The sequence below is a fragment of the Rhodoglobus galactosidasius genome (assembly GCF_054957775.1).
This window is the reverse complement of record NZ_JBQIAV010000001.1, coordinates 397,030-452,568: the sequence shown is the minus strand read 5'-3', so window position 1 is coordinate 452,568 and position 55,539 is coordinate 397,030. Positions and strand designations below refer to the sequence as shown.

Here is a 55,539-nt window from a genome sequence, read left to right as displayed (position 1 = left end):
TCGACTGTGCCGTGGGTCCAACTCCACTCGGTGCGGTCGCGGTCCCAGTAGAGCTCGACGCCGTTGCCCTCAGGGTCGGTGAAGTAGAAGGCTTTGCTGACGAGGTGGTCTGAGCTGCCCGTGAATGTTTTCGGATAGCGGGTGGCAACCGAGTAGACGGATGCGGCCAGCGCTTCTTCGGTGTCGAAGAGGATGGCCGTATGAAAGAGTCCGGCATCGCGGGGGCTCGCGTGCTTGAGGACGGGCGAGTGCTTGAGGATGACGACAGGCGTTGTGCCGCGACCGAGGACGACCATGTCTGATGACTCGCTCAGCACACTGAGCGTTACGGCATCCCGGTAGTACGCGGTGAGCGCGTCGAGGTTGGCGACGCTGAGCGTTACCGCGCCCATGGCGGTGTCGGCGGCGAGCATCTCGGTCATGTTCGATACAACCTACGCGCCGTCGCCGGTATTCCGCGCCAGAGGCGGTGCAACCTCTCGATCACAGGTCGAGAACGAGGCGCTCGCCGACGCAGCGCGACACGCAAATCATCATGGTCTCGTTGCTTTCGCGCTCCTCGTCGCTGAGAACTTCGTCTCGGTGAAGGGGAACACCACCAAGCACGACCGTTTCGCAGGTCCCGCAGATGCCTTCCTGGCAGGAGTTGAGCGCGGGCACTCCGCTGCGGGTCATTGCCGCCAGAATTGTTTCGTCGGCAGCAACCTCAATCTCTGTGCCGTCACCGGTTTCGACGACGAACGCAGTGTCGGTGCTCTCGACTCCCGTTCCATTGCCGGTGAACCGTTCAATGTGAAGTGAGTCGGTCGGGCAGTATTCGGCCAGAGCCTCGAGCATGCGTTCGGGGCCGCACGCGAAAACTGTGGGGTTGATCAGCCCTGTCGCGGTGATTGCACTGGCCAAGTCGATCCGGTCGTACTCGTCACGGAGATGCACGGTCACCCTGTCACCGTGAACCTCTAGTTCGCTGACGAAACTCATCGAGTCGCGGGAGCGCCCGAGGTAGAGCAGGCGCCAGTTTGCCCCGGCAGCATCTGCTGCGCGCACCATGGGGAGTATCGGCGTGATGCCAATTCCCCCGGCGATGAAGAGTACGTCGGCGGGATCGGAGCACAGCGAGTACTGCCGGATCACCCCGCCGGGCAGCGTCAGATCGATGTGGGCACCCGGGATCCAGGCGGGCAATTCGCCGCCGTCGGCGCGACCGAGAGTGAAAGTGTCAACTCTGTCGGCGACCGTTTGGCGACTCAGCACGCGAAGTTCGATGGCGACCACTTGTTGGATGTTGCGACCGACACCGGCGGCGTCAGCGAGGATGAGGCGGCGGCTCAGTTCAGCGGCATCCGCCGGGTCATCGAACGCTTGACGACCCGCCAGCGAACCGAAACCAGTGTTGATGCTGTAGATCGGCGGGGTGTCCTTGCCCGCTTCCATGCCGGCGATGATGCCCTCGATCCAGTCGCGGCTCGGAGCCATGCGTTCGGCGATCTCGGGGGAGAGGGCGACCCGTCGGTGGTTGCGCGCCACATCGATGAGGTCCGCGAGGGTTGCGTTGGCCCCGCCGATCAGCAGAATTGGTGTCGTGGTCATGGGGTCACTTTCTTGGATGAGGATGTTGTCCAACTTTCGAGTGCATCGGTGAGGTCGGCAGCGGCCGATTGCAGCATGGTCACTGCCCTACCTGCACAACACCCTCAAGGGACTGTCGTCGCTGCCGCTGAGGGTGGTTGCCGCGTAAGCCGCTGAGGTGTCGCGCTTACGTCGTCGCGACGCGCCCACGGGAGGGCAAAGCAACCGAAGGAGTGTGGGTCGCTGAGCGCGCTGGCCAGATTCGTGACTGTGAGCGTTTGGCAGTCAGATCCCGGTGACTAATCTGATGCCGTCTGCAATCTTGGACAGCACATACCCCGGCACATGACCGGCCGGATAGGGGTCCAGGAACTCGCGGCTGACGGGACCCAGTTGGGATACAACTGCGACCGATTCCTTGTCAAGAGCGGATGCTTCCCTGGGTACGAGGACGTTGCCGGGGAATGCCTCGAGTGCGATGTTCGAGGTGAGCGGCACGACAAGGACTGTGGCGATGTCGGTCGCGAGTAGCCAGTTCTCCTGCATAACGACTGCGGGTCGAACCTTCGCTGGTTCCGATCCTCGAGGAACTCCGAAGTCCACCCACACGACGTCCCCGTGGGCGATCACCACTCCACACCGTCCCGTTTCGTCTGCTCAGATTCGCGAAGGAATATGCCGTCCTCTGATGGTTGCCCGACGCGAGCGATCACTGCGTTTGCTATCGCAGTCAACTCAGACTCGCCCTCGAGCTCATTGGCAAAGCGTTGAGCGGCGAGCCGAAAGAACTCTGATCGGTTCATCCCGTGTCGAGCCGCGATTCGTTCAAACCGCTCGAAATCACCGTCAGGCACTGAAATTGCAGTCTTCATAATCACGAGTATAATTGGTCATACCGCTCCGTGGCGAGGCGCCGATGTCCCATATCCCCTGGGATGCGAGATGGAATGGTTGCGAGACACGGGGTGCGACAGGGAAAAGCTCATTGGGTATGCGCGGGTTGCGATCCATGTTGCAGAACAGCAAGGCTCGATGGTGCTCAGTACCAGTGCGGTACGGTTTGAAACAGTGAATGTGGCGGCTTCCGTTGCTCGACAGGGGCTGCTAGTTCATCCGCATGTCCCAGAAATGATCCGGCGTCGCCTACGATCGTGGGGGCTCACCTATCTAGACTGCGTTGACGTGCCCGAACAGCTTGAGGAGGACCCCATGGTTGCCCGTTGCACCCTCGGCGTAGATATCGGCACATCCAGCAGCAAAGGCGTCCTCGTCGATGCTGCCGGCCGAGTTCTCGCCAGCGTCACTACACCGCACGATGTCAGCCGCCCGCGCAGTGGTCATGTTGAGATGGACGCCACAGTGTGGTGGACCGAGTTTGCTGAGCTCTCACGGCGGCTGCTTGATGACGCTTCCGCTCACGAACCCGAGATTGCCGCAGTCGGAGTGAGCGGCATGGGTCCCTGCGTTCTTCTCGTCGATGAGGAGGGCGTGCCTGTTCGCCCGGCGATCCTGTACGGTGTCGACACGCGAGCGACGGCGCAGATCGAGCGGATGACGTGCGAGCTCGGAGTTGACGAGATCACGCGAGTCGGTGGGTCCACCCTGACTACGCAGGCGGGCGGCCCGAAGATCGTCTGGGTCGCCGAAGAAGAGCCGGAGGCCTACGAACGCGCCCGTCGGCTGTTCATGCCGGCATCTTGGCTCGCGTACAAGCTGACGGGTACCTACGTGCTCGATCATCAGTCCGCTAGTCAATTGTCGCCTCTATACAACGTCGAGGCAGAGCAGTGGCATGAGCCGTGGTGGAACCGCTATGCACCAGGCATCGAAGCACCGCGGCTCACGTGGGCGGGCGATGTTGCGGGAACCGTTACGTCCGAGGCATCCGCTCTCACAGGAATTACCGAGGGCACGCCCGTCATTACAGGCACAATCGACGCGTGGACCGAAGCAGTGAGCGTCGGTGCGCACGGGAACGGCGACCTGATGCTCATGTACGGCACCACAATGTTTCTCATCGCGACCGGTGCAGAGACTCTGCGCACGCCGTCGATGTGGACGACGGTGGGCGCGTTTCCTGGAACGCGCAACCTTGCAGGGGGACTCGCCACATCCGGCGCCCTGACAGGGTGGATCGCTGGTTTGACGCGCGCGGAATACTCCGAACTGCTCGTGGAAGCGGAAGCTTCCGGTCCGGGCGCGAACGGCCTCCTCATGCTTCCGTACTTTGCCGGAGAACGCACACCGATCCTCGATCCCGACGCGCGAGGGGTGATCGCCGGGCTCACTCTCGCCCACACGCGGGGCGACCTGTACCGGGCAGCTCTGGAAGCGACCGCTTTCGGAGTGCGACACAACGTCGAGACTATGCGAGCCGCGGGCGCCGACATCCGCAGAATCGTGGCAGTGGGTGGTGGAACGCAAGGTGCTCTCTGGCTGCAGATCGTCTCTGACATTACGGGGCTAGTTCAGGAGGTTCCTGAGACAACGGTCGGCGCGAGCTACGGAGCCGCCTTCTTGGCCGCACTCTCCGTTGCCCCCTCGGAAGAGCGTCCCCGGATCGAGGAATGGAATCCTGTCGCCTCTATGATTCATCCGAACGACGAAAGCTCGGAGTTCTACGATGAACTATTCGCGCTTTACCTCGATCTTTACGCTGGTACGACGTCCGTCGTCCATGACCTCGCTGCACGTCAGCGGCACGAGCACGGCTAACTCCCGTCAACGGAAGGACCATCCATGACCATGTACACACTCCCGCAGGTGCGCGAGCTTCAGTCCGCCCCGCCCGCAACCGCGTATCTCATCGCTAGCGGCGATCTGCGAGAATCTGCGAACTCTGCGGGTTGGCCTACGCAGGCGGCGATGGAGGCTGACGTGACGGCTGCGCTTGCTGGCCTCGGATGGAGTGTCGTCCGAGCCAACGACGTTGATCCAGAAACGGGCCACGGTTTCATTTCGAGCCAGCGAATGGGTCTTGAGGTATTCAAAAACATCCCGCCAAACGCCCCCCTCATCGTTGCCGAAGCCGTCTGGCAGTACAGCCACCACGTACTTGCTGGCCTTCGTACGCACCAAGGCCCCATTCTCACGGTCGCTAATTTCGCCGGCGACTGGCCAGGCCTAGTGGGCCTGCTCGGCCTGAACGCGGGCTTGACGAAGATGGACAGGGAATACTCGTCAATCTGGAGCGTGGACTTCACTGATGACTGGTTCCGAGCGGGTCTGAAGGAGTGGGTCGACACGGGAACCATCACCCACGATGCCTCGCACGTTCGTCCCTTGCCCACCCTTCCGGAAAGTCCCGAGCGCGAGCTCGGCTATGCGCTGGCTGATCAATTGCTCGCGGACAAAGCCATTATTGGGGTGTTCGACGAGGGTTGCATGGGTATGTACAACGCGATTTTCGACGATGAGCTGCTGAACCCTCTCGGCATCTACAAGGAGCGACTGTCGCAGTCAGCCCTGTATGCCGAAATGTTGACGGTCACCGACGAGGAAGCCGCTGCGGTCGGCTCGTGGCTGATCGAACAAGGGATGACCTTCCGAGTTGGAACGGACGAAGCCACCGAACTGACCGAGACTCAGCTGAGCTGGCAGTACAAGATGTACATTGCGGCGCTACGGATGGGTGACGATTTCGGGCTCGACGCGGTGGGTATCCAGTACCAGCAAGGATTGAAAGATCTGGTGCCAGCGTCGGATCTCGCCGAGGGGCTGCTTAACTCGAGCGATCGTCCGCCAGTGACTTCTCGCGACGGTTCGCGAGTACTCCATGAAGGTCGCGCGTTTCCGCACTTCAACGAAGCTGATGAGGGCGTGGCGGTTGATGCCCTGATCACTGACCGCGTTTGGACCGCGATGGGGTTGGTGCCCGACAACACCCTGCACGACGTTCGGTGGGGCGAGGAATTCGACGGACAGTTTGTGTGGGTGTACGAGATATCTGGATCGGTGCCCGGGTCGCATTTGGGCGGATGGGACAAGGCTGAGGGCTGGCGTCAAGGGCCCGTATTTTTCCCCGCCGGCGGGTCGACAATCAATGGCGTGTCAAAGCCAGGAGAGGTCGTAATCAGTCGGGTCTACATTGCTGAGGGCGGCCTGCACCTCGACATCTTCCGCGGAAGCGTCGCGGATTTGCCTGCCGAAGAGAGCCAGCGACGAAAGGACGCCACGAATCCTGAATGGCCGATCGCGCATATTGTTTTGCACGGCGTTTCACGCGATCAGTTCATGGCACGCCACAAGGCGAATCACGCTCAGGTTGTCTACGCGCCTGATGCGGAGACGGCAGACAAGGCGTTGCTAGCTAAAGCGGCCCTCTTCGACCGGCTCGGTGTCACAGTGCATCTGATCGGGGACGTCGCGATCTGATTCGGGTTCGGGGAGGGGCAGATCACGCACGAACGCAACTCATTCTCGTGAACTGCCCCTTTCGCTCACCTGTAATTACATGTTACATTGGCTTGTAATAACAGGTTCGCGTGGCCGCGGCGATAAGGGCTAAGCGACAGAGCCGTCGAGGAGACCGAATGTCCGACTTCCGCGAGCAGCCCGTGCTGCCCTTTGCGATCGCCTTTGATCAGGAGAAATTGACTCTGAGCCCGGAAGGTCCGACGCTAACTCGTCGTATGTCTGATCTAGAAGGTCTCTTTCTCGACGCTGAAGACTGGCGTGCGGCAGCGGAGGGAGAGGATCCCGTTGTTTACACCGTGAACTCATCGCCAGTGCCGGAGCTTGACCGCGAGTTGCCGCAATCGATAACGACAATCCAGCCGGGCACCACTGGTGGTGAACTATGGATGACTAAAGGTCACCAGCACCCCAATCACCAAGGTGAGATTTATCTCGGGCTGAAAGGCAGCGGCGGACTATTGATGTTCGACGGCGAGCGCACCGAGTGGATTGAGATGAGCCCCGGAACAATCGGATACATCCCACCCGGATGGGCCCACCGCTCGATCAACGTCGGATCCGACCCGTATTCGTTCCTCGCGGTCTACCCGGGAGGTGCTGGTCACGACTACGGGTGGGTGCTGGAGAACGGAATGGGCAAGAGAGCGTTCGCCAGCAGCGGCGGCGCCGACCTGCGACCTTACGCCGGCTAATACCATGCTGATCGCGCACGACCTCGGAACTACCGGGAACAAGGCATCTCTGCACACCGACCAGGGGCGGCTTCTCGCGTCGGTCACGGTGTCGTACGGCGCGCACTTTGCAGCAGGAGGAGTCGCCGAGCAGGATCCCGACGATTGGTGGAACGCCGTCGTCGACGCCACCCGGCAACTCACCGAGAGCTCCGGAGTTGACGCGGCATCGGTTGAGGGGTTGGTGGTGAGCGGCCAAATGATGGGCGCAGTTCTTCTCGATTCGGCTTTCGAGCCGGTGCGACCCGCGATCATTTGGGCAGACACTCGCAGCGCACAGCAGGCAGCACAACTAGCCGCTGCTCTCGGCCGGGATTACGCCTATACCCTTCTTGGCCACCGGCTCGACCCCACCTACTCGGTAGAGAAGGTCATGTGGGTGCGCGACAAAGAACCTCAGACTTTCGCTCGCGCCCGCCATTTTGCTCTGGCAAAAGACTATGTGGTGCATCGGCTTACCGGTCGTCTGGCGACGGACCGCTCAGATGCCTCCGGCACAAATGCGTACGATCAGCGCGCTGGCAGGTGGTCGCGTGAAGTTCTCGCCGCCGCGGGGCTCGACGGTTCGCTGTTCCCTGAAATCCTTGAGTCGACCGATGTCGTGGGCACTCTCACCGCTGCCGCCGCTGATCGCCTCGGGTTGCCCCGTTCGGTACAGGTAGTCATGGGCGGCGGTGACGGCCCAATAGCTGCTGTCGGATCGGCAATCGTTGCTCCGTCCGACGGTGCTTACGTGAGCTTAGGGACGTCATCGTGGATTTCGTTTGCGAGCGAGACCCCCGTGCACGACCCGGCGATGCGCACCTTCACGTTCGACCATGTCGTTCCCGAAATGTATGTGGCGACTGCCACAATGCAAGCGGGTGGTGCCTCCATCGCGTGGATCAACGAAGTGCTGGCTCCCGATCCTGCACGCCCCGACGTGAAAGCACTCATTGCCGACAGCGACGGCGTTCAAGACGACACTGACGGTCTCTACTTTCTTCCCTACCTACTCGGCGAGCGCTCGCCATGGTGGAATGCAGATGCGCGTGCAGCCTTTGTCGGGCTCAGTCGCCATCACGGACGTTCACATCTGACCCGTGCGGTGCTGGAGGGGGTGGCGTTCAACCTCTTCAGCTGCATTCAAGCGTTCCGCGATGCGGGTGCGTCCCTTGACCGAATCGATGCGGTCGGAGGTGCAGCGGCAAGCGACAGCGTGCTGCAGCTATTAGCCGATGTCTGGGGTGTTCCGGTTCGGCGCCGCACGGTGGTGAGTGAGGCCAACAGTCTCGGTGCTGCAGTGACCGGAGCGGTCGGGCTGGGACTTACCGATTTCAGCGCCGCTCGTGCGCTGAGCGAGGTGGTCGCGGAATTTGTTCCGACAGCCGACCGTCACCGTGAGTATCTTCGGCGTCATTCCGAGTTTGTTGAGGCCTACCAGGCGCTTGAGCCTTGGTTCACGAAAAGGAGCCAGTAATGGCCGTAGTTCTCGCGACCAGTCGCTCATTCTCCAGCGGAACCATTGATCTGCTTGCTCGCCTAGAGGCCGCCGGGCACACCGTCGTCCGGGGGGCGGCAGACCACGATCTCACAGTGTTAGCACCACTATTGGCAGGCGCCGATGCATGGATCGCTGGAACCGCTCCGGTCACAGCGGCACACTTGAGTGCGGCCCCCGATCTTCGTATTGTCGCCCGCTATGGGGTCGGCTTTGAGGCAGTCGATGTGGATGCTGCCAACAGCGCTGGCGTGGTCGTTACGAATACCCCCGGTGCCAATTCTGACGCCGTAGCCGACCATGCCGTTGGGTTGATTCTTGCCGCGCTGCGTCACACTGTTGATGGCGACAAGCGCGTCCGTGCGGGGGACTGGACAGTGCGTCGCGGACGGGAACTGGGTGCAGCAACCGTCGGAATCGTCGGATTCGGGCGCATTGGGCAAGGAGTCGCACGGCGCCTTTCCGGGTTCGGGTCGATGATCATCGCCGCCGACCCTTTTCTCTCTGAAGAACAGGTGAAGGCACTCGGGGCGACTCCGGGAGATGCCCTCTCAATCGCCGCTGACTGCGATGTAGTCTCGCTGCACGCACCAGGGGGGCGCGCGATCGTTGACGCTGAGTGGCTGGCACATGCCCATCCCGGTCTGGTGCTCGTAAATACGGCCCGGCCCGACCTGATCGATGAGTCTGCACTTGCCCAAGCGTTGCGTGACGGCCGTGTCAGCGCCTATGCCGCTGACACGTTGAACGGTGATACTGCGGGGTCAGGCGATTCGCCGCTGTTGGCGGATGACATCAGTAACCGAGTGGTAATCACGCCGCACCTTGGTGCTCAGACCGTCGAAGCCGTCGACGGTATGGGCGCTCTCGCGGTCGAGAATGTCATGGCCGTCTTGGCGGGTAGGCTCCCTCCCCACCCAGTTCCTTCGTCCACCGTTGGCGCCAACGATTCCGCCTCACCAAAGATTTGATCCACGACAAGGAAGAAGTTCGATCATGACAGACCGCCTCCAACGACTCCGCGAGGCAGCGGTTCTCGCCGTGCTTCGTGCGCCGTCCCCAGAGATTGCGCTTGATGCATCCGAAGCGCTGATTCGAAGCGGCATCACGGGGATCGAAGTGACGTACTCGACACCGGATGCCGCCGCGGTGATCGCGGAACTCGTGCGCCGACACGGCGACGCCGCCTACATTGGTGCCGGAACAGTGACCACGGCGGAACAGGCTGAATCGGCAGCATCCGCCGGAGCGCGCTTTCTCGTCAGCCCTGGAACGTCGGTTCCGCTAACGGCGGCTATGCGTGAGACGGGGCTAGTGGTCATGACTGGCGCTCTCACGCCCTCGGAGATCATGCAGGCAATGAGCATCGGGGTAGATGTCGTCAAGATTTTCCCGGCATCGCTTGGAGGACCGTCCTACCTCGGTGCCTTGCGCGGACCCTTTCCTGATGTTTCTCTTATGCCGACCGGCGGAGTGAACCCTGACAATCTTGCCGAGTGGTTCGCCGCTGGTGCTATCGCTGTGGGAGCGGGCGGTGATCTTGTGCCTTCATCTGCTCTAGCCTCTGGCGAAATGAGTGAGATTGAGTCACGCGCGAAGCGCTTCGTTGCGGCGGTCGCAGCCGTCCGGGAAGGAGCAGCCAAGTGACCCAATATATGGGGTTCGTCGGTGTCAGCACGTCGTCGTCGTCGATCATGAAAGTTTTTCCACGCTGGGCCGAGTTGCTCGATCTGCCGACGCGAGATCTTGTCGGTCACGACCTACCTATGGATGCTTCGCCAGCTGGCTATCGCGCTCTCGTCGAGAAGATTCGCGACGATCCCGATCATCTTGGGGCGCTGGTGACGACGCATAAGATGGCGCTGTTTGACGCTGCTCAGAACTTGTTCTCAGAACTCGATCGCTTTGCGACGCTGTGCGGTGAAGTTTCTAGCATCTCCAAGCGCGACGGCAAACTCATGGGACATGCGAAGGATCCGATCACGGTGGGGCTCGCATTGAACGAGTTTCTGTCGCCAACACACTTCGACGATTCGTCGGGCGAGGCGCTGATTCTCGGTGCAGGCGGTGCTGGCACCGCATTGAGTTGGCATCTGGTTGAGCGGGCTGACGTGCCGAAAACAATCACAGTGGTCGATACCAGCGATGCTCGGCTAGCGCACCTCGCGAGTGTTCATGAGCGTCGCGGAACGCCGGAAGGCGCGATCCGATACGTGAATCCAGCAGGCTCATCTACTGGCGAGTTGCTGGCCGCAGCACCGGCAGGAAGCCTCATTGTGAACGCGACTGGGCTCGGCAAGGACCGACCAGGGTCGCCAATTCCGCAGGACGCCGTGTTCCCAGCAGAGGGAATAGCCTGGGAATTTAACTACCGAGGCAGCCTCGACTTTTTGCACCACGCGCGGTCGCAGCAGGACGCACGCGGTCTTACCGTCGTCGACGGCTGGCGCTATTTTATTCACGGATGGACGCAAGTGATCGGCGAGGTCTTCGGCGTGACTATGACTCCGGAACTCGTGGATGAGCTCGCCGATGCCGCGGAATTCGCGAGAGCACAGTAATGATCCGCACGGTGCTCGGCGATGTTCCCGCTTCCGAACTCGGAGCCACGAACTACCACGAGCATCTTTTCCAAGTGAGTCCGCTACTTGTCGGGGATGAACTCACCGACGAAGCTGCGTCGCAAGCAGAGGCCGTTTCTCTCAAGGCCAGTGGTTTCGCCGCTATGGTCGATGCTACGCCGGTGGGGCTGGGCCGCGATCCTGGAGGTCTTGCTCGCATCAGCGCGGCAGCAGACATCGGAATCATTGCGACGACAGGCGCGCATCGCGACGCACATTACGCCACTGATCACCCACTGCGGAGGCTAACTGTTGACGCGCGTGCCGCGCTGTTTTGCGACGATATTGAGCGTGGGATGCCGCAGGCCGATGACTTTTCATCGTCCGGGGTGCTCCCTGCTGCAGTTCTCTCGCCCGCCGGACAACCCGTGCGTGCCGGAATTATCAAGGCTGGCGTTGACTATTGGGCGATTTCCCGGTTCGAACGGGAAACTCTGGAGGCCGTAGCGATCGCACATCAGCGAACTGGTCGACCCGTGATGGTTCACCTCGAGTTTTGCACGGCGGCGCACGAGGTGCTCGACATCCTCGAAGCGCACGGCGTCAGTGGCGACCGCATCGTTCTTGCGCATGCAGACAGAGTTCTTGATGCGGGGCTGCACCTGTCATTGGTAGAGCGCGGTGCATGGCTTGGTTATGACGGGGCGGCCCGAGCGAAGCTGTTTTCAGACGAGCAACTGCTGGGCCTGACGGAACAGATTGTTCGCGGCGGCGGCGAGCATCGCATTCTGCTGGGCGGCGATGTCGCTCGCGCAACTCGATACATCGCTTACGGCGGGATGCCCGGACTCGCCTATCTGGGCGATCGCTACCTTCCGCGGCTGCGGGAACGTGTTGGTGACAAAGCCGTTCAGCAGCTTACGGTTAGCAACCCGGCGGTATTCCTCGACGCCGACTGACCGGCCTCGATCCCGGGCGTCGATCTGGTGTCGGCAACGACGTTGACGCACAGAAGCCCTCCACCGCAAGGTGGAGGGCTTCTGTCGTTGTGTGTTGCGCTCTACTCGTAGAGGACCGCGGCAATCTTCGGGTCATCAATGTTGGTCGAGTCGTACCAGAACGAACCGGTGTCAGTGAACGGTTCGAGGGTTTCGCCCATGTAGGCGTCGTAAGCAGCCTGAACGACCGACTGTCCGATGCCGATCGGGTCCTGCGTTATTGCTCCAGCCATTACGCCGCTCTTGATCGCGTTGATCTGTGCTGCGCCTGAGTCGAAGCCGATGATAGTGAGCTCGCCGGGCTCCAAGCCGAGTTCAGATACGGCGTTGACGATACCGATAGCCGAGCCTTCGTTGGTGCCGTAGAGGCCCTTGAGGTTCGGGTTTGCAGCGATGATTGCCTTCGCAATGTCAGCCGACTTCAAGTGGTCGCCGTCACCGTACTGGATGTCGACGATCTTGATGTCGGGGTAGTCAGCTTCGATCTTCTCGACGAAGCCGTCGCGACGCTCGACACCGGTTGAGTTGATCTGGCTGTGGCCAACGATTGCGACCTCACCCTTGCCGCCGATGAGATCGGCCATGTGCTCCGCAGCGATTCCGCCAGCTACTTTGTTGTCGGTCGCGGAGAGGTTCTGCGAGTAATCGCTGTTGCATGGTGCGTCGAACTCAACAATGGGGATGTCTGCAGCCTCAGCTTTTTCGTACAGCGAGATGCAGGCCTCCGGGTCGAGGGCGGCGTAGCCGATTGCAATCGGGTCCTTGTCGATGGCGGTCTGCAGCATCTGCAGCTGTGCATCGATTTCTGTTTCGGATGCGGGGCCATCGAAGGTGATGGTCACACCCAGCTCGGCGGCCCGCTCTTCGGCGCCCTGCTTGACTGCTTGCCAGAACTGGTGCTGGAAACCCTTGGAAACGAGCGCGATGTACAACTCATCTCCTGATCCGTCTGCGCCGGAATCTCCGCCTGTGGTGTCACCAGACGAGCACGCCGCGACGCTGAGGGCGGCGAGGGTGATTGCGGCGACTGCTAATTTTCTGCCGTATTTCATTGCTTCTCCATTTTTGTGTAATCCCGACGGTGCTGTCGGCGATGGGACAGGTTGGTTTTTGGGGTGGGTTATGCGCTCGTGCGGTTGCGCAGGGTATCGAAGTAGACAGCGATGAGGATGACAACGCCGACGACAACGTTCTGCCATTCGGTTTGGATCGACATAATCCGTAGGCCGTTGATGACGACACTCATGATGAGTGCGCCGATAACGGTTCCGAGGATGGACCCGCGGCCACCGAGCAGTGAAGTGCCGCCGATGATGACTGCCGCGATGGCCTGCAGCTCGTACCCGACGCCCAGCTGTGGCTGGGCGGAGTCGAGTCGTGAAGCGATCAGTACGCCGGCGATACCGGTGAAGAGCCCGGCGAAGGTGTAAACCAGAATCTTCCACCTGCGGGTGTTGACGCCAGACAGCCGAGTAGCTTCCTCGTTCGAGCCGATCGCGAAGGTGTAGCGCCCAAGAATCGTCTTTCCGAGAACGAGGTAGGCGATGAGCGCGACCACGATCGTGATGAGCACTGCGTTGGGAAAGCTGGGGATCAGGTTTCCGAGCGCGATCTGTGAGAACTCAGGGGCGACCCCCGAGAAGTAGATGGGGCGCACACCAGAGATAATCAGAGACAATCCCTGTGCGATCAACATCATTGCGAGCGTCGCGATGAAAGGCGGAAGTTTCAGGTACGCAATATTAAGACCGTTGACGAAGCCCATGAGGCCACCGGTCAATATGCCGCCAATCACGCCGAGCCATACCGGAACACCCATGTTGACGATGAACACACCGGTCATCACAGCGGCAAGCGTCATTCCGGTACCGATCGACAGGTCGATGCCCCCGGTGATGATCACGAACGTCGTGCCGAGCGCCAGGATGCCGATTACGGCCGTCGCTAAGAGAACACCGGAGATGTTCGGCCAAGTAAGGAACGCAGGGCTGGCGATAGAGAAGAAGACAACCAGAACGATCAGCGTGCCGAATGCGAGCGATTGTTGCGCTTGTTGTTTGAGGAAGGACCGGATACCACCTCTCTGCTTTTCCCCGGAGACCGCTAGTTGGATCATCGTCGTTGTGGATGGTCCGGAATCTTTTGGTGTGCTCATTCGTCGCCTCCACCGTGGGTCGCAAGGTTCATGATTTTCTCCTGACTAGCTTCTTCGTTTTGCAGCTCTCCGGTGATCCGGCCGCCCGCCATCACAATGATGCGATTGGCGACGCGCAGAATCTCGGGGAGCTCCGACGAAATAACAATGATTGATTTACCTTTGCGCGCAAGCTCCTGAAGTAAGCGATAGATTTCTTCTTTTGCGCCGACGTCGATACCTCGCGTTGGTTCGTCAAAGATCAACACATCGCAATCGCGGACGAGCCACTTCGCTATGACAACTTTCTGTTGGTTGCCGCCAGAGAGCAGCTTCACCATTTGATCCACCGACGGCGTCTTGATGCGCAGGTTTTGCACGTGATCTTTAGCGATGGTCTTCGCTTTGCCGTCTTTCATGACGCCGGTTTTGCTCGCGAACTGCGGCAGCGAGGCGAGAATCGTGTTGAAAGTGACGTCTTGCTCAAGCATCAAACCGAGGAGCCTTCGGTCCTCCGATAGGTAACCGATTCCGAGTCGAACGGCATCCGCTGGCTGCTTGATGCGCGCGACCTTGCCGTTGATCTCAACGGTGCCCGCGGTGCTCGGGTCTGCTTTGATGAGCGCTCGTGCTGTTTCAGTGCGACCGGCGCCCATCAGACCAGCGAATCCGAGGATCTCGCCGCGCTTGAGATCGAATGAGACATCTCTCAGTAGGTGCTTGGTTGAGAGCCCTCGAACGCTCAATACGGTGGGGTCTGCCGCATGCTCTTTAGCGTTCGGCCGTTTGCCCTCTTCGAGCTGGCGGCCGACCATCATTTCAATAATCGTCGGGATATCGATCTCATCCCGGGTCAGCGTTCCAATGTATGCCCCATCCCGCAGCACGGTGACTCGATCGGCAAGCCGTTTGAGTTCGTCCATTCGATGCGAGATGTAAATGATGCCGGTGCCCGCAGCTTTGAGCTGTTCGATCAGCGTGAACAGCACCTCCACCTCAGTGTCGGTGAGGGCGGAGGTCGGCTCATCCATTATGAGAACTTTGGCATCGAATGACAGCGCTTTGGCGATCTCAACCATCTGTCGTTTGGCTACCGTCAGTTCGCCTACGCGTTGCTTTGCATCGAGCTTGATGTTCAGCCGGGTGAGCAACTCAGTGGCGGCCTTGTTCAGCTTCGCTTCGGAGAGAAAGGGTCCGGCCATTGGCTCACGGCCTATGTAAATATTTTGCGCGACCGTGAGGTCGGACATCAGGTTCATCTCTTGGTGGATGATGGTGACGCCGAGCTGCTGCGCGTGCAGCGGGCTCGAAATGTCGACCTCGTTGCCTTTGAAGTAGATCCGGCCCGCGTCTTTGGTGTAGATACCGGAGAGGATCTTCATCAGCGACGACTTACCTGCGCCGTTCTCGCCGACCAGAACCAGCACTTCGCCGGGGTGGACTTCGAGGTGGACGTCGTCGAGCGCCTTCACTCCGGGGAAGCTTTTGCTGATCCCCTCAACCTTGAGGATTGGTTTCGTCACTGCTGCACCTGCTTCGTCGGAGGTTGGTTCGGTCGCTCTAGTTCACGAGCGAAGAATCTGGTGGATCGCAGGGTCTGCGAAGAAATACTTGCAAGTTGTATCCCAATGTATCTAAAGATCGCACGGAACGCGACACTTGTAATAACATCTTGGTCACGGGTCTGGGAAACACCCAGCGAGGGGGAGGCAACATCATGCTTATCGGCACTCATGCTTTGGTATTCACGGGCACATTCGACGAGAACGGGTTGCGCACAGCGATCGAGGGAACCAAGGCTGCCGGCTTTGATCTCATTGAGATCCCGCTGATGGATCCTGACGGATTCGACGCGGATTTGGCGGCACGGATGCTGCAGGACAACGGTCTCGCGGTGACCGCATCTCTCGGACTCACGGAGCATACCGACCTGTCTAGCGGCGACCCGTCGATTGTTGCCCGGGGTGAATCGGTGCTGGAGAAGTGCCTCGACCATGTCGCAACGATGGGGGGCGACGTTCTGTGCGGAGTGATCTACTCGGCAATGCGCAAGTATGGGATGCCGCCGACGGAAGCGGGAATCGCGGCGAGCGCGGCGGCCATCGACAGAGTCGCGAAGAAGGCGGCGGCGCGCGGGATTCGTTTGTCGCTTGAGGTCGTCAATCGATATGAGTCGAACGTGTTCAATACCGCCCGCGGCGCCCTGTCCTACCTCGACCGAGTTGAGAGTGACAACGTCTCGGTGCATTTGGACACCTACCACATGAACATCGAGGAGTCGGATCAGTTCAGCCCCGTACTCGACGCCGGGGATAGGCTCGGATACGTCCACATCGGCGAAAGCCACCGAGGTTACCTGGGGTCCGGCACGGTCGACTTTGACGCCCTCTTTCGAGGGCTCGCGCGCGTCGGGTACGACGGTCCGGTCGTCTTCGAATCGTTCTCGTCTGCTGTTGTCAACGCCGACTTGAGCAACACGCTCGCGATTTGGCGCAACCTCTGGCAAGACTCCGACGACCTCGCGGCGCACGCCAATCGCTTCATTCGCGATCGGATCCGCGGAGTGGAATCGATCACGATGCACTGATTGCGCCACATTTCGGGTGGCGACTTCCGCGGTGCAGGTCATGCTCTCTGCCCCACGACACCTTTGCGCAACAGGGCGTTACCGTACTTGCGGGTCTCACCGGTGCGAACGATGACGAATGCGTCCTTGGCCGCTTCATAATAATCAAACCGATCGATGAAGCGCATCGAGTCCACCGAGGTACCCGCCGCAGCCATGAGCTCACTCTGCACGTCGAGGATTGCCCCATCGGCCGAGGTCATCAGATCTAAAGATGGGGTGTCATCGAGGGGGATCACCGTGCGGATCGCGGCCAGCACTTCAGGCGTGGTTGTGCCGGGCAAGGTAATGAGGCGACGGGCGAGCGCTGATGCGGGAAAGTGTGCGTCTGCGATGACGACCGCGTCGCTGTGGCCCATCGCATCCAATTGGAGCAGCAGTTCGCCGCTGAGCAGGGGATGGATTCCTTCAAGCATCGTCGTTCCAATCTTTCGCAGGGATCAGGCAGGAATAAGGCCGCGGTCGGCCAGTGTCGTCCAGAACTCTTCTGGAATATCGCTGGCCATGTACTCAGCGTTCTGGCGCAGTTGCGTGGGCCGGCTGCCTCCGACGACGACTGATCTCACGGCCCGGTCACGCAGGGTGTATTGGAGGGCAGCCGCAGGCAGCGGTACATCGAAACTTCCGCAGACTTCGGTGATGGCAAGCACTCGCTCCCAGAGCTCGGGCGGCACGGAGCCGTATTCGTAGCGACCGTCCGCCGAAGGATTCTCTGTGGACAGCAGTCCAGAGTTGAATACAGACGCCGCAACAACACCGGTGCCAAGGTTGTGGCAGGCAGGCAAAAGGTCGGCGGCGGCTGGCTGCTCTGCCAGCGTGTAGCGGCCCGCGATCATGAGCAGATCCAGATCCAGATCGGCGCGTGTCGTGCACGCCAGCAGTGAGTCTATTGCCATGGAACCTACGCCGATCGCGCTGACTGTTCCCGCCTCGCGCAGGGCCACCAGAGCTGGCAGTGCCTCGTCGATGGCAACATCCAGATCGTATCGCTCGGGATCATGCAAGTAGAGAACGTCGACGCGGTCTAGCCCGAGGCGGTCGAGCGACTCCTCCAATGAACTCTGAATCCCGGCTGCCGAGAAGTCCCACACGCGCCGCAGGGATGCCGGAACCCAGAAATCGTTCTCGGTGTCGAGCGAGCCTTCGCCCTCCGGGTTGGGGCGCAGCAGGCGTCCCACCTTGGTGGAAATAACGAACTCATCGCGCGGTTTGGTGGCGAGGAACGCGCCAAGGCGACGCTCGGAGAGCCCGAGACCGTAGTGCGGTGCCGTGTCGAAGTATCGAACTCCGACGTCCCATGCTGTCTGGAGAATCTCCCAGGCCTGATCATCGGTGATCTCCCGGAAGAGGTTGCCGAGGTTCGCGGCGCCGTAGGCGAAGGATGACAGGGCCAGTGCTTTTCGTGGATTTACCTGCGCCGGTTCGGGTGCCTCAGGAACCATAAGTGAACTCGGTTCGGCTCGTCGCATACATTTCCATGCCGTTTCCGGGGGCTGATGGCGGCAAGTAGGCACCCGCGCGCACGTCGGTAGGCGCCACGAAGTGTTCATGGAGGTGGTCGACGTACTCGATCATGCGCCCGTCGCGGCTACCGCTGACGGCAATGAAGTCGAACATCGACAGGTGCTGCACCGCCTCGCACAGTCCGACACCTCCCGCATGCGGGCAGACGGGCACGCCGAACTTGGCCGCGAGCAGAAGGTTCGCAATGTTCTCGTTGACCCCTCCCACGCGCGTCGAATCGATCTGCATAATGTGCATTGCGTCGGCTTGCAGGAGCTGCTTGAAGACCACGCGATTGTGGGCATGCTCGCCGGTGGCGACCCGCACGGGAGCCACGCCACGGGCGATCTCAGCGTGGCCAAGGATGTCGTCGGGACTTGTTGGCTCTTCGATCCAGACGAGGTTAAATTGGGCCAGTGCCCGTACCCAGTCGATGGCCTCGGAGACCTCCCACCGCTGATTTGCGTCAATCGCCAGAGGGAAGTCCGGCCCGATGGTGTCACGAGCCACACCTAGACGTCGGATGTCGTCGTCTAGGTTCGCGCCGACCTTGAGCTTGATCTGCGCGAAACCGTCGTCGACGGCTTCGCGGCAGAGCCGTGCCAGTTTCTCGTCCGAGTATCCGAGCCATCCTGGTGTCGTCGTGTAGGCAGGGTAGCCGGTTTCACGAAGGGCACGCTCGCGTTCGTCGCGGCCAGGCTCCGCTTTGTGCAGGATCGCGAGGGCATCTTCCGGCGTAAGCGCATTGGTCAGGTAGCGGAAGTCCACAAGTGCGACAATTTCCTCGGGCGACATCTGGGAGAGCAGTTGCCACAGTGGCAGCCCCGCGCGTTTGCACTTGATATCCCATAGAGCGTTGATCACCGCTCCGATCGCCATATGCATCACGCCCTTCTCAGGGCCGAGCCACCTCAGCTGTGAATCCCAGACGAGATCCCGCCATGCGCCACCCATGTCGGCCAGCAGCGGTTCGAGCTCCATGCCCACGAGGTGCCCAGCGAGGGCGTCGATGGCGGCGACTTGGACATCGTTGCCGCGTCCGATGGTGAAGACGAAGCTGTGTCCATCGATGCCGTCGGCGGCGTCGGTAATGATCCGAACGTAGGCGGCCGAGTAGTCGGGATCGAGGTTCATCGCGTCCGACCCATCCAAAGAGGCAGAAGTGGGAAAGCGGATGTCAGTGGTGTCGAGGGCAACGATGCGGCTCATGGGACTCCTTGATGTCAGCTATCGCAGTGTAGACATCGGATGTTTATACTGTCAACGTGGACGGTCTCAGCGCCCCCGTCGGGGACGTCGATTTTAGAGGTGGGCCGCCGGAGAAGGAGAACCATGAAATTCGCACGTCTCGGCGATCCTGGCAGCGAGATTCCTGTGGTGATCGACAGCGAACAGTACTTCGACCTTCGCAGTATCACGGCAGATATCAACGGCGAGTTCCTCGCCTCAGCACCGCGCGACCGTGTCGCCGCAGCGCTCGTCGAGGGCAGCCTTCCTGCCCTCGACGACGCCGATAAACTGCGAATCGGGGCCCCGATCGCCCGGCCAAGCGCCGTCATCTGCATCGGAATGAACTATGCGGCGCACGCCGCCGAATCCGGATCCGAACCCCCGAGCATCCCAATCGTATTCTTGAAGACTCCCAATACCGTAGCGGGCCCCAACGACACGGTCGAGATCCCCCGGAACAGCGTGAAAACGGACTGGGAAGTCGAACTCGGCGTCGTGATCGGCAAACGCGCATCGTATTTGGAATCGCCTGCTGACTCTCCCGCTCACATTGCCGGATTCGTGACGGCCAACGACCTCTCGGAGCGGGCATTCCAGCTCGAAGTCTCGGGAGGCCAATGGTCGAAGGGCAAGTGCGCACCCGGCTTCACCCCCACGGGACCGTGGCTGGTCACGCCCGACACCGTCGATGTCGGTAGCCTTCGGCTGCGCAGTTGGGTCAACGGGGAGCCTCGGCAGGATTCGTCCACTCGCGACTTGATCTTCGACGTGAACTACATCCTGTGGCACCTCAGCCAGTACATGACCCTGGAACCAGGAGATCTGGTGCTGACCGGCACTCCCGAGGGCGTCGCGCTGTCCGGCCGATTCCCGTACCTGAAACCCGGAGATGTCTGTGAGATTGAGATCGACGGGCTCGGGCGTCAGCGTCAGGAATTTGTCGCACAGGGGGAGATTGCCCATGTCTGAGTCCACAGGTCAGCTCGCGGGACTAGTGGCAATCGTGACGGGCGGGGCCTCTGGGATCGGGGCCGCTATTGCAGACCAGCTCTACGCGGAAGGGGCGCAAGTCGCCGTCCTCGACCTGAATTCCGCCGGTGCGGATTCCGCGCACGCATCGTTCGTCGCCGATGTGTCCGACCGCGCCTCCGTTGCGACGGCTGTCGGTGCAGTCGCTGAACGATTCGGGCGAATCGACATCTTGATCAATAACGCTGGGGTTGGTGCGGCTGGCGATATCGCCGCGAATGACGATGACGAGTGGGCACGGGTGCTGAGCATCAACGTCACAGGAATCGCTCGAATGACCGCTGCAGCGCTGCCCTGGCTTCGTCGCTCACCGGCGGCCGCCGTCTGCAATACTTCATCGATCGCGGCGACGGCGGGTATCCAGCAGCGCGCACTGTACACGGCATCCAAAGGCGCCGTTCTGGCACTCACCCGCGCGATGGCTGCTGACCATCTTAGGGAGGGCATCCGTGTGAACGCGGTCAACCCGGGCACCGCGGATACTCCCTGGGTGGGGCGCCTTTTGGACGCCGCGGAAGACCCTGCAGCAGAGCGCGCCGCCCTTGAGAAGCGCCAACCCCACGGGCGTCTCGTGTCGGCGGATGAGATCGCCGGGGCAGTGCTGTACCTCGTCAGTCCCCTGTCGGGCTCGACGACCGGCACATCGATCGCGGTAGACGGTGGGATGCAGGAATTGAGGTTACGACCTCCTGGTGAATAGGCGGCGCTCAGCCCTGCAGTCCGTATACGCGCTGCGCGTTCGCGAACCGGATGCTCTCTGCGCCATCGCCGCCGATACTCGTGGCTATCCACTCCTGAACGAACTCGAGCCACCGCTGATAACTGGATTGCTGCGACGATGCCGGCCAGTCGCTGCCGAATACCACGCGGTTGACCCCGAACTCCTCGACCGCTGTGTCTAGGTAGGGCGTGAAGAGGCTCGGGGTCCAGTCCGGCGTCGACTGCGCAGGCAGTCCTGAGAGCTTGACCCACACGTTGGGTTCTGCGGCGACTTCGTGCAGATCGTCCCGCCAACGGTCGAAGCCGGCGCGGTCGGCATTTCCGTGATCGCCGATCACGGGCTTGCCGAGATGATCGAGGACGATCCGCAGGTCAGGCACGTTTCGCGCCAGCAGGGCGACGTCCGGGAGCTGGTCGGCGGTCACGCAGGCGTCGAAGGTCAGGCCCGCTGCCGCAACCCGGCGTGCGCCATCCAGAAACGCCTTCGACTGCGAGAATTCTGCCGGCTCGGACTGCAGCAGGCGCCGTATTCCTTTCACGAGGGGGCGGGACGCGTAGTGGTCGAGCGCTGTGCCGAGGCCCGAATCATTCTCCACTGGAGCGAATGCGATGATTCCGCAGATAGGGGCTTCAGCGGCCAGGGCGGTCACCCAGTCGACTTCGGCAGCCGCTTGTGATGCCGCGCAGTCGGCCTGCATGAATATGTACTCACGCAATTCGCCGTCCGCGGGTACCGAGGCGGCTGCCAACTCGGTAAGCCCGAATTTGCGCCGCAGTGGCGGGATATCGTCGAGCCAGCGGTAGTCGAACAGAGCTGGATCCCACAGGTGTAGATGTGTGTCGATGAGGTGCATAGCTTTATTCTCCCGTGAGGTCGGATGTTTCGCATGCGCGACGTAGGATGTGAACCGTGGCTGTGACCGATGAGGCGATTCAGAAGATCAAGGCGATGATCGTTAGCGGCGAACTCGCACCGGGCGACCGGCTCCCTCCCGAAAAAGAGCTCAGCGAGCGACTCGGCCTCTCCCGCAGTTCAATGCGCGAAGCGGTGAAAGCCCTAGAGGTCATTCGCGTGCTGGATGTCCGCCGCGGCGATGGCACGTATGTCACCAGTCTCGAGCCGCGACTGTTGCTGGAAGCGATCTCGTTTGTGGTTGATCTGCATGATGACGCATCGATCCTTGAAATCTTTGAAGTGCGCCGGATACTGGAGCCGGCTGCGACCGCGATGGTCGCACGCACGATCGGCCCAGACGATGTCGCAAAGCTTCGCGTGGTGGTCGCCGCAGTCGATCCGTCGACGGATGTCGAGACCTTGGTGGCGCACGATCTCGATTTCCATCGCGGCATCGTTGAGTTGTCTGGCAACCGCTACCTCGCCAGCCTCATCGATAGCCTGACTAGCCGCACCGTCCGCGCACGAGTGTGGCGCGGCCTCACCCAGGTCGGTTCAGTGGACCGCACCCTCGCCGAACACGACGCTATCCTCGATGCTCTTGAGAGTGGCGACTCCGAATTGGCTCAAGCCCTGGCTACCGTGCACATTGCGGGTGTTGAGAAGTGGTTGCTGCTAGCCAGCGAGCTGGGTTGAGAAGGTCGACCGAGTCCGTCTAAGACGAGATGCGCTCCACTGCTGCCTCGAACTCGGCCGCCGAACTTTCACTGATCTTGTCCCGCAGAGCAGCAAGGATCACGTCGGGGGCTGCGGTGAAGTAACGAATGCCGGCGAGACGGAGTGACACGATGTCCTCCGGGGAGCGGAGGCTCGCTGCGAGCACATCTGTAGCCGATCCCTCACAGACCTTCTGCATCTGGCCTATCAGGCTGACGGCGTCGCAACCGCTGTCGCCAAGGCGCCCGAAATAAGGGGCGAGGTAGCGCGCTCCATACGCCGCCCCGGCGATGGCTTGCGCCACCGAGTACACCGCGGTCACGAGCACAGGAATGCTTCGTTCGGTCAGGGTGCGGGTCACGATGAATCCGTCTTGCGTGGCAGGCACTTTAACGACGACTCGTTCTCCCAACGCCGCTATGCGTTCGGCGTTATCGAGCATCTCAGCGGCCGTGGAACCCCAGGTCTGGAAGAAGACTTCGGCTGCACCTTCATTCACCCACCTCGTATAGAGCTCGGGCAGGTCTGTGATGCGACGCCCTCCCCGTTCGAGGATGGTCGGGTTTGTCGTGACCCCGGACACTAATTTCGCAGATAGTAGTTCGCTTACGCGGGCGACATCGGCACTGTCGACATAGAACCGGGGTGAGCTCGTCATGGATTCTCCGTTGCGGTTTCGGGATACAGCCGCGATTTATCTATCGTTTACGCGGGCGATTTCGGCTAATGTAATTACAGGTGAGTATCGAAGTCAATGTACTCGAAGGAGAGTCGCCGCATGGAAAATGGGCCACCCGCTGAAAAATCATCGCGTTCTGGTGTCATCATCGTTGGGAGTGTCACGGCAGATGTCACAACCTTCTCGCCTCGCCTTCCGGCCCGCGGTGAAACCATCCTCGGTGAGGAATTCACCTTGGTGCTCGGCGGAAAGGGCGCTAATCAGGCGGTCGCCGTCGGATTAGCCGGGGCAGATGCCCATTTTGTGGCGTGCGTCGGAACCGATCTCTTTCACGACCTCATCATGGATGGATTACGCGATGCAGGAGTCGGCATCGACCATGTGCGTGCCATTGAGGGGGAACGTACCGGAATCGCTCATATCCGCGTCGATGACTCCGGCGAAAACGATATCGTGATGGTTCCGCTAGCCAACACACACCTCAGCGTCGCTCAAATTGACGAGGCTTTTGCGCAATTCTCCGCACGATCCTCCGTGCTACTGACGCAGCTCGAGATCCCCTCCGAACTGTCAAGCTACGCGATTCGCCGAGCTCGTAAAGAAGGTTTGACGGTGCTCCTGGATCCGGCCCCGGCGGCTCCACTAGACGACGCCATCTGGGCGGACATCGACATCGTGACGCCAAATGAGACAGAAGCGCGCATCGTGACCGGGATCGACGTAACCGACACAGCGAGCGCCGCAGAGGCAGGGATGTGGTTCGTAGGCCGGGGAGCCGGAGCAGCCGTCATCACTCTGGCGTCAGCCGGAGCCCTGCTGGTCACTGCCAACGAAGTCACCTTCTTCCCCGCCATCCCCGTGACGTCGATCGACACGACGGCTGCGGGAGATAGCTTCGCCGGATATCTCAGCGCCAGCATCGCCATGGGGATGCCGCTTCACGACGCGATCCGTCGAGCCGGTGCTGCCGGCGCCTTAACTGTCACTAAACGCGGAGCATCTCCGAGCCTTCCGCACCGCAGCGATGTTGACGCGTTGTTGGCTGCTGGCGGGATGCGCACCACGCCGGACGAGGGGACCCGCCAGTGAGAAGCACGAGCACGACCATCAACCCGCAGCTGTCGCGGGTGATTTCTGAGACAGGACACACTGATCTCATCGTTGTCACGGACGCAGGTTTGCCGATCCCCGTTGGGGCCGAACGCATCGACCTCGCATACCGGCCTGGGGCGCCGGAGTTCTTGGATGTTTTGGACACGGTTCTGGCAGAGCTCGCAGTCGAAGGCGTGACGGTTTCGTCAGAGATCGCCGAGAAGAGCCCCAAACTGCTCGCAGAGTTGACCCTGCGATTCCGTGACTCGAAATTCGAGATCACAATGGTTCCGCATGAGGATTTCAAGGTTTTAACGCGTGGGGCGCGAGCTTTCGTTCGCTCCGGCGAGTACACCCCGTTCGCAAATGTTGTTCTACATGCTGGCGTAGCGTACTGAAGTGACTCTCGATACCGAGCTAATTCTCAACAACGGATCCCGCATCGATCGTCGCTCAGCGGTGCCGATGTACGATCAGTTGCGCCAGCTGATCCTTGACACGATTGACAAGAGCCTGTTGGGCCCAGGGGATCCGCTTCCGGGAGAACACCGTCTTTGCGAGCAGTACGAAGTCTCGCGCACCGTTGTGCGTCAAGCTCTTGCGCAATTGGAGCACGAAGGCGTCGTCGAGCGGGTTAAGGGCAAGGGCACCTTTGTGTCGCGCCCGAAGGTCGCAGAAAGCCTCGTCCACACTTTGGCGGGTCTTTACGATGAGGTCGCCCAGCGTGGCGGGCACGTGCACAGTGACATCCTCAGGCACACCAGCGAGCCAGCAAACGAAGACGTGGCCCGAGTGCTGCAGATTAAGCCGGGCGAAACCGTGGTCGTGCTCGATCGCCTGAGGTGGGTGGACGGCGAACCGTGGTCGCTGACAACCACGTGGATGCCCGAAGATGTCGGCGCGCATACGCTCGGTGTGGATATGTCGGAGAACTCGTTGTATGGGGTGCTTGCCGAGTTCGGCATCGTTGTAACCAGCGGAACGCGCTCGGCCGAAGCGACCGTTGCCTCCCCGGAACAGGCCAAGCAGTTGGGGCTCAGCAGTGGCAACTCGCTACTACTCCTGCGTAGCGTCAGCATGGATGCCACTGGGCGACCGATCGAACATTTCGTCGCCTATCACCGCGGCGATCGAAGCCGTTTTGAATTCCAGCTGCAAGGCGACCAGTCAATCGCGACGCTGCAAATCATCGACTGATTGTCACTGTCGTCACCGGAGGCTAATCCGGGCTCGGCTTCGAAACCGTGAAGGGTGTACAGATAGAACAGATGGATCTCGGCGACCTCAGCTCTGTTGCCGCATTCACCGCCAGCATGCGCGAAGCAGGCACCCCGTCGACATCATGATCAACGCCGCTGGCGTTCGGGCACCGGCTCTCCCCTGTGCGATTCGACGGCATCATGACGGACCTGCAGCGCAACGTGCCCAAGGAGGAGCTGCTCGCGCGCAAATGGATCGATGAAGACGGCAACCCGAACCCGCTGTTCAATACCGCAGCCGAGGGCGCATCAACCGGACTGTGGGCCGCAACCGCAACCGCAACCGCGCCGGAGCTCGTCGCCCGCGGTGACGTGTGCTGCGAGGGCTGCTCCATCAGGGGCATTGTTGCGCCAGACCACGCTGCCCCCTCAAATTGCTGCTTAGGTGGTGAAGCAGTGGAAGGGATGGCGCTTATGCGGGGTGTGGGGCCGGTTGGTGGTCGGTTCCGCGCATCCGCACGGCGACGATGATTCCCGAGGCTGCGGTGAGGGCCCCGACGACGGCGACCGTGACCGGGATGCCGTAGGCATCCGCGAGGATTCCGGCGAGCAGCGCGCCGACGGCGAAGCCGCCGTCACGCCAGAGGCGGTAGATTCCAACGGATCTGGCCCGCCAGGCAGGGTGGGCGACGTCGCCGATAGCCGCGAGCAGGGTCGGGTAGACCATGGCGGTGCCGGCGCCGAGGAGGATGGCGGCGGTCAGCCAGATTCCGAAGTCCTGGCCGAGGGCGACCATCCCCAGGGCAGCGGCTTGGATGAGCATGCCGCCCACGATCAGTGGCTTGCGGCCGATCCGATCCGAGAGCGCACCGGTGACCAGTTGCCCAGCACCCCACACGGCAGGGTAGACAGCGGCGAGGATGCCGATCTTCTCGATGGTCAGCCCTGCGGCGGCGAATAGCACGGGGAACAGCCCCCAAGCCAGCCCGTCGTTGAGGTTGTTGACCAGACCAGCCTGGCTGACCGAGGACAGGGATTTGTCGCGGAAGCTGGTCAGGGTGAAAATTTCCTGGTTGCTCAGTTTCGCGTGGGCGTTGGCGCGTGTGGAGGCGTGGTTCGTCGCTTCGAGCCGGGCGTGGTGGCGGGTTTCCTTCACGGCAAGCACGGAGAGTCCCAGGCCGAGGGCGATGTACGCGGCGCCGAGCAGGAACGGTCCAGGCCGCAGGCCGTAGGTCGCGGCGATGTAGCCGGTGGCCAGGGCTGTGGCAGCGACGCCGAGATAGCCTGCGGCTTCGTTCAGGCCCATGGCCATGCCGCGGCGGGAAGGGCCGACGAGGTCCATTTTCATAATCACGGCGGTGGACCAGGTCAGGCCCTGGCTGATGCCCAGGACGATGTTGGCGGCGACGATCCATCCCCAGGAGGGGCCGAAGATCAGCATCAGCGGGATCGGCAGGGCGATGAGCCAGCCGGCGACGAGCACGGGTTTGCGTCCGTACCGGTCCGAGAGGGTCCCGGCGAAGTAGTTCGTGGCGGCCTTTGCCAGCCCGAACGCCAGGATGTAGGTCAAGGCGGATGTGTAGAGATCCAGCTGGAAGACCTTCTGGGCCAGCAGTGGCAGCACGGTGCGTTCCTGGCCTAGGGTTCCGCCGACGAGCGCGTTGACCGCCACGAGGAGTATGAACTGGGCGAGATTCTGGCGCAGACCGAGGGTAATCCCCAGCTTGGGCTCCTCCCCGCCCGTCCGGTGGGTTGATCCGGTGCTCATCGGCTCGTCTCCAGGGATTTGCTGGTGGTGTTGGTCCAGTCGCCGGGTCGGCCGTCACCGAGATCGAGGATATAGGTCGAGTTACCCAGTCCCTCGTCGGTGACCGGGATCAGCTCAAGTTTGGCCATGGCCGGATGCTCCTTCGGGGTGCACCGCCGGACAGCGGTGCGCTGGTATTCTAGATAAACATGGAATATACTATATTCCAGTATTACATGGAATTTTGGAGGATGTAGTGGGTGACCGGGGCAAGAAAGCCGCACTGTTCGATCAGTTCGCGCGGGTGGGCAAGGCGATGGGTAACGGCAAACGCCTGGAGCTGATCGACCTCCTCTCCCAAGGGGAGCGCAGTGTCGAAACCCTCGCTGCTGCCGCGGGTCTGGGCCTGAGCACGGCCTCGGCCCACCTGCAGGCCCTGAAGCAGGCAGGCATGGTCACCATCCGTAAGGAGGGCACCCGGATCTACTACGACCTAGCCGGGGATGATGTCCTCCGCCTATATGACCTGGTCCGCACAGTGGCCAGGGAGCGGGTGGCTGAAGTGGAGGAGCGGGGCAATGACTACCTCAGTGCCGGGCGTGCCGCGGAAGCCGATCTGGACGAGACGGCGCGGGAAATGACCTGGGAAGAACTTGTGGCCCGTGCTGCCGACGGCACGGTGACGGTTCTGGACGTCCGTCCTCCGGAAGAGTACCGCGCGGCGCACATTCCCGGGGCCGTCTCGATCCCGCTGGAACAGTTGGCCGAGCGGATCAGTGAGCTGCCCCCCGGGCGTGAAATCGTCGCCTACTGCCGCGGCGCGTACTGCGTGCTCGCCTATGAGGCCGTGGACCTGCTGCGCAGGGGCGGCCGCCCGGCGCGCCGGATGGCGGAGGGCATGCTCGAATGGCGTCTGGCGGAACTACCGACCGACAAGAGCCTGGCCGCGTGAGTGCAGCGGGCCATCCGGCCTTTTAGGCAGAGCGGGCCGGTCGGGCAGCGGCTACCGAACGCCCTGAACATCAGCATCGAAGGCATCCGCCGACACGAACTCCTCGCAACTATGTGTCGCAAGTGGATGTTTCGAGCTAAACCTGCTCTGCGGCGTAGTTGAAGCTGAGTGGCAGAAGGTCCGAAGCGAGGACACTCACGACGCCCTCCGACGGCCACGATGTGTGTCAGCTCCGTTGCCCCCGCCGCACGGGCAGCGCCGAGAGCAACGAGTTCAGCACAAGGGCCACCGGTGAAGTGGTAGAGATTTACTCCCGTGAAAGTCCGTCCGTCGGATGCTCTCACGGCCGCGCCCATGGTGTGCACCCCGTCTTTGCCCGGACCAGCATCAGTGGTTGCGTCAATGGTTTTCCGCGCAAGTTCTACGAGTGGTCGCTCAACCTCGGACAATGGGCGGGCAGAAAGGGGGAGTGAATCAGCCATGCTGCAATCGTAAAGTGGACGCACGCGTGCCGTAGCTGCAAATCCCTCATCAGTCTCTCGGCACTAAGGCTGCGAGACACCGTGCGGTATCGCTCCGGCTCGCTTGCGAGTCGCATCTTGGCCGTCATCCTTGGTACCCGAATGCACAACGTCATACAGGACTTCAGGGCTGCGCAGCCAACTCTCGAAAGTGGGTTAGTCAGAAATCGCCTGCACGCGTCGTCGTCCGCGAGACGCCTGGAACCGGATGAGATAGCCGTCAGGGTCGGCAACGAGGAACTGCTCCACCCCGGCCTCTTCGCCGCCGATGCGGTACCACTTCGTCTCGGGCTGCATGAGGAGTTCGATGCCTGCATTCGCGAGGGCAGAGACTAGAGGCGTGGTGTTGGGAACAGTGATCTGAAAGTTGACTCCGCGCCCGAGCGGGGCCTCGAGCGGACCAGTGATCCAGTTCCGGCCGACTCCGATCTGTTCCGGCATGAGGTGGGCGGAGCCGAGCACGATGTAAGCGAAGCGCTCCTCGGGTCGCGAGTAGCGGACTTCGAAGCCACATACGTCGCGCCAAAAGCGGAGGCTGCGATCAACGTCGACGACCAAAAGCTCCGGAACGAGCGCCGGTTCGAAGGTTTCAGCCATTAACCCAGTGTCGCACTGCCCGCAATCCGGTCGATTACAGGTACACCGAACGTCGTCAATTTGAAGTGACATCTTGGCCGCGCTGCGGAGGCATTATTTTCGGTGTTTATCGCTGGTTGCTAGACCTGGGAGTGGGGCGCGGGAAAGCACATTGAGCATGCGCGGGTTTTGGCCCGACCAGTATCGACGGGGAGCCAGTTGCGCACGATTCGCTTGTCGACGCTCGCCATGCGTCTGGGCCACCCGTGGCCTACGAACCGGTATCTCTTGAAGGACGTGAGTCGCTCGTGAGCGCCTCATTGGCGAGCGTGAACGCACCAGTTACGGCAGCCGCCTCCAATCAGTGGGCACCCTACGGTGGCCATCGTGGGGCAGCGCGACGACGGTCGCGGTGATGGCGATAACGGACAGAATTATGAGAGCGATTGCGATGAACATGGCATAAAGACTATGATCGACTAAAAGCTGCCAACAGTGGCAGTATTGCCATATATCGAATGAAAACTGCCAATTATTCTCGTGGTGGTGGGCTCAGCAAGGAAGGTCTTGTCTCTTGATGGAACGAGTTGCGGTCATAGTGCAAGACGGGTTTACCCCGTTCGAGTTTGGGCTAGCCTGCGAGGCTTTCGGCCTCGATCGCACAGCGGAGGGCATCCAATCTTTCGATTTCCGTGTGCTCGCGGCCGAGCCGGGTGCTATTCGAAGCAGCATCGGGTTCACAATGAATGTCGAACATGATCTTGCATTCGCGGACGAGGCTGACCTGATAATTCTGACGCCAGTTCCTCGTTCCACCTGGGGCACGGTCGATCCCCGAGTCGCCGCAGTGCTCGAACGTGCGGTTGCGCGCGGGGCTTGGGTACTGGCCATCTGCAGCGGGTCTTTTCTCCTCGCCGCATCCGGATTGCTTGATGGGCGCCGAGCAACCACGCACTGGATGTATGCCGACACACTGGCTGCCATGTACCCGCAGATCGATGTCGACCCCGACGTTCTTTATGTGCAGGATGGGCGCATCATCACGAGCGCGGGAACCGCTGCCGGGATCGACGCATGCCTGCACCTGCTGCGGCAGGAGCTGGGGGCTGAGGTCACCAACATCATCGCCCGGCGCATGGTCGTCGCGCCTCAACGGGACGGCGGGCAGGCGCAGTTCATCTACAAGCCAGTGCCTGCCGTGCAATCGCTCTCGTTCTCTGCCGTCACCGAATGGATGCTGCAGAACCTTCGTGAGGAACTGCCCGTTGAGGAGCTCGCACGCAAAGCCCAAATGTCGCCGCGAACTTTCGCTCGCCGCTTCAAGCTAGATCTCGGAACAACTCCTGGTGCGTGGCTCGCCCGGCAGCGGCTGCTCTATGCGCAACGGCTCCTCGAGCAGACTGATCTCGGGCTCGAACAGGTTGCTTGGGAAAGCGGTTTCGGTTCTGCGGCTGTGCTGCGACAGAACTTTGCGCGCAAACTTGGCATCACTCCCACGGCTTATCGCAGTAACTTCACCTGCTCGATGGATGCTCCCGTCTCGGCCTAGCTGGCATTGTCGGGCGGCACAATCGTGTGACTCTAAGCGGTCAAGGGCTCAATGAGTTGCGATATCGGGCCGCGGTTTGCTCCACGATCTCGCACTTACGGAGCGTCGAGGTGAGTGGTAATGCTGTCAAATACTGCGCGTTGAGCGGCGTGTGATGCGCGCCAATCGCCCGGGATGGTTAGTGAGTGGTCTGCCTCCGGTACGGAGATCACGTTCGCCTGTGTGGCAGGGATCGTTTCGGCGCGCCCACGGGAGTGCAAGGCAACCGAACGACTTCCCGACGATGAGCCGTCGCGACGATGGAGGCGCATCGTCAAACGCCTCAGTGACGGCGTGCTCTACGAAGGAGTGTGGGTCGCTCAGCGCGGGCATCGACTGTCCACCGTGGACTGTGCCTAACAAAAGACGACATAGCCCCAGCATATTCCGAAGGGGTCAGCAAGCTGTTTCCTGATTCATTCCGAAAACAGTGGAAACTGCATCAAAAGTGATGCATAATTGATGCATGACCGCCGAGATACTGTTGCCCGCCCCCAAGCGACTTTCGCTGCCCCTGTCTGCGCAAGACATCAGAGACCTTGAACTGATTCGCGGGTCTGCCCAGCACCTGAGTGCTCTCCCTGGACGAGTGAGTGAACAAGCTTCGGAAGCAGAGCTCGTCCACGCAGTCTTTGAAGCTGGGCTGGCGCGGGTCCGAGAGGCAATTGAACTAGCTGCTTACCGTGAACTTGCTAACGACGAGGAATACACGAACTATCGGACGCAACGCAGAGCAGCAGCGGGTCGGCGTCGAGCCGAGTGACTACGAACTTTCTGAGGGGTCAGGTCTACGCCGCGACGCTTCCTGGAATGACCGTAGAAAAGTACTACGTCGTCGTGTCGAACAACGGTCGCAATCGGAGCCTCGGAACCGCTTTGGTGGCTCGTATTACGACCAGCGACAAACCGGAGCTTGCGTCGATTGTGCGAGTGCCATTCGGCGAGCCTGTCAACGGTCGCGTCTTGTGCGATGACATCGAAGACATGTGGGAAGACGACATACGGTCGTTGTTAGGGGCCTTTTCTCCGGCAACGATGCGTCTGGTCGACGCAGGTCTCGTAGCAGCTTTGGGCTTGGGCTAGTTGGTGCACGCACACCCGCGCCATGGTTCAAGCAAAGTTCACTCCAGACCACCGGTCCGAGAGCGGGTCACTTTACACGCCGGGCTGCTCTGTGTCTTCGGTACTCGGGCGCGGCGTTCTACGACCGCTCTGTGTCGCAAGCGAATGCCCAAACGGCGGTGTTCATCATTAGTTGCGAGACACGGGGTTCGACCGATGGGCTCTCTGATCGCGTGTCAAAGGGCTGAGCACGCAATGCTTCGGAGCGCCTGAACACGAGCCTATACAGCAAGCCGCTCAATCAGCTCGCGATACCGCGCCGCGGTCTGCTCCACGATTTCGGCGGGAAGCTCGGGCGGCGTGCCCTGCTTGTCCCAGTGGGCCGAAAGCCAGTTGCGCACGATCTGCTTATCGAAGCTCGCGAGGCGGCCGGGGCCACCCGCGGCATAGAGTTCGGCATCCCAGTAACGGCTTGAATCGCTCGTGAGCACTTCGTCGGCCAGAACGAGCGCGCCCGATTCGGGGTCGGCGCCGAACTCAAACTTGGTGTCCGCGAGGATCACACCACGAGTCTCGGCGATGGCCGAAGCTCGCGCGAAAATGTCGAGCGAAGCATCCCGAAGCGCCGTCGCGACCTCAGCACCCACGAGCTCCACGGTGCGCTCAAAGCTGATGTTCTCGTCGTGTTCACCCAGCGGCGCTTTCCACGCGGGAGTGTAAATCGGTTCCGGCAGGCGATCGCCATCGGCGAGACCAGCAGGTAGTGCAATGCCGCACACACTCTGCGACTTCTGGTACTCGAGCCAACCGCTGCCCGAGAGGTAGCCGCGCACGACGCACTCCACGGGATACATGTCGAGGTGCTTCACAACCATCGACCGGTCGGCCAACTCTGCGGGGGCGTCGACGCTGGCATTCGAAACCGAGACGGCATCCGCCAAATGGTTGGCAACATCAGGAAGCTGCGCGAACCACCACTTGCTCAACTGCGTCAGCAGCGCACCCTTGCTCGGGATACCCGGCTCCAGCACATGGTCAAACGCACTGACCCGATCACTGGCAACCATGAGCACAAGCTGTGGCTCGTCGGCGCGCACATACAGGTCACGGACTTTGCCGGAATACGTCTTCGTCCACTCGCTCACGGCGTCGCTCACTTGGCGACGCGAAGCGCGATATCGGTGCGGAAGTGGCCGCCCTCAAGGTGGATGTGGCCGAGCGCTTCGTAGGCACGTTCGCGGGCGACTGCGAAAGTCTTGCCGGTCGCGACAACGCTGAGCACGCGTCCGCCGGTGGCTACAAACTCGTCACCCTTTTTGGCGGTGGCCGCATGGGCGATGGTGATTCCGGGAACGGCGAGGGCCGCATCCAAACCGGTAATGGTGCGACCGATTTTGGGATTCTCGGGGTAGCCCTCACTGGCAAGTACGACAGTGACAGCGACCTCGTCAGAGAAGACGGGTGTGGCGTGGTCGGGGAGACCGCCGGTGGCTGCCGCATAGAGAAGTGAGCTGAGCGGAGTCACGAGGCGGGGTAAAACAACCTGCGTCTCGGGGTCACCGAAGCGAGCGTTGAACTCGATTACGCGGATGCCCTCGCGAGTGACGATGAGTCCGCAGTAGAGCAGCCCGATGAAGGGTGTTTGCTCGCTCGCGAGCTGACGGATCGTGGGAATCGCGATCGTGTCGATCACTTCGTCAACGAAGTTTTCGGGTAGCCAGTTGAGCGGGGAGTATGCACCCATGCCGCCGGTATTGGGGCCATCGTCGCCGTCGTAGGCGAGCTTGTAGTCCTGGGCAGGCGAGAGCGGAACAACATTATGGCCATCACTGAGAAGGAAGAGGGAGACCTCTTCGCCCGCGAGGTACTCCTCAATGAGCACGCTGCCCTGACCGAGCCAGTAGGTCGCGTGGTCGACAGCCGCGTTGCGGTCGCCCGTCACGAGAACGCCTTTGCCTGCGGCGAGACCATCGGCCTTCACCACGTAAGGGGCACCGAACTCGTCGAGAGCCTCAAGCGCTTCCTCGAGTGAACCAGCGCGGTGGGCGCGACCGGTCGGCACGTTGGCGGCATCCATAATGCGCTTCGCAAACGTCTTGCTGCCCTCAAGCGCAGCGGCAGCCTTGCCTGGGCCGAACACGGCGATGCCGCGGCGGCGCAGATCGTCAGCAACTCCAGCAACGAGGGGAGCCTCTGGCCCGATGATGACCAGCTCGATGTCATTGTCGAGCGCATACTCCGTGACAACACTTCCGCGCGTGGGGTCGAGCGCCACCGTCTCAACGACTGACGCAATACCGGCATTGCCGGGCGCTGCCGTGATTTCGTGGGCCTCTTCCTCGCTGAGAAGGGACGTCACAATTGCGTGCTCGCGGGCACCGGAACCAAGAACAAGAATTCGCACGACCCCAGCCTAACCAAGCGTTCAGCGTTACTTGCTAGCGTTAAGCCATGGCACAGCTGAAGATTGCCGCAATTGCTGGCGAAGCAAGCGTCAGAATGGTCAAAGACGGTAGAGCCGATCGCGATGCGACCGCCACCGCAGTGCGCTACCTGTTGCAGGTTCTCGGGCGAGATGCCGAAGGCAATTCGGTAGAAGTGCGGGTTCCACCACACGGCGCCGTGCAAGCAATCGAAGGCCCCAACCACACTCGTGGCACACCACCCAATGTTGTTGAGATGGATGCCGAAACCTGGATCGCACTAGCGACCGGAACACGTCAGTGGGCCGAGGCTCTCGACTCCGGCGATATCAACGCGTCGGGTTCGCGCGCCGACCTCAGCGAATACTTGCCGCTGGTGTGGGAGAGAATAGCTCCGTGAGCACTACGCCAGAACACGAGCCCGCGGCATCCGAACCGCAGCAGCCTGAGCAACACGCTGAGGCGGCTGAGATTCGTGAACCCGCGCTCACCAGCTCGGTGGAATCTGGCGACGCACGAATCCGCCGTGCGCCCAAGTTTGGGCCGTTCCTCATTATTGGTGGAGGCGTCGGCGCCATCGTGACGTTCATCCTCACGATGTCGTACCCCGTCGACCCCATCGTGGGTTTCGGCGCACTCTTCGGCTACTTCAGCCTGTTCGGGATTCCCGCAGGCGTTGCCGTGGGTGCGCTCGTCGCCCTTACTCTCGACCAGGTGTCGATTCGTCGTGCACGCGCAGCAACCGTCGAACACGAAACTGTCGAACCAGAGTCGTACGAAGGCACGCTCGAATAGGGCTCGACCCCAGCGGCGCTAGCTCAGCTGAGACCTTTCGAGCCAGTCGAGGTACTCGGGCGTGATGTTGCCCGAGATGTAGTGACCCGTGAAGCAACTCATTTCGAGCGACTTCACGTCAGAGCCTTCGGTGATCGCGGCTTGCATGTCTGCGACCTCTTGGTAGATGAGCGCATCGGCGCCCAACTCCATCGCGATCTCGGGAATCTTGCGACCGTGACCGACGAGCTCGGCACGCGTCGGCATGTTGATGCCATACACGTGCGGGAAGCGCACCGGCGGTGCTGCCGAGGTGAAGGTGACCTTATTGGCGCCAGCCTCGCGTGCCATCTGCACGATCTCTTTCGAGGTGGTGCCACGCACGATCGAGTCATCGACGATCAGGATGTTCTTGCCCTTGAACTCGGTGCCCATCGCGTTGAGCTTCTGCTTGACGCTCTTTTTGCGTTCGGCCTGGCCGGGCATGATGAAGGTGCGGCCAACGTAACGGTTCTTGTAGAAACCTTCGCGGTATTCGACGCCGAGCTTCTGAGCAACCTGCATCGCTGCGGGCCGGGCGGAGTCAGGAATCGGCATGACAACGTCGATGTCGCCCATGGGCGTGTACTTGGCGATGGTGTCGGCCAGTTTGTCGCCCAGACGCAGGCGAGCTTCATAAACGGAGATGCCGTTCATGATCGAGTCGGGGCGAGCCAGGTAGACGTATTCGAACGAGCACGGAATCAGTACCGGTGCCTTGGCGCACTGCTTCGAGAACATCTGACCGTCGGGCGTAATGAAGATTGCTTCGCCTGGTGCGACATCCCGGACCAGATCGTAACCGGCACTCTCCAGTACGAGAGATTCGGATGCCACGATCCATTCGTCACCGACGAGACCAGTCTGGCGGCGGCCCAACACGAGGGGGCGGATGCCGTACGGGTCGCGGAAGGCGAGCAAGCCGTGGCCAGCGATTAACGCGATCGCGGCATAGGAACCCTCAACGCGATCGTGAACGCGCGAGATGGCGGTGAAGACCTGCTCGGGGTCGAGGTCGAGGCCCGACACTTGCTCTTGAAGCTCGTTGGCCAAGACGTTGACGAGCAGTTCGGTGTCGCTCGTGGTGTTGAGGTGGCGGCGGTCGATGCGGAACAGTTCGTCGGTGAGCTGCTGCGTGTTCGTGAGGTTGCCGTTGTGAACGAGGATGATGCCGTAGGGCGCGTTCACATAGAACGGCTGGGCTTCATTCTCATTGAAAGCGTTGCCCTTGGTGGCGTAGCGCACGTGGCCGAGGCCCGAGGTGCCGACGAGGTTGCGCATGTCGCGAGTGCGGTACGCCTCGCGGACTTGGCCGTTGGCCTTCTGCAAATGCAGGGTGCTGCCGTCGGCAGTGGCGATTCCCGTGGAGTCTTGACCGCGGTGCTGCAAGAGCAACAGTGCGTCATAGACCTGCTGGTTGACGGGTTGAGAAGAGACGATACCGACAATGCCGCACATGCTTTCGCGTGGCTCCCTGAGGTCGAAGAGCGCGTACCCGGTGTGAGTACGGTCTAGCTTCTCACATCCAGCCCCGCTGCTGCTGCCTACGGGGAGGTGGTGCTGCGTGCTGAAAGGCGCTGACCGGTACGCTTGAGCCGTGACCGAGAACTCTTCCTCCAGCTATACCGCAGCCGGCGTCGATACCGCAGCCGGCGATCTTGCCGTCGAACTGATGAAGTCGGCCGTGAGCGCCACTCACGGGCCCAACGTTCTCGGAGGGGTTGGCGGTTTCGCTGGGCTCTACGATGTGTCGTTCCTCACGTCGTATACGCACCCGCTGATGGCGACGTCGACGGATGGCGTTGGCACCAAGGTGGCAATCGCTCAGGCGCTCGACAAGCACGACACCATCGGTCAAGACCTCGTTGGAATGGTCGTTGACGACATCGTCGTTGTTGGTGCCAAGCCCCTCTTCATGACGGACTACATTGCGTGCGGCAAGGTTGTTCCCGCTCGCATCGCTGACATCGTTGCGGGCATTGCTCGTGGATGCTCGGCAACCGACACCGCCCTCGTTGGCGGAGAGACGGCAGAACACCCCGGCCTTCTCGGCCCCGACGACTACGACGTTGCAGGAGCCGCCACCGGTGTTGTTGAAGCGGATGCTCAGCTCGGGCCCCAGCGCATCACCGACGGTGACGTCGTCATCGCCCTGGAATCTTCCGGCCTCCACTCCAACGGTTTCTCTCTCGTGCGCCACATTCTGGCGAACAACAAGATCGGCTACACCGACCGTCTCGACGACCTCGACGGCATCGTGGGTGAAGTGCTCCTCGAGCCCACCCGCCTCTACACAATGCCGCTGCTCAACCTGCTCGATGCGCAGCCCGGTGCGGTTCACGCCCTCAGCCACGTCACCGGTGGCGGAATCGCCGCGAACCTCGCTCGCGTGCTGCCCGTCGGCTCGTGGGTTGAAGTTGAGCGCTCGACCTGGTCACCGCCGAGCGTCTTCCGTGTGCTCTCCGACTTGGCCGGTTCCACTCTCGAAAGTGCGGAGGGAACCTGGAACTTGGGTATCGGCATGATCGCGATTGTGGCCGCAGATGCTGCCGACGCAACAATCGCAGCACTCACCGCCGACGGCATCCCCTCGTGGGAAGTCGGCCGAGTCTCGATGGCCGCGCATGACCTTTCTGGATTCGAACAGGGCGCCAAGGGTGTGAATGGTGGTGCCGTGCGCTTGACTGGGCGCTATGGCAACTAAGAAGCCCGACGCAGCCGAGACCGAGGCCGCAACAACCGCGCGACCCGAGCCGCTAGAAGCGCGCGACGGTTCACCCGCGGCAGCACTCTGGAGCCTCAACTCACGGTGGCGCCACATCAACCACGGCTCCTACGGAGCGGTTCCCGTATTCGCGCAGCTTCGGCGCATGGCCTACCTGCAAGAAGCGGAAAGTGCCCCACAGCGCTGGTTTATGGTTGCCCCTGCGCGCGTTGCGCAGGCTCGCGCCGAGCTTGCTGACTTCATTGGGGTGGATGCCGACCAGTTCGGTTTTGTCCCCAACGCCAGTGCCGGAATGACGGCATCCATTCGCGCGCTCGGGTTGGGCGCGGGCGATGAGATCCTCGTCACCGACCACACCTACGGAGCCGTTGCGTTCTCTGCCCGCCGCGAAGCCCGTCAGCGCGGTGCGAAGGTGCGCACAATCCCCATCGACCTGAATGCCAGCGCGGATGAGGTTCTCACCGTGCTCGGTAAAGCTCTAGCCAACAAACCGGCTGGCCTTGTTATCGACGCCTCAAGCTCAGCGACAGCACGTGCGTTTCCTCTGGCGGCGCTCGCTGAACTCGCCCAGAAGCACGGAGTGCCGTTGCTCGTGGATGCAGCCCACGCCCCCGGCGTGCAGCACCGACCTGCAGAAGGTGTCGCGGCATCCTCCTGGGTCGGTAATCTGCACAAGTTCGCGTGCGGCTTCCGTGGCACCGCTGTTCTGGTTGCCGAGAAGAATTTTGCGAAGAACCTGTACCCGCTGATCGACTCGTGGGGAATGGATGAGCCATTCCCTGGCCGTTTCGACTACCAGGGAACCCTCGACTACACGCCATATTTGGCCACAGTGGATGCCGTTACGGGTCTCGAAGACCGCATCGGTTGGGACTCGATTCGCGCCTACATCGAGTCACTGCTCGACTACTCCACCGACGTGGTCGCGGATGCACTCGACGCCGCGTCAGGCGAGGAATCGCGAGTGGATGTCGGCATGCCTGCTCCAGGAATGCGCCTACTGCGTCTGCCGGGAACGCTTGGTGCGACCGCCCCGGCTGCGAATGAGCTCCGCGAGCGGATCAGCCATGAACTTGGCTTTGAAACCCAGATCACCAGCTGGCGTGATACTGGGTATCTGCGGCTTGCCGCACATGCCTACAACTCGGCAGACGACTACGAACGATTCGCCGAGGATGTTGTGCCGGCGCTCGTGAACTGGTGCCACGAGGGCTAGCCGTGCCGCCTTAGGCGCTACGAGTTTCCTCGTCGTCTTCGGCGTTGTACTCATCGCTGGAGGAATCTCCGGCAGAGTATTCTGGCCACTTTTCGTTATCTTCGGAGACAGGAGCAGTGCCCTCTGACCCACTCAATTCTCGAGCAAGCGCGCCATAGTTCGTGTCTGGGCTGAAGTACTTCAAATCCCGTGCGACTTTGGTGTGCTTTGCCTTCTGACGGCCGCGTCCCATGCGAGACCCCCTCATACTTCTGTCCCGGTGCACTAACGGTGGTCAGCGAACGAGCGAACAGGGATGGATGAAAACTAGCCCGTAGTTTAGCACGAGCGTTGCCTATCTCTTCGTGGGCCATGCACAGGTAGGCCGCTGACGGGTAACGTTAGCTCGTGACATCCACTACTGACGCCGACACCTCTGTTGTCGTCATTGGCGCGGGCCAAGCAGGCCTCTCCGTTGCCTACTACTTGCGCCGGCTCGGGCTCGACCCTGGCAACGAGTTTGTGTTGCTCGATCGCGGCCCAGCCGCTGGTGGTGCGTGGCAGTTTCGGTGGGAAGCTTTGCGCATTGGCTCCGCCCATCGCATCAATGATCTACCCGGCCTCGAAGAGCTGGGTTTGAGCTTTGACACTGCCGACAAACACATGCCGGCCAAGAAAGTAGTCTCTGACTACTACCGCGAATACGAGAAGCACTACGGCCTCCAGGTGGTTCGGGATGCTGACGTAATTTCGGTTGAGAATGAGGGCGAGAACCTGAAGGTCACGTTCACTCTCGATGGTGAAGAGACAAAGTCGGTGACCACCACGACAGTTGTCAACGCGACTGGCACCTGGGGCGCACCGTTTATCCCCTGGTACCCGGGGCTCAAATCATTCGAGGGTCGACACCTGCACACGAGCGAATATAAGAGCGCCCGCGAATTCACCGACCAAAGCATTGTTGTGGTCGGCGGCGGAACCTCAGCGATCGGGTTCTTACTCGAACTTGAGAATGTAGCCAAGAGCCTCACGTGGGTCAGCCGACGCCCCATCGATTTTCTCGAAGATGGCGGCCTCAACCTTGAAGCACGCAAAGAAGCAGTGCAGATTCAAGACGAAGCGGCACGAGCAGGACGAGCGCTTCCCAGCATTGTCAGCGGCACCGGCGTTCCGCGCACCAGACGCATTCAGGCCGGTATTGAACGAGGCGTGCTGACCCCCCGCCCCATGTTCTCGAGCATCGAGCCAGGGGGTGTGCGCTGGAAAGACGGTGCATTCCAGCAGGCCGATGCCATCATTTGGTCAACCGGATTCCGCCCAGAACTGCGCCACCTTGCTTCGCTGAAACTGCGCGAAAAAGAGGGCGGCATTTCAGTCGGGCAGGGCATCGCTTGGAAGGACCCACGCGTGTTCTTTGCCGGGTACGGACCCCAAGCATCCACAATCGGTGCAAACCGAGCGGGGCGGATGATCGCCCGGCAGGTCATCGCAACCCTCAGCAAGATTCAGGCGATGAAGCGCTAATAGCCGCGCCAACGTCGGTGTCGTTGCGTGTCACTGACACAGAGCCGCTAGAGGCCGGAAGCGACCTCGCGGATTAGGTCGCGAAGGGCGGCCAGCTGCGGTCGGGAATCGCTCGCCCTCCACTGCATCTCGAGGGGCAGCGTCGCCGGACGTGCAAGGGCCACGACAGTGAGATCTTCGGAAAGGTGCCCGGTCATCGATGACGGTACCAGGGAGAATGCGCGGGATTCAGAGAGCAGGTACAGGCGGGAGCCAACGATGCGCGGTGGGCTGACGAGCAGCATCGGGCTCAACCCTCGTGATGTGCAGATCTCAAGCAAGTAGTCGTAGTAGGCGGGGTTCTGTTCCCGCGGCCACAACAGAAGGGGCAGATCTTCCAGTTCGTCCAGTGCAACGCGGTCTGCGTCTGCCAACGGATGTTGACGGCTGAGCGCCACGAAAACCTGCTCGTGGGCGAGTACCTCGATCTGGTACCCGGCCGTCTCATCCAGAAACCGGCCGAGGCCGATGTCGGCGTGCTCCGTGATCAGCGTTGACGTCACGCCGCCAGTGTCGACGAGGATGTCTTCGATCCGCACAGAGGATAGCGTCTGTTCCGCCTTGCTGATCGTCGAGGGGAGCAGCCGGTTCACCACACTCGGCGAAGCTACGACGCGCGCGGTGCGAATGCGTGTTGGCTCGTAGAGTTGAACGTTTCTGACCACTTGGTTTGCGTGATTCAGTAAGCTCCGGCCTTCAACGGCCATGGCCTCACCGGCTTGAGTCACCGTCGCCGAGCGCCGCGAGCGGTCGAGCAGGGGGATGCCCAACGCACGCTCCAGCCGGCTGACCTCTTGGCTCACCGTTGGCTGGGAAATGTGCAGCGCCTCGGCCGCACGCCCGAAGTGTCCGATCTCAGCCACAGTGACGAAAATCTCGACCTGCCGCAGCGTAATTTGCATAGGCTTAGCCTATCTAAACCCCCTCTACTCTTTCTGTATTCTTTGTCAACGACTCGTTACGGTGGGGAGAGCGGTACGCCTCCGGCCGAGCATCAGTGAAGAGCAGCAGCGAAGAAAGAGATTGACTATGTCTGAACCCGTCATCCACGTCTCCCAAGAAGTCCAAGACGCAGTTCGCGAGAACCGCCCTGTTGTCGCTCTTGAATCCACAATCTTTACCCACGGCCTTCCCCGACCGCGAAATCTCGAGGTCGCGCGTGAAGCCGAGGCCGGTCTTCGTGCGCAGGGCGTCACGCCCGCCACCATCGGTGTCTTCAACGGCGTGCCGACCGTGGGTCTCAGCACCGAGCAGATCACCACGCTTTCCCACTCGGATGACATTGCCAAGGTCAGCCTCCGCGATCTGCCGGTTGTGCGCGCGCTCAGCAAGCACGGCGGCACGACCGTCGCTGCGACCGCCTTCCTCGCTCACCACGCAGGCGTAAAGGTCTTCTCCACCGGCGGGCTCGGCGGAGTGCACCACGGCGCAGCCGAAACGTTCGATGAGTCCGCTGACATGACCACGTTGGCCCAGATTCCGATTCTGGTGATCAGCGCCGGCGTCAAGTCAATTCTTGACATCCCCGCAACTCTCGAACGTTTCGAGACCCTGAACATCCCGGTCATCGGTTATGGCACCACGCACTACCCGGGCTTCTACGTCACTGACTCTGGCTTCACGATCGGCTACTCCGTCGATACTCCTGACGAGGTCGCCGCCATCGTCAATGCCCGTGACGATCTTGGGCTCCCGCAATCAGTGCTGCTGGCCAACCCGGTCGCTGCCGACAAGCAGCTCCCTCCGGAGCAGCTTGACGACATCCTCACGCGCGCCTGGGCCGAGGCAGAGAAGCAGGGCATCAGCGGAAACGCGTCGACCCCGTTCTTGCTCGACTTCATCCAGCGTGACACCAAAGGCGTCAGCTTGGACGTCAACGTCGAGGTCTACCGAGGCAACGTCGCTCTCGGCGGGCTCGTCGCCACGGCGCTGACCCGCTAACGGCGAGTCGTCATCGTGCTGGGGATAATCGGAGATCTTGTCGAGGACGTTGTCGTCTGGCTGTCTGAGCCTCTCAGGCACGGGACAGACACGGACGTGGAAATCTTCCACACCCGAGGGGGCAGCGGAGCGAACGTTGCCAGCTTCGCCGCACGCCTCGGCCCCACCCGGTTCATCGGATGCGTCGGCACCGACAACCTCGGTGACTCGTTGGTTCAGGACCTGGAGGCGGAGGGCGTCGACGTGTGCGTGCAGCGCAAGGAGGTCACCGGAACCATCGTCATCCTGATCGATCAGGATGGCGAACGCAGCATGCTGCCCAACCGAGGTGCGGCGACGTTGCTCGATGACGTTCCCGACGAGTGGCTGGATGGGCTCGAACTTCTCCATGTGTCGGCCTACTCCTTCAACGGCGACCCTGTCGGCAAGACAACGATTGATGTGATCCGCCGCGCTCGGCAGAAGGGAATTTTGATTTCCATCGACGTCGCATCCACCGGGATGCTCGCCCAGTACGGGGTAGAGCGCTTTCTTGAGCTAATGGCCGACCTCCGCCCGGATTTCCTCATCGGTAACGAGAGTGAAACGGCGTTTCTCGGTCTGGTCGTCGATGGGCAGCCTGGTCCCCAGGCGAGCCGGCTTCCCGACACGATTGTGGTGACCAAGGCAGGCGCCGACCCGACCATCGTGCACCGGCCGGGCGAAGAGCGGCTGGTGGTTCCGGTGCCGACAGTGCCGGAGGTGCGTGACCTCACCGGCGCCGGTGACGCGTTCGCTGCGGGATTTCTCAGTGCCTTCCTCGCGACTCGAGACCTGCAGAACGCATGCGTCGGCGGCCACACTGCAGCTGCATTGGTCCTCTCCTCACCCGGAGCATCCGTCGGATGAGCCGACTTTTCGTGAAGATCTGCGGGATCTCCACCAGCGATTCCGCAGCGGCTGTCGCCGACAGCGGCGCCGATGCGATCGGGTTCGTCTTTGCGCCCGGAAGCCCCCGCCAGGTCACGGCCGAACAGGCGCGGTCGCTCATAACCGAGTTGCCGTCGTCGATCGAAACCGTCGGCGTCTTCCGCAACCAGCCCATCGATACGGTGCTCCGCACAGCGAGCAGCGCTGGCCTTAGGACAGTGCAGCTGCACGGCGACGAGGGCGATGCCGAATTCGACCGACTCCGCGCAGAGGGCTTCGACACCATCCGAGCGATGCCGATTGACGACTACCGTCGGCTCAACCGTGCCGGACGATTGCGACCCGATGACCGGCTGCTGATCGACGCCGTGACTCCGGGTGGCGGGGTGGCCTTCGACCCGTCCCTGCTCGTGGACGCGGCTCCACCGGGTTTCTGGATGCTGGCCGGCGGCCTGACCCCGCAGAATATTGCCGAGCTCATTCGAGCCGTGCATCCCGGCGGCGTTGATGTGTCGAGTGGCATCGAGGTGAGTCGAGGAGTGAAAGACCCCGGTCTCATCCGCGCTTTCGTCGACGCGGCCCGCTCTGCCTGATTGGTGCACCCCACCATGCTGATCACAACGACTAAAGGCACTACAACTCGGTCGCGAGGGCAATCAGCCAGAAGTAGGTTGCTGCTGCAGCGCCAATGCCCACGACAAGGTTGGCTGCCACGCTAACGAGCGCAGTGCGAACCCGCTTGAGCGTCACGAACTGAATCGTCTCGACGCTGAGGGTGCTGAAGGTGGTGAGTCCGCCGCACAACCCCGTCAACAGCACAACCTCGAGATTCGGGTCGATGGTGCCGATGTGCGCGAGACCAGCAAGCGTGCCCCCGAGCGCAGACCCCGTCGCATTGACGATCAGCACAGCCCACGGGAATCGGTTGTTGGAGGCGAAGGCGCGAGTGGTCAGATACCGCAAGATTGACCCGGCCGCCCCGGCAACCAGGATCGCTGCGATTACCCCGCCGGTCATTCGGTCAACATTTCTACTTGCACTGTGTCGCTGTCGAGCTCAGCATCGTCGCCGCCAGAACGGAGGGTGCGACGCGAACCGAGCCACAGCCCGAAGGCTGCGGCGGCGAGTCCGAGCACCATCGTCGCGGCTAAGTAGATGACGGCGAGCATCCACTGGTCAACACCAATGAGGTTCACGACGGCGACAGCGAGCGCAGAGAATGTGGTGAACGAGCCGAGCAAACCTGCACCGAGTCCGGCACGTGCCCACGTGGGTGATGCATCCCAGAGCGTGGCAACGACGAGGGCAAGCACGAAGCTGCCAATAATGTTCGCGATGAGTGTTGAGACCGGAAAAAGGTCATCGTTGGTCGCGAACGCGAGATCGAGGGCAAAGCGCAGACCAGTGCCGAGCGCACCGCCAACGGCAACAGCAGCAAGGTCCCGAATCATTGCGTGCCCTTTCGGTGGTTCGTGGCGGTTGGCCCGCACTGTCACCCTATGACACATGGGCACCCTGCCGTGGCCTGTTGCAGCCATAGACTTGTTGCATGCCCCGCACCACTTCACGCCGCCGCTTGTGGCCGTGGATCGTACTCGCGGTAGTTGTGGTGCTGCTCGTGCCGGTCGCCATCATTGTGGTGCCGATTCTCACCCATGAGAGTGCCGGACAGTCGAACCAGCAGCAGACCGATGAGCAGTGGCCGCTCTCGGTAACGGCGACCGGTGACGACGGGCGAACGCGCACGCTCAGCGTCGCTGGCGAAAACGGCGAACCGATCGAGACCGAGGCGCTCGTTCGCCACGAACGAGTCGTCGTGAGCGGCACCGGGTATGACGGATCGCAGGGTGTCTACGTTGCCGTGTGCGTCATCCCCGAAACCGCCGCAGACAAGCCAGGCCCGTGCATCGGCGGCGTACCGAGCCAACAGCAAGAAGACGTAGCAGCAGGCACCGTGCAGTGGGCACCGAGCAACTGGATCAACGCCGACTGGGCATGGCGACTATTTGGCGCTCGCAGCTATGACGACACGGCAGATGGTGCCTTTACGGCGTACCTGGAGTTGGGTGACCCGCAGGGCGAGGATGCCGATTGCCTCGCGAACGCCTGCGGCATTTACACGCGTAACGACCACACCGCGCTCAACGACCGAGTGCAGGATGTTTACGTGCCGGTGCATTTCAGCGAATAATCGTCTCGGGCGAGGGTCACCGCCGGTGACCCCACACCCCGAGTTCGTCGATAATGTCCAACGCCGACGCCCACTTCGTGCGATGCCGTTGCGTCTGTGGGATCTGAGCTTTGGCCCGCCTTGCTGCGATCGTTTCGGCTTACCCGTTGATGTCTGCGGAGGTGTCATCCCACGATTCGGGCACGAACAAACGCCAGTCCAGCGGGCAGGAAGTGTTGTCTGTGGCCGCGTGTACACTGACCGCGATTTGACAGTTACCGATCTTGCCGAGAGTGCCCGAATACTGGCGAACCACGCCGGGTGGGAGTCGCCGTCTTTCTTGAACCCGGTATTGCCCACCACCCACGTGTCGGGGCTTATCACGTCGATGGCTTTGCGCACCAGATCACGGCGAACCGGCACGATGAGATACCTCAGGGTTCCGAGCGGACTCTTCGCCGCGCCAATCACCACGTTGCTCGAATCCGCCTCTGATATAAGCCTCCTGATGAGGTTTGGATCGTCAACGATGGACTTCAGCCCCTCAACGGTGCGCAACAGCATCCGTATCGATGGCAGCCAGAGTCCGTGCGCGCTGCACAATATACGAGGCGATACCGGATCCCGTTAGCCCGAGAACGGTGACGAAAACTATCGACACGACGATTCGTGATCGCACTGACAGCGCCCGGCGTCGCCTGGTGGCGTTCGCTAACAGACTTTATCGAGGTGTGCCATCAGGGGTCATCGTCCAATTATTCAGTAGCCGAGGTCACCAAACGCTAATTCAGGCACGAGAGATAATCTGGGCTACAGTTTCGATCGTGATGCGATCAGATGGATCCGGGAAGCTCGCGTGAACGGCCGCGCCGAAAAACCGGCCAAGCGGCCCCCAACCGCGCAGGCTTTTGTGCTCGCCGAGCTGCGACGGGCCATTATTGCCGGCGAGCTTCTCCCTGGCCAGTCACTGCGCCAGGAGGCGCTCGCCAATCGTTTTGGCGTCAGTCGCGTTCCCTTGCGCGAAGCACTGAAGATTCTGGAAGGCGAGGGGCAGGTTTCTTATGAGCCGCACCACGGCTTCACTGTGGCCACGCTTTCCTTGACTGACCTGCTGGAGGTTTACCGGTTGCGGCAGCTGCTCGAAGCAGAGGCAGTGCGGGTTGCAGTGCAGTGCAGCCAGCCCGGTGTCATAGGGGAGCTCAAGCTGGCGGCCGGTGATGTCGAGGCAGCCAGTGCTGCAGGGGACCTCCTGAAAATGACCGAGGCCAACCGCCGCTTTCATTTCGTGCTGATCACCGCCGCCGGAATGCCGCGTCTCGAACGGATGGTGCAGGTCTTGTGGGATGCCACCGACGCGTATCGCTTTGTCTATTACGGCGCGGAAACTAACAGAAGTCGGGTGGAGCGGGAGCACACCATGATCATTCAGGCGTATGCGGACGGCGATCCTGACCGGCTGATCACAATGCTTGATGAGCACCGAGAGCACGCTGTTGACTCCCTGCGAAAGTTCCTGGACGCCGGAGGCTAAGAACGACTGCGCCGGTTCGCGCGGTGATCGCGCGACTTGATCACGGCTGCATAACGTTTTTGTGACTCGGGGTTATAAGACGCTGCAGTTTTTGTATACATTATTCAAATGACGTCTTTTACGGACCGCATCGTCGCGGTCTCAGAGCTACAGGCAGACGGCCAAATCTCTCCAACGGCACCAGCTTTAGGCAATGATTGGCTCGGAATGTCGGGGCAGCGGGTCCTGGTCGCTGGCGCAGGCGGAATCGGCGCCGCCTGTATCACGGCATTCACGAACGCCGGTGCACTTGTGATTGCCGCGGACGTCGACGCCACGAAGCTGGCAGCACTGGATGCCACAGTGGCCACTGTTCAGGTGGACCTCACCACAACCGAGGGTTGCGAAACCGCGGTCGCCGCAACCCAGATGCAACTGGGCGGGCTCGATGTGCTGGTGCACGCGGTCGGAGTAAACAACCGCGTGCCCATCCTGGATACCCACGACGATGACTGGCAGCGAATTCTCGACATCAACCTGTCCAGCGCGTTCCGCCTGGGACGCGTCGCCGGCCATGTGATGGTCACAGCCGGCTATGGGCGTCAGGTCTATTGCTCCTCGGTGTCTGGCATTCTGGCCCACCCCGACCACGGCCCATACGCCGCCAGCAAGGGCGGCCTCGACCAACTGATCCGGGTGATGGCACGCGAATGGGCGTCCAGCGGGGTCACCGTCAATGCCATCGCACCCGGCTATGTGGAGACCGAATTGACCCGCGGCCACCTCGACTCCCCCGGAATCCGGGAGCATTACACAGCACTCGTCCCGGCCGGGCGGCTAGGAACCGTGCAGGATCTCACCGGGTCGGTATTGTTCCTCGCCTCGAAGCAGGCAGCCTTTGTCACCGGCCATGTGCTCTACGTGGACGGAGGCCGGACCCTTGTCTGAGCAGGCCAGTGGCGGCCGGTTTCCGCTGCTCGCACCTCAGCTGCTGTCGGAAGCCCAGCGAACTCTTCACGACACGATTACTGGCCCTCCCCGCGCTGACGGCCCGTTCCTGATTGTCGACGATGGCGGCCACCTGGCTGGCCCGTTCAACGCGTTGCTGTACTCGCCAGCGATCGGCCATGCCGTGCAGGCATTGGGCGCTTTGCTGCGCTACGGCGGCACGCTCTCCGACCGCACCCGCGAACTGCTGATCTGCGCCATCGCAGCCGATACCAATGCCGACTACGAGTGGTACGCGCACAGCCGGGTCGCCGCCACTATCGGAATCCAGCCCGCCGAACTGGAAAGCCTCCGCCGCGGCACGATGCCTGTCGGCCTCAGCGGCGCTGAGCAGGCCGCACTCGAGCTGGCCTGGGCCATCCTGCACGATCCAACGGTCGACACAGATGTCCATGCCGAAGCGTTCAGGCACCACGGGCACACCGGTGTCACCGAGCTCGCGGTGCTGGTGGGCTACTACCGCATGTTGGCCGGACTACTGGCTGCCGGAGACATTCCGGCGCCCTCTTCACACTTCAGCATCGACGAGTAACACATCAGTAATAACCATCCAACGTAAATAGCCACAACCAAAGGGAGAAAACCGATGACCATCACAACTACGCGCCGGATCAGCCTCACGGCCGCTGTCCTCCTGGTGCCAAGCCTGTTCCTGACCGCCTGCGGCAGCCCGGACACCAGCGGCGGCGACGCATCCGGCAGCGGCACACTATCCATCGCAACCGGCGGCACCGGCGGCGTCTACTACCCGCTGGGCGGCGGCTTCGCCACGGTCATCCGGGACAACGTCGAAGGCTATGACGCCACAGTGCAGGAGACCAACGCGTCGGTCGACAATATGCTGCTCATCCAAAACGGATCCGCCCAAATTGCATTTGCTGTCGGCGATGTGGTTTCTGATGCCGTTGCAGGTGTCGGCGAATTCGAGGGCAATGCCGTCGAGGCCTGTTCCCTTGGCAACATCTACAACAACTTCATGCAGGCTGTCACGGTCGACGCCACCGGAATCCAGAACGTGGAAGACATGGCTGGCAAGGTCATTTCCGTCGGTGCACCGAACTCGGCTACTGAGGTTGGAGCGGTGCGGATACTCGAGGCAGCGGGCATTGATCCGGCAACGGGAATCGATCGTCGCCAGCTGGGTGCGGCCGAGACCATTGCAGCGCTGCGTGACGGCACCATCGATGCTGGCTTCTGGTCCGGTGGCCTTCCGACCGGTGCCCTGATCGACCTCGCCAGCGACGGAGACATGAACCTTCTTCCGATTGGGGAGTACGCCGACGTACTCGCTGCAGAGTACGGCGAGTACTACTTCGCGCAGGACATCCCGGCTGATACCTACGAAGGTCAGACGGAAGCGGTATCCGTGATCGCTTCGCCGAACATCCTGGTTGCCAGCCTCGACATGGACGAGCAGCTTCAGCACGACATCACCGCAGCAATCTTCGATAATGAGGAAGCCCTGATTCAGGTGCATCCAGCCGCTGCCGAACTGGATGCTGCTACGGCTGGCGACATCTCGTACATTGACACCTGCCCCGGCGCGCAGACGTACTTCGATGAGGCAGGTGAGTAGAACCCATGCTGAGGCCAGCCGTCGTCATTAGCCTGGTGTGCCTTGGCACGCTTGGCGCGATCGGTATCGCATCCGCGGTGGGTGTCGCATCCGCCGCGGAGCAGGACGAAGCCGATGACACTCGATCACTCGTCATTAGCAATGACGGCGGCGAGCTGGCCAGCATTCCTCTTGCGGGGAACACTTTCGCCGTAAGTTACCGAAATTCGATCTATGGCACGGTGGCCGAAGAGCGTTACTTAGTCCTTCCAGATGGCCGCTATTTGCTGACGCAGATCGCTGCCGACCAACTGGCGGTTCTCGAAGAATATTATGCCGTTCCCGGTGCGCCAGCCCGCGCAGCGGAGTCCGATCGCCGCGCATGGGTAGTGTCGCCGGATCCGGCGCATCCGGCCGAGTTCGAAACGCTTTCGCTGGCGGCCACAGACCTCGGGCAGCGCACACTGCATACCCCCGGCTCGGCCCCGCTCGAACTCTGGCGGCTGGTCGAAGATAGCAATCCGTTCATTGTGTTAGACATCAAGGAGACCCCATGACTGAGCGACCAGACGGCAATGACGCCGTGAAGCCGCACGCAATCCACCCCGTCTCTCTGAATGAGGCGATTGACCCCGAGCGTCGCGGCGGAGCGATGGTCCCGGAAGACGGCGATGGAGTCATTAATCCCATAGACCGCAGTGATGAGATCGACGAAGAAGCGCTCATTGCCGAGTTCGAGGCGGAGAAGCCGGCCCGCAAGCTCACCGGAATACCCTCAATCATCGTCAAGGCCATCGGGGTGGCCCTCTCACTGTTCGCGCTGTATTGGGTGTTCAACCCGATGGCGACGCAGCTCTATCTCCCCGCATTCCTGATGATCGGGCTGTCCATGACATTCCTGGTCTACCGCGGCTGGGGACGCTCATCCAAGGCAAAGGACCTCGGTCGCTCGGATAACCCGCACGTCGTGGACTGGGTGCTTGCGGCAGTCGCCATTGTGCCATTCGCGTACATCATCTCCGACTGGGATTCATTTTTCCGCCGGGCTATTAACCCCACTTACCTCGACCTGGCCATGGGTACCATCGCCATCCTGGTCACTCTTGAAGCCGCGCGGCGCACTGTCGGCGTGCTCGTACCGCTGGTTGTTGCTGGGTTCTTCGCCTACGCGTTTTGGGGTCCCTACTTTCCGGACCCGTTCCAAACCTCCGCCTTTGGCTGGATCCGCCTGGTCGGCCATAACGTCATGGGCACGCAGGGGCTCTTCGGGGTTCCGACCGATGTTGCGGCGACGTACATAATTCTCTTTACAATCTACGGCGCGGTGCTTGGCGCATCCGGGGCCACGAAGTTCTTCATCGATCTGTCGTTCTCGGCCTTCGGCCAGTCCAAGTCGGGACCGGGCCGCACCGTCACCCTCGCCGGCTTCCTGCTCGGAACGGTGTCTGGCTCTGGTGTCGCCACCACCGTGACCTTGGGCGGAATCTCTTGGCCACTACTGCGCAAGGCCGGATACCCGAAGGAACACGGCGGAGGTATCCTCGCGGCAGCCGGCATCGGTGCCATCATGTCCCCGCCCACTTTGGGCGCCGCGGCATTCATCATCGCCGCGCTGCTCGGTGTCTCCTACCTGCAGGTGTTGATCTGGGCCACTATTCCGACTCTGCTGTACTACTTCGGGATCATCCTTGCCATTGAAATGGATGCCAGACGGTTCAAGACAAAACCCGTCAAGATGGATGTGAAGCCTGTCGGCAAGCTATTGCTGCGCTTCGGTTACCACTTCAGCTCCCTCATTGCGATCGTGGTATTCATGGTCATGGGCATGACGCCGTTTCGCGCCGTCGTCTTTGCGACAGTGCTCGCATTCCTACTCAGCTTCCTCGACCGCCAGTCCTGGATGACGCCCAAGCGCATTTGGGACGCACTGGCAACGGGCGCGACTGGCGCGCTGTCCGTCATTCCCGTGATGGCCGCCGCCGGGCTCATCGTGGGGGTCATGACTCTGACCGGCCTTGGGTTGAAGTTGGCCAGCATTATCGTGGACTTCGCGGGCGGCAATCTCCTGTTGACTGCGATCTTCTCGGCGATCTCCGTCACCCTGCTCGGCCTCGCGGTTCCCGTGACCGCCAGCTTCATCATCTCGTGGGTGATCATCGGGCCTGCCCTGCAGGATGTCGGTGTTCCCGCGTTCGCGGCAGCCATGTTCATCTTCTACTACTCGGTGCTCAGCGAGGTTTCACCTCCAACGGCGCTGTCTCCGTTCGCGGCGTCGGCCATCACCGGCGGTAAGCCCATCAAGACCATGTGGCTCACCTGGCGGTATACGCTTTCGGCCTTCCTCGTGCCGTTCATCTTCGTGCTGTCCGGGTCGGGAGTCGGACTACTCCTGCAGGGTGGAATTGGCACCATTGCCCTGGCGTTCAGCGTGTCAATCGTGGCGGTAGCCGCGCTCGCCGTCTCAACCGGGGCATGGCTTCTGGGGCCGGCTCGTTGGCCTGAACGCATTCTGCTCGGCGTCGGATCCCTGCCGCTGTTGGTCATGGAGCCGATGTACATCGCCATTGGTGTTGCCATCATCGCCGTCGGGGTGTTGGTGCACATCGTTGGACGACGCCGAAACCGTAGCGATGAAACACCGGATGACAGCGCAGAATCGCCGGCGCTCAGCGTCGAAACTCTGTGACTGCCACAGCGCCAGCGCGCGCCACCGGTATGCTGCTGCATGCCGTCTCGGTGACCACCACTGGCGTACTGCCCGTGTACTTGGTGGGTGCGCTGGCGGTGCAGATTCGCGGGGATTTGCGCATCGGACCGGCTGAACTGGGGGTGGCGGCCGCTACGCTTTTCGCGGTCTCTGGACTCCTCTCCCATCCGCTTGGTCGCCTGATTCAGCGAATCGGAGCCACCCGCGGAATGATGGTGTCCGCGATTCTGGCAGCAGTTGCCCTGGTCGGAGCAGGCGTGGCGCAGTCGTTCGCAATGCTCATTGCTGCACTGTTTGTCGGAGGAGTCGCCAATGCCCTGGCGCAGCCTTCCGCTAACTTGGGCATTTCCCGCGCGGTGAGCCCCGGCCGGCTGGGGCTGGCTCTCGGGATCAAACAGTCGTCCATCCCGGTGGCCACCATGATCGCGGGGCTTGCCGTGCCGGGCATCGCGCTGACGGTCGGGTGGCGATACGCTTTTTTCTTCGGCGCAATACTGGCGCTGGCGCTGGGTTTGTTGGTGATCTTTAGAGGCCAAGACTCACGAAAGCTGACGACGGAGAGCGTCACAGAAGTCGACCGCGGCACTCCCCGCGGTGGGCTGGTGATGGTCTCGATCGGCGCAGGGCTCGCAGCGGCCGCAGCAACATCGCTGGGTGTCTTCCTCGTGGATTCCGCGGTGCAGTCTGGTATGTCTCCGAGCACGGCAGGGCTGCTGTTCGCGGCAGCCGCCCTGCTCGGCCTGTTCCTCCGCATCGCACTCGGCGCCGCGATGGACCGATTCCCCCGCCGCAGCCCGTACGTATTGATTGCCAACCTTCTCGCCCTGGGGGTAGTTGGCTTCCTGCTGCTCAGCCTCGGCAGCACATCACTTTTCACAATTGGTGCCTTCTTGGCGTACGGCGCTGGCTGGACGTGGCCGGGGCTGGTGCACTTCGCAGTTGTGCGCGACAACCGGCTGGCCGCTGCATCCGCGACAGGCGTGCTGCAAACCGGGCTCTCGCTTGGTGCGGCGTGCGGTCCATTGCTCTTCGGCCTCCTGGTGGCCGCGACGTCTTACAGCACCGGCTGGCTGGCCGCCGCCGCTGTGGCGCTCCTGGCCGCCGTGACCTTTCGCCTCGGGCGCCGGATGATCCGCAGCTCTCGCAGGGCACTCGCGGGCGGCGTACTGGGGCAGGCCAAAGAGTATTCGAACACGGAGGAACAACGATGAAGTCCAACAGTTTCGCGGTTGTCGGGGGTGGCATTGTCGGTGCCGCCGTGGCCAGGCGTCTTCTCCAGGTACAGCCGGATGCACAGGTCACTCTGCTCGAAAAGGAGCCCGTCCTTGCGGGGCACCAAACCGGGCACAACAGCGGAGTGGTGCACTCTGGGCTCTACTACACGCCCGGTTCGCTCAAGGCGCTGCTCTGTCGGCGGGGAGCGAGCCTGTTGCGCGATTATTGCGCGGAGCGCGGACTGCCGTATGACGAGTGTGGCAAGGTGCTGGTGGCACGCAATGAACTCGAGGATTCTCGCCTTGGTGACATCATGTCGCGTGCGATGGCCAACGGCGTGCCCGGCGTGCGTTTGCTCGACGAGGCCCAACTGCGCGAACTCGAGCCCCACGTCCGCGGAATTTCTGGCATCCACTCCCCCGAAACGGCCATCGTCGACTACGCCGCCGTCACCCGCGCCCTGGCCGACGACGTCATTTCAGCTGGCGGCACGGTGCGGACATCCTTTGAGGTGACAGCTCTCGACAAACACGGCAGACAGACCCTGGTGCGCGGTGGGCACGGCTCCAATGAGCACTCCGCTGCCTATGACGCCGTCATAGTCTGCGCCGGCCTGCAGGCCGATCGCGTTGCGCAGCTGGCCGGCGACGAAGCCGATCCGCGAATTCTGCCGTTCCGCGGCGAGTATTACCTGCTCCGCCCCGAACGGCGGCACCTAGTGCGGGGACTGGTTTACCCGGTACCTGACCCGCGCTACCCATTCCTCGGAGTCCATCTCACTCCCCGCGTCGATGGCGAAGTGATGGTGGGCCCGAACGCAGTGTTGGCCCTGGCTCGCGAAGGCTACGGGTGGTCGAAAATTTCCGTCCGCGACCTATACGACGCGGTCTCGTGGCCGGGTTTCCGCAAATTCGCACGGCAGAACTGGCGAACGGGAGCCACCGAGATGGTGGGTTCGCTGAGCCGCCACGCTTTCGTCGCCGCCGCCCGCAAATACATCCCCGAGCTAACGACGGCGGATGTGGTGCCCGGCCCGCGCGGGGTGCGGGCGCAGGCTCTGGGTCGGGATGGTTCCCTGATCGATGACTTCCGAATAACCCGCCACGGCTCCGTGCTGAGCATCCGAAATGCCCCATCGCCTGCCGCAACCTCATCCATGGCCATCGCCGAACACGCTGTCGACCTGGCCCTCGACCGAAAGGACATTACCTCCCCATGAACACACCGATCCCACCCCTCAAGCCCGGATTGTGGGGCGTGCTTGCAACGCCGTTCAGTGGAGCCGACTTCGCTATTGACACCGACTCGCTGCGCCGGGAAGTGCAACTTTACACCGCCATGCCGGCGACCGGACTGGTGGTTCTTGGCGTGTTCGGCGAGGGAGCCTTCCTCGACTCGGCCGAGCAGGCGCTCATTGTCGGCACCGTAGCCAACGAAGCTGGTGCCACCCCGATGGTCGTCGGGCTCTCCGCCCGTTCAACAGCGGTGGCCGTTGAGCAGGCGCGCACCGTCGTGACCGCGGCTGGCGACAACCTTGCCGGACTGATGGTTCAGGTCAACAGCTCGAACCCCGACATACTCACAGCGCACCTGACCGCGGTGCACCGGGCGACCGGCGCAGGCGTTGTGCTCCAAGATTATCCGGTCGCCTCTGGCGTCTCGATTAACGCAGCGCAAATCCTGGCGGTTGCCGAGCGGTGCCCGTTTATTGTGGCCATCAAGTCCGAGGCACCGCCCACCGCTGTCGCGATTGCCCAGCTCACCGGCGCAACATCCGTGC

General features: G+C 61.7%; 58 protein-coding genes and 1 pseudogene (2 of these 59 cut by a window edge). 36 read left to right on the top strand and 23 right to left on the bottom strand.

Annotation, left to right across the window (positions count from 1 at the left end; all coding sequences use genetic code 11):
* The 4 genes from ACTJJW_RS02315 to ACTJJW_RS02300 all read right to left on the bottom strand — a co-directional run.
* Positions 1–422 carry the start of a VOC family protein gene (locus ACTJJW_RS02315; protein ID WP_462642407.1) on the bottom strand. 442 nt of this gene lie to the left of the window's left edge, so 422 of the gene's 864 nt are visible here — the first part of the coding sequence; the start codon lies at positions 420–422; the stop codon falls past the left edge of the window.
* Positions 423–483: 61 nt separating this feature from the next.
* Entirely contained in the window at positions 484–1,590 is a 1,107-nt protein-coding gene (locus tag ACTJJW_RS02310; RefSeq protein ID WP_462642406.1) for a PDR/VanB family oxidoreductase, read from the bottom strand.
* A gap of 264 nt (positions 1,591–1,854) precedes the next feature.
* On the bottom strand, positions 1,855–2,202 hold the full coding sequence (locus ACTJJW_RS02305) for a type II toxin-antitoxin system PemK/MazF family toxin (protein WP_462642405.1): 348 nt from the start codon (positions 2,200–2,202) through the stop codon (positions 1,855–1,857).
* Positions 2,196–2,441 (bottom strand): ribbon-helix-helix protein, CopG family, encoded by a 246-nt coding sequence (locus tag ACTJJW_RS02300; RefSeq protein WP_462642403.1) that lies wholly within the window; start codon positions 2,439–2,441, stop codon positions 2,196–2,198. Before ACTJJW_RS02300 ends, ACTJJW_RS02305 begins: the two co-directional genes overlap by 7 nt.
* Positions 2,442–2,751: 310 nt before the next feature.
* Here ACTJJW_RS02300 and ACTJJW_RS02295 point away from each other — a divergent pair, with 310 nt between their 5' ends.
* The 8 genes from ACTJJW_RS02295 (at position 2,752) to ACTJJW_RS02260 (ending at position 11,716) form a co-directional block, all read left to right on the top strand.
* Positions 2,752–4,284, top strand: coding sequence for an FGGY-family carbohydrate kinase (locus tag ACTJJW_RS02295; RefSeq protein WP_462642402.1), 1,533 nt, complete (start codon positions 2,752–2,754; stop codon positions 4,282–4,284).
* A 24-nt stretch (positions 4,285–4,308) separates the two neighbouring features.
* Entirely contained in the window at positions 4,309–5,943 is a 1,635-nt protein-coding gene (locus tag ACTJJW_RS02290; RefSeq protein WP_462642401.1) for a fucose isomerase, read from the top strand.
* Between the two features lie 158 nt (positions 5,944–6,101).
* Positions 6,102–6,677 (top strand): glucose-6-phosphate isomerase family protein, encoded by a 576-nt coding sequence (locus ACTJJW_RS02285; RefSeq protein ID WP_462642400.1) that lies wholly within the window; start codon positions 6,102–6,104, stop codon positions 6,675–6,677.
* A 4-nt stretch (positions 6,678–6,681) separates the two neighbouring features.
* Positions 6,682–8,175, top strand: coding sequence for a xylulokinase (gene xylB / locus ACTJJW_RS02280; protein ID WP_462642398.1), 1,494 nt, complete (start codon positions 6,682–6,684; stop codon positions 8,173–8,175).
* Positions 8,175–9,167: an NAD(P)-dependent oxidoreductase gene (locus ACTJJW_RS02275; RefSeq protein WP_462642397.1), complete on the top strand. Its 993-nt coding sequence runs from the start codon at positions 8,175–8,177 to the stop codon at positions 9,165–9,167. The genes xylB and ACTJJW_RS02275 overlap by 1 nt, the downstream gene beginning before the upstream one ends.
* 25 nt (positions 9,168–9,192) lie before the next feature.
* Positions 9,193–9,843 (top strand): bifunctional 4-hydroxy-2-oxoglutarate aldolase/2-dehydro-3-deoxy-phosphogluconate aldolase, encoded by a 651-nt coding sequence (locus ACTJJW_RS02270; protein ID WP_462642395.1) that lies wholly within the window; start codon positions 9,193–9,195, stop codon positions 9,841–9,843.
* Positions 9,840–10,757, top strand: coding sequence for a shikimate dehydrogenase family protein (locus ACTJJW_RS02265; protein ID WP_462642393.1), 918 nt, complete (start codon positions 9,840–9,842; stop codon positions 10,755–10,757). The genes ACTJJW_RS02270 and ACTJJW_RS02265 overlap by 4 nt, the downstream gene beginning before the upstream one ends.
* The gene (locus ACTJJW_RS02260) at positions 10,757–11,716 is read left to right on the top strand and encodes a phosphotriesterase family protein (protein WP_462642392.1); all 960 of its coding nucleotides are present in this window, start codon (positions 10,757–10,759) and stop codon (positions 11,714–11,716) included. The genes ACTJJW_RS02265 and ACTJJW_RS02260 overlap by 1 nt, the downstream gene beginning before the upstream one ends.
* Positions 11,717–11,817: 101 nt before the next feature.
* Here the strand turns inward: ACTJJW_RS02260 and ACTJJW_RS02255 are convergent, their stop codons facing one another.
* The 3 genes from ACTJJW_RS02255 to ACTJJW_RS02245 all read right to left on the bottom strand — a co-directional run bounded on the left by ACTJJW_RS02255 (position 11,818) and on the right by ACTJJW_RS02245 (position 15,412).
* Positions 11,818–12,807 carry a substrate-binding domain-containing protein gene (locus ACTJJW_RS02255; RefSeq protein WP_462642391.1) on the bottom strand — a complete coding sequence of 330 codons (990 nt, stop codon included), beginning with the start codon at positions 12,805–12,807 and terminating at the stop codon, positions 11,818–11,820.
* Between the two features lie 68 nt (positions 12,808–12,875).
* Positions 12,876–13,910, bottom strand: coding sequence for an ABC transporter permease (locus ACTJJW_RS02250; protein WP_462642390.1), 1,035 nt, complete (start codon positions 13,908–13,910; stop codon positions 12,876–12,878).
* On the bottom strand, positions 13,907–15,412 hold the full coding sequence (locus ACTJJW_RS02245; protein WP_462642389.1) for a sugar ABC transporter ATP-binding protein: 1,506 nt from the start codon (positions 15,410–15,412) through the stop codon (positions 13,907–13,909). The genes ACTJJW_RS02250 and ACTJJW_RS02245 overlap by 4 nt, the downstream gene beginning before the upstream one ends.
* Before the next feature lie 194 nt (positions 15,413–15,606).
* On the opposite strand from ACTJJW_RS02245, the gene ACTJJW_RS02240 reads away from it, so the two are divergent.
* Positions 15,607–16,476, top strand: coding sequence for a sugar phosphate isomerase/epimerase family protein (locus ACTJJW_RS02240; RefSeq protein WP_462642388.1), 870 nt, complete (start codon positions 15,607–15,609; stop codon positions 16,474–16,476).
* Between the two features lie 38 nt (positions 16,477–16,514).
* Here ACTJJW_RS02240 and ACTJJW_RS02235 read toward each other — a convergent pair whose 3' ends face one another.
* Genes ACTJJW_RS02235 through ACTJJW_RS02225 form a run of 3 tightly spaced genes read right to left on the bottom strand, consistent with a single transcriptional unit; the run spans position 16,515 to position 19,227 of the window.
* Positions 16,515–16,931, bottom strand: coding sequence for an RbsD/FucU family protein (locus tag ACTJJW_RS02235; RefSeq protein ID WP_462642387.1), 417 nt, complete (start codon positions 16,929–16,931; stop codon positions 16,515–16,517).
* A gap of 24 nt (positions 16,932–16,955) precedes the next feature.
* Positions 16,956–17,957: an aldo/keto reductase gene (locus ACTJJW_RS02230; RefSeq protein ID WP_462642386.1), complete on the bottom strand. Its 1,002-nt coding sequence runs from the start codon at positions 17,955–17,957 to the stop codon at positions 16,956–16,958.
* Positions 17,947–19,227, bottom strand: coding sequence for an enolase C-terminal domain-like protein (locus ACTJJW_RS02225; protein ID WP_462642384.1), 1,281 nt, complete (start codon positions 19,225–19,227; stop codon positions 17,947–17,949). Before ACTJJW_RS02225 ends, ACTJJW_RS02230 begins: the two co-directional genes overlap by 11 nt.
* A gap of 123 nt (positions 19,228–19,350) precedes the next feature.
* Here ACTJJW_RS02225 and ACTJJW_RS02220 point away from each other — a divergent pair, with 123 nt between their 5' ends.
* Together ACTJJW_RS02220 and ACTJJW_RS02215 are read left to right on the top strand one after the other, a co-directional pair.
* Positions 19,351–20,217 carry a fumarylacetoacetate hydrolase family protein gene (locus ACTJJW_RS02220; RefSeq protein WP_462642383.1) on the top strand — a complete coding sequence of 289 codons (867 nt, stop codon included), beginning with the start codon at positions 19,351–19,353 and terminating at the stop codon, positions 20,215–20,217.
* Positions 20,210–20,977, top strand: a complete 768-nt coding sequence (locus ACTJJW_RS02215; protein ID WP_462642381.1) for an SDR family NAD(P)-dependent oxidoreductase — start codon at positions 20,210–20,212, stop codon at positions 20,975–20,977. Before ACTJJW_RS02220 ends, ACTJJW_RS02215 begins: the two co-directional genes overlap by 8 nt.
* Positions 20,978–20,984: 7 nt before the next feature.
* Here the strand turns inward: ACTJJW_RS02215 and ACTJJW_RS02210 are convergent, their stop codons facing one another.
* On the bottom strand, positions 20,985–21,851 hold the full coding sequence (locus ACTJJW_RS02210; RefSeq protein ID WP_462642380.1) for an amidohydrolase family protein: 867 nt from the start codon (positions 21,849–21,851) through the stop codon (positions 20,985–20,987).
* Positions 21,852–21,907: 56 nt separating this feature from the next.
* On the opposite strand from ACTJJW_RS02210, the gene ACTJJW_RS02205 reads away from it, so the two are divergent.
* Entirely contained in the window at positions 21,908–22,588 is a 681-nt protein-coding gene (locus ACTJJW_RS02205; RefSeq protein WP_462642379.1) for a FadR/GntR family transcriptional regulator, read from the top strand.
* Positions 22,589–22,607: 19 nt separating this feature from the next.
* Here ACTJJW_RS02205 and ACTJJW_RS02200 read toward each other — a convergent pair whose 3' ends face one another.
* Positions 22,608–23,267 carry a transaldolase family protein gene (locus ACTJJW_RS02200; protein WP_462642378.1) on the bottom strand — a complete coding sequence of 220 codons (660 nt, stop codon included), beginning with the start codon at positions 23,265–23,267 and terminating at the stop codon, positions 22,608–22,610.
* Positions 23,268–23,387: 120 nt separating this feature from the next.
* Here ACTJJW_RS02200 and ACTJJW_RS02195 point away from each other — a divergent pair, with 120 nt between their 5' ends.
* The 3 genes from ACTJJW_RS02195 to ACTJJW_RS02185 are packed head-to-tail and all read left to right on the top strand — an operon-like array spanning position 23,388 to position 25,577.
* The gene (locus ACTJJW_RS02195; RefSeq protein ID WP_462642377.1) at positions 23,388–24,377 is read left to right on the top strand and encodes a ribokinase; all 990 of its coding nucleotides are present in this window, start codon (positions 23,388–23,390) and stop codon (positions 24,375–24,377) included.
* On the top strand, positions 24,374–24,778 hold the full coding sequence (rbsD, locus tag ACTJJW_RS02190; RefSeq protein WP_462642375.1) for a D-ribose pyranase: 405 nt from the start codon (positions 24,374–24,376) through the stop codon (positions 24,776–24,778). The genes ACTJJW_RS02195 and rbsD overlap by 4 nt, the downstream gene beginning before the upstream one ends.
* A 1-nt stretch (position 24,779) precedes the next feature.
* A complete protein-coding gene (locus tag ACTJJW_RS02185) occupies positions 24,780–25,577 on the top strand; it encodes a GntR family transcriptional regulator (RefSeq protein WP_462642374.1) in 798 nt (265 codons plus the stop codon).
* 474 nt (positions 25,578–26,051) lie between these two features.
* Here the strand turns inward: ACTJJW_RS02185 and ACTJJW_RS02180 are convergent, their stop codons facing one another.
* Positions 26,052–27,347 (bottom strand): MFS transporter, encoded by a 1,296-nt coding sequence (locus tag ACTJJW_RS02180; protein ID WP_462642373.1) that lies wholly within the window; start codon positions 27,345–27,347, stop codon positions 26,052–26,054.
* Positions 27,344–27,475, bottom strand: a complete 132-nt coding sequence (locus ACTJJW_RS02175) for a hypothetical protein (protein WP_462642372.1) — start codon at positions 27,473–27,475, stop codon at positions 27,344–27,346. Before ACTJJW_RS02175 ends, ACTJJW_RS02180 begins: the two co-directional genes overlap by 4 nt.
* A 107-nt stretch (positions 27,476–27,582) precedes the next feature.
* Between ACTJJW_RS02175 and ACTJJW_RS02170 the strand changes: the two genes are divergently transcribed.
* Positions 27,583–28,278 (top strand): ArsR/SmtB family transcription factor, encoded by a 696-nt coding sequence (locus tag ACTJJW_RS02170; RefSeq protein ID WP_462642371.1) that lies wholly within the window; start codon positions 27,583–27,585, stop codon positions 28,276–28,278.
* A gap of 677 nt (positions 28,279–28,955) precedes the next feature.
* Here ACTJJW_RS02170 and ACTJJW_RS02165 read toward each other — a convergent pair.
* A complete protein-coding gene (locus tag ACTJJW_RS02165; protein WP_462642370.1) occupies positions 28,956–29,396 on the bottom strand; it encodes a bleomycin resistance protein in 441 nt (146 codons plus the stop codon).
* Between the two features lie 556 nt (positions 29,397–29,952).
* On the opposite strand from ACTJJW_RS02165, the gene ACTJJW_RS02160 reads away from it, so the two are divergent.
* The gene (locus ACTJJW_RS02160) at positions 29,953–30,924 is read left to right on the top strand and encodes a GlxA family transcriptional regulator (protein ID WP_462642368.1); all 972 of its coding nucleotides are present in this window, start codon (positions 29,953–29,955) and stop codon (positions 30,922–30,924) included.
* 798 nt (positions 30,925–31,722) lie between these two features.
* Entirely contained in the window at positions 31,723–32,046 is a 324-nt protein-coding gene (locus ACTJJW_RS02155; protein ID WP_462642366.1) for a type II toxin-antitoxin system PemK/MazF family toxin, read from the top strand.
* A 260-nt stretch (positions 32,047–32,306) separates the two neighbouring features.
* Here ACTJJW_RS02155 and ACTJJW_RS02150 read toward each other — a convergent pair whose 3' ends face one another.
* Both ACTJJW_RS02150 and purD read right to left on the bottom strand, forming a co-directional pair.
* A complete protein-coding gene (locus ACTJJW_RS02150) occupies positions 32,307–33,182 on the bottom strand; it encodes a phosphoribosylaminoimidazolesuccinocarboxamide synthase (RefSeq protein WP_462642365.1) in 876 nt (291 codons plus the stop codon).
* The gene (gene purD / locus ACTJJW_RS02145; protein ID WP_462642363.1) at positions 33,179–34,429 is read right to left on the bottom strand and encodes a phosphoribosylamine--glycine ligase; all 1,251 of its coding nucleotides are present in this window, start codon (positions 34,427–34,429) and stop codon (positions 33,179–33,181) included. Before purD ends, ACTJJW_RS02150 begins: the two co-directional genes overlap by 4 nt.
* A gap of 47 nt (positions 34,430–34,476) precedes the next feature.
* On the opposite strand from purD, the gene ACTJJW_RS02140 reads away from it, so the two are divergent.
* Both ACTJJW_RS02140 and ACTJJW_RS02135 read left to right on the top strand, forming a co-directional pair.
* Positions 34,477–34,848 carry a sterol carrier family protein gene (locus ACTJJW_RS02140; RefSeq protein ID WP_462642361.1) on the top strand — a complete coding sequence of 124 codons (372 nt, stop codon included), beginning with the start codon at positions 34,477–34,479 and terminating at the stop codon, positions 34,846–34,848.
* A complete protein-coding gene (locus ACTJJW_RS02135; RefSeq protein WP_462642359.1) occupies positions 34,845–35,243 on the top strand; it encodes a hypothetical protein in 399 nt (132 codons plus the stop codon). The genes ACTJJW_RS02140 and ACTJJW_RS02135 overlap by 4 nt, the downstream gene beginning before the upstream one ends.
* Before the next feature lie 18 nt (positions 35,244–35,261).
* Here ACTJJW_RS02135 and purF read toward each other — a convergent pair whose 3' ends face one another.
* Positions 35,262–36,719, bottom strand: coding sequence for an amidophosphoribosyltransferase (purF, locus tag ACTJJW_RS02130; protein ID WP_462642358.1), 1,458 nt, complete (start codon positions 36,717–36,719; stop codon positions 35,262–35,264).
* Between the two features lie 139 nt (positions 36,720–36,858).
* Between purF and purM the strand changes: the two genes are divergently transcribed.
* Both purM and ACTJJW_RS02120 read left to right on the top strand, forming a co-directional pair.
* A complete protein-coding gene (gene purM, locus ACTJJW_RS02125) occupies positions 36,859–37,965 on the top strand; it encodes a phosphoribosylformylglycinamidine cyclo-ligase (RefSeq protein ID WP_462642357.1) in 1,107 nt (368 codons plus the stop codon).
* The gene (locus ACTJJW_RS02120; RefSeq protein ID WP_462642355.1) at positions 37,955–39,202 is read left to right on the top strand and encodes an aminotransferase class V-fold PLP-dependent enzyme; all 1,248 of its coding nucleotides are present in this window, start codon (positions 37,955–37,957) and stop codon (positions 39,200–39,202) included. The genes purM and ACTJJW_RS02120 overlap by 11 nt, the downstream gene beginning before the upstream one ends.
* 10 nt (positions 39,203–39,212) lie before the next feature.
* Here ACTJJW_RS02120 and ACTJJW_RS02115 read toward each other — a convergent pair whose 3' ends face one another.
* Positions 39,213–39,434, bottom strand: a complete 222-nt coding sequence (locus ACTJJW_RS02115; RefSeq protein ID WP_462642354.1) for a DUF3073 domain-containing protein — start codon at positions 39,432–39,434, stop codon at positions 39,213–39,215.
* Positions 39,435–39,589: 155 nt separating this feature from the next.
* Between ACTJJW_RS02115 and ACTJJW_RS02110 the strand changes: the two genes are divergently transcribed.
* Positions 39,590–40,705: an NAD(P)-binding domain-containing protein gene (locus ACTJJW_RS02110; RefSeq protein ID WP_462642353.1), complete on the top strand. Its 1,116-nt coding sequence runs from the start codon at positions 39,590–39,592 to the stop codon at positions 40,703–40,705.
* Positions 40,706–40,752: 47 nt separating this feature from the next.
* Here the strand turns inward: ACTJJW_RS02110 and ACTJJW_RS02105 are convergent, their stop codons facing one another.
* Positions 40,753–41,646 (bottom strand): LysR family transcriptional regulator, encoded by an 894-nt coding sequence (locus ACTJJW_RS02105; RefSeq protein WP_462642352.1) that lies wholly within the window; start codon positions 41,644–41,646, stop codon positions 40,753–40,755.
* A gap of 127 nt (positions 41,647–41,773) precedes the next feature.
* Here ACTJJW_RS02105 and ACTJJW_RS02100 point away from each other — a divergent pair, with 127 nt between their 5' ends.
* The 3 genes from ACTJJW_RS02100 (at position 41,774) to ACTJJW_RS02090 (ending at position 44,187) form a co-directional block, all read left to right on the top strand.
* Positions 41,774–42,685 (top strand): pseudouridine-5'-phosphate glycosidase, encoded by a 912-nt coding sequence (locus tag ACTJJW_RS02100; protein WP_462642351.1) that lies wholly within the window; start codon positions 41,774–41,776, stop codon positions 42,683–42,685.
* Between the two features lie 96 nt (positions 42,686–42,781).
* Positions 42,782–43,573, top strand: a complete 792-nt coding sequence (locus tag ACTJJW_RS02095; protein WP_462642350.1) for a carbohydrate kinase family protein — start codon at positions 42,782–42,784, stop codon at positions 43,571–43,573.
* The gene (locus ACTJJW_RS02090; protein ID WP_462642349.1) at positions 43,570–44,187 is read left to right on the top strand and encodes a phosphoribosylanthranilate isomerase; all 618 of its coding nucleotides are present in this window, start codon (positions 43,570–43,572) and stop codon (positions 44,185–44,187) included. Before ACTJJW_RS02095 ends, ACTJJW_RS02090 begins: the two co-directional genes overlap by 4 nt.
* Positions 44,188–44,227: 40 nt before the next feature.
* On the opposite strand, the gene ACTJJW_RS02085 is transcribed toward ACTJJW_RS02090, so the two are convergent.
* Together ACTJJW_RS02085 and ACTJJW_RS02080 are read right to left on the bottom strand one after the other, a co-directional pair.
* The gene (locus tag ACTJJW_RS02085; protein ID WP_462642348.1) at positions 44,228–44,611 is read right to left on the bottom strand and encodes a fluoride efflux transporter FluC; all 384 of its coding nucleotides are present in this window, start codon (positions 44,609–44,611) and stop codon (positions 44,228–44,230) included.
* Entirely contained in the window at positions 44,608–45,045 is a 438-nt protein-coding gene (locus ACTJJW_RS02080; protein ID WP_462642346.1) for a fluoride efflux transporter FluC, read from the bottom strand. The genes ACTJJW_RS02085 and ACTJJW_RS02080 overlap by 4 nt, the downstream gene beginning before the upstream one ends.
* Positions 45,046–45,143: 98 nt before the next feature.
* On the opposite strand from ACTJJW_RS02080, the gene ACTJJW_RS02075 reads away from it, so the two are divergent.
* Positions 45,144–45,785, top strand: coding sequence for a hypothetical protein (locus ACTJJW_RS02075; protein ID WP_462642344.1), 642 nt, complete (start codon positions 45,144–45,146; stop codon positions 45,783–45,785).
* Between the two features lie 25 nt (positions 45,786–45,810).
* On the opposite strand, the pseudogene ACTJJW_RS02070 reads toward ACTJJW_RS02075, so the two are convergent.
* Positions 45,811–46,190 (bottom strand): annotated as a pseudogene (locus ACTJJW_RS02070) (transposase); the annotation flags it as partial.
* 430 nt (positions 46,191–46,620) lie between these two features.
* Between ACTJJW_RS02070 and ACTJJW_RS02065 the strand changes: the two are divergent.
* From ACTJJW_RS02065 to ACTJJW_RS02025, 9 genes are all read left to right on the top strand, one after another.
* On the top strand, positions 46,621–47,295 hold the full coding sequence (locus tag ACTJJW_RS02065) for a GntR family transcriptional regulator (protein WP_462642343.1): 675 nt from the start codon (positions 46,621–46,623) through the stop codon (positions 47,293–47,295).
* A gap of 108 nt (positions 47,296–47,403) precedes the next feature.
* Entirely contained in the window at positions 47,404–48,222 is an 819-nt protein-coding gene (locus ACTJJW_RS02060; RefSeq protein WP_462642342.1) for an SDR family NAD(P)-dependent oxidoreductase, read from the top strand.
* Positions 48,215–48,814, top strand: coding sequence for a carboxymuconolactone decarboxylase family protein (locus tag ACTJJW_RS02055; RefSeq protein ID WP_462642340.1), 600 nt, complete (start codon positions 48,215–48,217; stop codon positions 48,812–48,814). Before ACTJJW_RS02060 ends, ACTJJW_RS02055 begins: the two co-directional genes overlap by 8 nt.
* 54 nt (positions 48,815–48,868) lie before the next feature.
* Positions 48,869–49,858 (top strand): TAXI family TRAP transporter solute-binding subunit, encoded by a 990-nt coding sequence (locus ACTJJW_RS02050; RefSeq protein WP_462642339.1) that lies wholly within the window; start codon positions 48,869–48,871, stop codon positions 49,856–49,858.
* Between the two features lie 5 nt (positions 49,859–49,863).
* Positions 49,864–50,394, top strand: a complete 531-nt coding sequence (locus ACTJJW_RS02045; protein ID WP_462642338.1) for a hypothetical protein — start codon at positions 49,864–49,866, stop codon at positions 50,392–50,394.
* Positions 50,391–52,523, top strand: a complete 2,133-nt coding sequence (locus ACTJJW_RS02040; RefSeq protein ID WP_462642336.1) for a TRAP transporter permease — start codon at positions 50,391–50,393, stop codon at positions 52,521–52,523. Before ACTJJW_RS02045 ends, ACTJJW_RS02040 begins: the two co-directional genes overlap by 4 nt.
* Positions 52,520–53,755 carry an MFS transporter gene (locus ACTJJW_RS02035; protein ID WP_462642334.1) on the top strand — a complete coding sequence of 412 codons (1,236 nt, stop codon included), beginning with the start codon at positions 52,520–52,522 and terminating at the stop codon, positions 53,753–53,755. Before ACTJJW_RS02040 ends, ACTJJW_RS02035 begins: the two co-directional genes overlap by 4 nt.
* Positions 53,752–54,978, top strand: coding sequence for an L-2-hydroxyglutarate oxidase (gene lhgO, locus ACTJJW_RS02030; protein ID WP_462642332.1), 1,227 nt, complete (start codon positions 53,752–53,754; stop codon positions 54,976–54,978). The genes ACTJJW_RS02035 and lhgO overlap by 4 nt, the downstream gene beginning before the upstream one ends.
* Positions 54,975–55,539 carry the 5' portion of a dihydrodipicolinate synthase family protein gene (locus ACTJJW_RS02025; protein WP_462642331.1) on the top strand. 341 nt of this gene lie beyond the right edge of the window, so 565 of the gene's 906 nt are visible here — the first part of the coding sequence; it begins with the start codon at positions 54,975–54,977; its stop codon lies beyond the right edge, outside the window. The genes lhgO and ACTJJW_RS02025 overlap by 4 nt, the downstream gene beginning before the upstream one ends.

Excerpts from the sequence above, each read along its gene's own strand:
- ACTJJW_RS02215 (WP_462642381.1), top strand. The coding sequence starts at position 20,210 with ATGTCTGAGTCCACAGGTCAGCTCGCGGGACTAGTGGCAATCGTGACG.
- ACTJJW_RS02210 (WP_462642380.1), bottom strand. The coding sequence starts at position 21,851 with ATGCACCTCATCGACACACATCTACACCTGTGGGATCCAGCTCTGTTC.
- ACTJJW_RS02180 (WP_462642373.1), bottom strand. The coding sequence starts at position 27,347 with ATGAGCACCGGATCAACCCACCGGACGGGCGGGGAGGAGCCCAAGCTG.
- ACTJJW_RS02160 (WP_462642368.1), top strand. The coding sequence starts at position 29,953 with ATGGAACGAGTTGCGGTCATAGTGCAAGACGGGTTTACCCCGTTCGAG.
- ACTJJW_RS02060 (WP_462642342.1), top strand. The coding sequence starts at position 47,404 with ATGACGTCTTTTACGGACCGCATCGTCGCGGTCTCAGAGCTACAGGCA.
- ACTJJW_RS02285 (WP_462642400.1), top strand. The coding sequence starts at position 6,102 with ATGTCCGACTTCCGCGAGCAGCCCGTGCTGCCCTTTGCGATCGCCTTT.
- ACTJJW_RS02165 (WP_462642370.1), bottom strand. The coding sequence starts at position 29,396 with ATGGCTGAAACCTTCGAACCGGCGCTCGTTCCGGAGCTTTTGGTCGTC.
- ACTJJW_RS02220 (WP_462642383.1), top strand. The coding sequence starts at position 19,351 with ATGAAATTCGCACGTCTCGGCGATCCTGGCAGCGAGATTCCTGTGGTG.
- ACTJJW_RS02075 (WP_462642344.1), top strand. The coding sequence starts at position 45,144 with ATGCCCCGCACCACTTCACGCCGCCGCTTGTGGCCGTGGATCGTACTC.
- ACTJJW_RS02250 (WP_462642390.1), bottom strand. The coding sequence starts at position 13,910 with ATGAGCACACCAAAAGATTCCGGACCATCCACAACGACGATGATCCAA.
- ACTJJW_RS02050 (WP_462642339.1), top strand. The coding sequence starts at position 48,869 with ATGACCATCACAACTACGCGCCGGATCAGCCTCACGGCCGCTGTCCTC.
- purF (WP_462642358.1), bottom strand. The coding sequence starts at position 36,719 with ATGTGCGGCATTGTCGGTATCGTCTCTTCTCAACCCGTCAACCAGCAG.
- lhgO (WP_462642332.1), top strand. The coding sequence starts at position 53,752 with ATGAAGTCCAACAGTTTCGCGGTTGTCGGGGGTGGCATTGTCGGTGCC.
- ACTJJW_RS02105 (WP_462642352.1), bottom strand. The coding sequence starts at position 41,646 with ATGCAAATTACGCTGCGGCAGGTCGAGATTTTCGTCACTGTGGCTGAG.
- ACTJJW_RS02080 (WP_462642346.1), bottom strand. The coding sequence starts at position 45,045 with ATGATTCGGGACCTTGCTGCTGTTGCCGTTGGCGGTGCGCTCGGCACT.
- ACTJJW_RS02290 (WP_462642401.1), top strand. The coding sequence starts at position 4,309 with ATGACCATGTACACACTCCCGCAGGTGCGCGAGCTTCAGTCCGCCCCG.
- ACTJJW_RS02140 (WP_462642361.1), top strand. The coding sequence starts at position 34,477 with ATGGCACAGCTGAAGATTGCCGCAATTGCTGGCGAAGCAAGCGTCAGA.
- ACTJJW_RS02255 (WP_462642391.1), bottom strand. The coding sequence starts at position 12,807 with ATGAAATACGGCAGAAAATTAGCAGTCGCCGCAATCACCCTCGCCGCC.
- ACTJJW_RS02260 (WP_462642392.1), top strand. The coding sequence starts at position 10,757 with ATGATCCGCACGGTGCTCGGCGATGTTCCCGCTTCCGAACTCGGAGCC.
- ACTJJW_RS02240 (WP_462642388.1), top strand. The coding sequence starts at position 15,607 with ATGCTTATCGGCACTCATGCTTTGGTATTCACGGGCACATTCGACGAG.
- ACTJJW_RS02120 (WP_462642355.1), top strand. The coding sequence starts at position 37,955 with ATGGCAACTAAGAAGCCCGACGCAGCCGAGACCGAGGCCGCAACAACC.
- ACTJJW_RS02225 (WP_462642384.1), bottom strand. The coding sequence starts at position 19,227 with ATGAGCCGCATCGTTGCCCTCGACACCACTGACATCCGCTTTCCCACT.
- ACTJJW_RS02195 (WP_462642377.1), top strand. The coding sequence starts at position 23,388 with ATGGAAAATGGGCCACCCGCTGAAAAATCATCGCGTTCTGGTGTCATC.
- ACTJJW_RS02175 (WP_462642372.1), bottom strand. The coding sequence starts at position 27,475 with ATGGCCAAACTTGAGCTGATCCCGGTCACCGACGAGGGACTGGGTAAC.
- ACTJJW_RS02310 (WP_462642406.1), bottom strand. The coding sequence starts at position 1,590 with ATGACCACGACACCAATTCTGCTGATCGGCGGGGCCAACGCAACCCTC.
- ACTJJW_RS02040 (WP_462642336.1), top strand. The coding sequence starts at position 50,391 with ATGACTGAGCGACCAGACGGCAATGACGCCGTGAAGCCGCACGCAATC.
- ACTJJW_RS02270 (WP_462642395.1), top strand. The coding sequence starts at position 9,193 with ATGACAGACCGCCTCCAACGACTCCGCGAGGCAGCGGTTCTCGCCGTG.
- ACTJJW_RS02300 (WP_462642403.1), bottom strand. The coding sequence starts at position 2,441 with ATGAAGACTGCAATTTCAGTGCCTGACGGTGATTTCGAGCGGTTTGAA.
- xylB (WP_462642398.1), top strand. The coding sequence starts at position 6,682 with ATGCTGATCGCGCACGACCTCGGAACTACCGGGAACAAGGCATCTCTG.
- ACTJJW_RS02115 (WP_462642354.1), bottom strand. The coding sequence starts at position 39,434 with ATGGGACGCGGCCGTCAGAAGGCAAAGCACACCAAAGTCGCACGGGAT.
- ACTJJW_RS02090 (WP_462642349.1), top strand. The coding sequence starts at position 43,570 with ATGAGCCGACTTTTCGTGAAGATCTGCGGGATCTCCACCAGCGATTCC.
- ACTJJW_RS02230 (WP_462642386.1), bottom strand. The coding sequence starts at position 17,957 with ATGGTTCCTGAGGCACCCGAACCGGCGCAGGTAAATCCACGAAAAGCA.
- ACTJJW_RS02200 (WP_462642378.1), bottom strand. The coding sequence starts at position 23,267 with ATGACGAGCTCACCCCGGTTCTATGTCGACAGTGCCGATGTCGCCCGC.
- ACTJJW_RS02085 (WP_462642348.1), bottom strand. The coding sequence starts at position 44,611 with ATGACCGGCGGGGTAATCGCAGCGATCCTGGTTGCCGGGGCGGCCGGG.
- ACTJJW_RS02235 (WP_462642387.1), bottom strand. The coding sequence starts at position 16,931 with ATGCTTGAAGGAATCCATCCCCTGCTCAGCGGCGAACTGCTGCTCCAA.
- ACTJJW_RS02275 (WP_462642397.1), top strand. The coding sequence starts at position 8,175 with ATGGCCGTAGTTCTCGCGACCAGTCGCTCATTCTCCAGCGGAACCATT.
- ACTJJW_RS02045 (WP_462642338.1), top strand. The coding sequence starts at position 49,864 with ATGCTGAGGCCAGCCGTCGTCATTAGCCTGGTGTGCCTTGGCACGCTT.
- ACTJJW_RS02100 (WP_462642351.1), top strand. The coding sequence starts at position 41,774 with ATGTCTGAACCCGTCATCCACGTCTCCCAAGAAGTCCAAGACGCAGTT.